Below are 57,671 nucleotides of genomic sequence, written 5' to 3'. Positions count from 1 at the left end.
AGTGCCGAGGTCGCGCCCCGGACCAGCAGGGTCTCCCCGGCTCGGAGCGCGAGGTTGCCGTGCAGGGCGCTGTACGCCGTGGCGTACACCTCGGGCACTGCGGCCAGATCGGCCCAGGGCAGCCGCGAGTCCACGGCCACGACGTTCGTCGCGGGGACAGTGACGAGCTCAGCGTAGCTGCCGTTGCGGGTCCGTCCCATGCCGCCGAGGATCGCCACCACCCTTGTCCCGGGCGGGAGTTCGCCGGACGGATCGGCCTCGACCAGGCCGGCGCACTCGATCCCCGGAACGGCCGCCACCTGACCCCAGGCGCCGCTGCGCATGTACGCCTCGGCGTGGTTGAGACCGAACGCCCTGACCCTGATGAGGATCTCGCCGGGCGCGGCCACCGGGTCGGGCAGTTCGGTGACGGTGAGCACCTCGGGGCCGCCGTGGGTGGATATGACAATGGCCTTCATGTCCGAACCTCATTCTTGATTGGTCATTCAAGTATTGGGCCGACGAAAGGGCCACCGCGCACGGCAGCCCTTCTGACGTGTGGTCAGGCGAGTGCGAGGAAGGCGTTGTCGACGATCGCCCGCAGGACCGCCTCGTCGGGGTTGGCCTTGCCGACGACCATGAGCCCCTGGCAGGTCGCGACCAGCAGTTTGGCGCTGCCGGCCGGGTCCAGCGCCGCCCGGACCTCGCGCCGGCGGACGGCGTTCTCCAGGGCGTGGGTCATGCACCGCTCCAGGCGGGCCAGGTGGCCGCGCACGACGGCCGCCGCCTCGTCGTCCTCGGCGGCCTTCTCGATCGCCGTGTTGACCAGGAGGCAGCCCTGGCGCCCTTCCGGGCCGAGCAGGTCGCGCACCAGCCCGTCGAAGTAGCCGCGGACCTCCGCCACCGACGCGCCGGGCGCATCCAGCTCGCCCAGCTTCTGCGGCACGACCAGCTTCGAGTAGCGCTCCAGGGACTTCACGAAGAGTGCGCGCTTGCCCCCCGGGAACGCACTGTAGATACTGCCGGGCTTGACACCCGTGGCCTTCACCAGGTCCTCGATGGACGTGGCCCGGTACCCGCGCTCCCAGAACCGCCGCATCGCCTGGTCGAGCACGGTGTCGGGGTCGAACTCACGGGGCCTGGGCATGGGAGGAACATACCTGAGCGACCATTCAAGAACAAGGGCCCGGAACGAGTCCGGCCCCACCGCTCGCGCGGTGGGGCCGGAACCCGACATCTTCGTCGGCCTCTACAGACTGAACAGCCCGACGGCGTGGCCGTCGTGGTCCACCACCGGCCACACGGCCAGCCCCCGGGCACGCATGGCGGCGACCGCCGCGGCGGCGGGCATGTCGGCGGTGGCGAACGGGCCACGGTCGAAGGCGGCGTCGCGGACCGGGATCCGCTCGGTGTGCCGGGAGCGGGCCTCGAACGGCGCGAGGTGCGCGCGGTTCAGCAGCCCCGCACAGCAGCCGTCGTCGTCGCGGACCAGGACGTGATCGGCGCCGGAGCTCCGCAGGATGTCGATCGCCACGTCGACCATGACGTCGTCACTGATCTGGAGTTCGGGGCGGCGCATCAGGTCGCCGACCGTGACGGTGGTCGCGGGGCGTTCAAGGGTGAGCGTTATGGCGGACTCCAAAGGGGTCGGTTCCGGCGGGGCCGGATCCGGCGCGGTCGGGGCACAAAGGTCGGGGCGCAGGGTCGGCGCACAAGGGTCGGGGCAGGAGCGGACACCACGTGTGTCCGCTCCTGCCCCGGGGGCCTGGACCCTAGACGGACGCGGTGGCGCGCCTGGGCGCCCGGCGGCGGCCCGCGCCACCCGCACCGGCACCCGTGCCGGTTCCGGTACCGCCCACGGGGCGGGCCGGGCGGCTGCGGCGGTTGCGGCTCGTGGACGCGCTGCGGCGCGACCGCTCGACGACGGGGGCCTCGATCACGACGGGGGTGCCGGTGGGCACCCGGGCGCCGGTGATGCGGGCCAGCTCCTCGTCGCCGGCGGTGACGCGGGTGGTGACGGGGGTGATGGCGGCGGTGGCCATCATCCGGGCCATGCCGCGGCGCTGGCTGGGCAGGACCAGGGTGACGACGGTGCCGGACTGGCCGGCCCGGGCGGTGCGTCCGCCGCGGTGCAGGTAGTCCTTGTGGTCGCTCGGCGGGTCGAGGTTGACGACCAGGTCGAGGCCGTCGACGTGGATGCCGCGGGCGGCGACGTTGGTCGCGATCAGCGCGGTGACCTGGCCGTTGCGGAACTGCTCCAGCGTGCGGTTGCGCTGCGGCTGGGACTTGCCACCGTGCAGGGCGGCGGCCTTCACGCCGTTGGCGAGCAGGTCGTCCACCAGGCGGTCGGCGCCGTCCTTGGTGTCGATGAACATGATCACCCCGCCGTCACGGGAGGCGATGTGCGCGATCGTGGCGTTCTTGTCGAAGTTCTGCACCTGCAGCACGTGGTGCTCCATGGTGCTGACCGCTCCGGCGGACGGGTCCACCGAGTGCGTCACCGGGTCCTTGAGGAAGCGCCGCACCAGACGGTCGACGTTGCGGTCCAGGGTCGCCGAGAACAGCATCGTCTGGCAGCCCTCGGCCACCTGCTCCAGCAGCTCGGTGACCTGCGGCAGGAAGCCCATGTCGGCCATCTGGTCGGCCTCGTCGAGGACCGTGATGCCGACCCCGTCCAGCTGGCAGTCGCCGCGCTGGATCAGGTCCTTGAGCCGCCCGGGGGTGGCCACCACGACCTCCGCGCCCCGGTTCAGGGTCTGCGCCTGGCGGCCGATCGACATCCCGCCGACGACCGTGGCCATCCGCAGCCGCACCGCATGGGCGAACGGGGTGAGGGCATCGGTGACCTGCTGCGCCAGCTCACGCGTCGGCACCAGCACCAGGGCCAGCGGGCGGCGCGGTTCGGCCTTCTGCCCGGCGGTCCTGGCCAGCACGGCGAGGCCGAACGCGATGGTCTTGCCGGAGCCGGTCCGGCCACGTCCGAGGACGTCCCGGCCGGCCAGCGAGTTCGGCAGCGTCGCGGCCTGGATCGGGAACGGCGCGGTGACGCCCTGGCGGGTCAGCACCGACAGCAGCGCCTTCGGCATCTCCAGCTCGTCGAAGGTCTCGACGGCCGGCAGCGACGGGGTGGTGCTCACCGGCATCGCGAACTCCCCCTGCAGGGAGGAACTCTGACGGGAGCCACGACCGCCGGAGGGCCGGTCGCCGTAGAAGGAACTGCCGCCGCCGGAGCGGGATCCGTAGGAACCGCCGGAGGAGCGGCGGGAGCCCTCGGAGCGGGAGTCGGTGTTCCGGTACGGGGAACGAGTGGAACGGTTCATGCGAAACCTTCCTTGGACGGCGCGTCGCAAGGAGGCTCCGCAGCGCAGAGCGCAGGCAGGAGGCCACAAGGAACGGGCCGAAAAGTGTGGAGAGCGGAGCGTGGACGGTAAAACCGTGCGGCACGTCACCTGCAGTCGGCGCTCACCGCGGGAAGCGGGAGCGCGGAACCTCGAACCGTGAGTTGTCACGGCAGGGCGCCGATCCGGACGCGGCGCTGGGCGTCTCACGTCGGGATGGGCCGCCGGTGGCGGAGCCAGGGGCCGGAACGGCCCGGGGTGCGCGTCGTGGCGCAATGCCGAGGAGCCCGCACCGGACATCATGTACGCGGTGCGGGCCCCTCGCTACCAGGCGGGTGCCGTGGCAGAAAAACTACAGCGGACGAATGTTCTCGGCCTGCGGGCCCTTCTGGCCCTGCGTGACGTCGAACTCGACCTTCTGGCCCTCGAGCAGCTCACGGAAGCCGTTGGCGTTGATGTTCGAGTAGTGGGCGAAGACGTCGGGGCCGCCACCCTCCTGCTCGATGAAGCCGAAGCCCTTTTCCGCGTTGAACCACTTCACAGTGCCATTAGCCATAAAAAATTCTCCTTCAAGGGGCTGTCCGGAACCCGCACAGCGCGCGCTCCGAGTCGCCGCGATGAGCACCCACCCGGGGAAGAGCCGGGAAACAAAAATGCGCCTGCCTAACACCAGCAGGCGCACACAAAGTTCATGGGAACCACTACTGCAACTAAGACGACTGTAGCAGGCCCGGAGCCGCCGCGGCGGCTATTTCGCCCCCGGTTCGGTCCGGGTCCACCACCGGAGCGCCCGGACCCGGGCCCTCGTCCCACGTCGCTCACCGGTCAATCCGTATGGGGGGAAAGGACGGTGGAGGCTGACAGCCGGCCGGGCAGGGCGCGGTCGGCCGCGGCCTGGAGGGTGTCGAGGTCCTCGGCGATCTCCGCACCGGCGACGGCGTCCGGCAGCTCGTCCTCCATGTACCGCAGGGGGCGGTGGAACAGCCCCAGGACGGCCCAGACGATCAGCAGCAGCCCGCAGGTGACCAGCAGCAGACCGGTGCCGCGGCCGGGCCCGGTACCGAGGACCCGGCCCACGGTGCCCGCCAGCGGCCCTCCCCGGTCCAGCAGGCCCGAGAAGCGCTCGGCGAGGGGCGGGGCGGTGAGGAAGGCCAGCGGGGTCATGGCGACGGCGAGCATCTGGTTGGTGGCGAGCACCCGGCCCTGGAGCTCCGGGCCGACCTTGAGCTGGATGATCGCCAGCCAGTGCGCGTTGAGGATGCTCATCGACGCCCACCAGACGAGTGCGCCCACGGCTGCCAGCGTCACCGACGGACGCAGGCCGACCAGGACGACGCCCAGGCCGACGCCGCTCACGAACCCCACCATGCCGGTCGCCCGCCGCGCGGTGCCGCCCCAGAGCGCCACCACCAGGCTGCCCGCCACGGCCCCGGCGCCGCCGACGGCGGTGACCACGCCCACCGCGGTGGTGCCGCTGAAGGAGAGCAGGCTCGGGACGGTCAGCGTCACCGCGAGCGTGCCCAGGTAGTTCTCCACCATGAAGAACACGATCATGACCAGCAGCGGACGGCGCCGGGCCAGGAACCGCCAGCCGCCGGCGACGGTCCGCGCGAAGGACTCCTCCCGCCGACGGAAGAGCCGGTCGGGGAAGCGCACCCGCAGCAGCGCGGCCAGGCCGACCAGGAACGAGGCGACGTCCACGGCCACCACCCAGGGCAGGCCGACCAGCCCGATCAGCGCGCCGCCGGCCAGCGGGGCGATCAGCGTCCCCAGGCCGGCACCGAGGTTGGCCAGCCCGTTGGCCTGCACCAGGTACGGCTTGGGAACGAGCTGGGCGACGGCCGCCAGGTAGGCCGGGCGCCGGAACGCGGTCACCAGCGACATGACACCCACGATCAGACCGACCTGCCCGAGCCCGAGGCTGCCGCCCCACAGCGCGGCCACCAGGGAGGCCGTGGCGGTCGCGGAGACGGCGTCGCAGGCGAGCATCACCCGGCGGCGGTCGATCCGGTCCGCCACCGCGCCGCCCAGCGGCCCCGCGACGATCGCCGGGAGCATGGCGAGCATGCTGATCAGCGCGTAGTCGAGGACCCGCCCGCTGCGCTGGTACGCCCAGACGCCGAGGGCGAACGAGGTCAGCGCGCTGCCGATCAGCGAGACCGTCTGACCCGCGGCGACGAGGTAGAAGTCCCTGAGGTCCCGCCGCGCCCGCCCGCCGACGACCGTGACGTCCGCGACCGGCTCCGGCAGCAGGCCGCCGGCCCAGGCGCCGAGCCGCTCGCCGACCAGCGCGGCGAGCTGGGCGGCCTGGTGCTTGAGGAAGTAGTGGCCCGCTCGGGGGAGGGTGGCCAGCTCCACCCGGTCGGCGAAGGCTCCCCACTCCGCGAACCGCTCCTCGTAGAGCTCGGTGGACCGGTCGCGTTCGCCGATCACGCAGAGCACCGGGGCCCGTAGCCTGCGGGCGTCGGTCCTGGTCAGTTCGCCGGTGAACCAGCCCTGCGCCTGGTCCACGTCGTGCCGCAGCGCGCGCAGCATGGTCCGCTCCGCCGCGCCGGCCGCTTCTCCGTCGCCGTTGCCAGTGCCGCTGCCACTGCCGTTCCCGGTGCCGGTGCCGGTGCCGGTGCCGTCGTCGTCGATGCCGCCGAGGGTGCGCAGGAAGTCCCGGTAGGCCCGGTCCGACGTCCAGCGGGTGGCCGGGAACTTGCCGCGCAGCCAGGTCGACAGCCGCCCCGGCAGCCGGGCGCCGGGGAAGCTGCCGCCGACCAGCAGTCCCGTCACCGGGACGCCCTCGGCCTCCAGGCGGAGCGCCAGTTCGGTGGCCGCCGCCGAGCCGACGCAGTGGCCGTACACCACCACCGGGCCCGGGACCGGGCCTGCCGACGGGACCGGCCCGGCCCGCTCGACCAGCTCGGCGACGACCCGGTCGATCAGCACGGTCAGCGGGAGCAGCGGCTCGTCCGGCCGTGCCGGGTCGTGTCCCGGCGGTTCCACGGCCAGCACGGCCGCGCCGGGGATCGCCCCGGCCAGTTCCGTGGCGAGCGGGCCGTAGGCGGCCGCCGAACCGCCGCCGTAGGGAAGGCAGACCACGGTGACGGTCGGCAGCCGGCCGGGCGGGGGGCCCGCCAGCCGGTGCAGCAGGCGACGCTCGCCGTCGGGCCCGCCCGCCTCGGCCGCGTCGAGGAAGGCGGCCAGCTCGCGGACGGTCGGCCGGGTGAACAGGTCGATCACCCGGAGCGTCGGGTCGATGGCCCGGACCGCTCGCACCGCCCGGAAGGAGTCGCCGCCCAGGGCGAAGAAGTCGTCGTCGATACCGATACCGGTGCCGGTGCTCGTGCTGGTGCTGATACCGGTGCCGGTGCCGTTGCTGGTGCGATCGGCCGCGCCCGGGTCGAGGACCTGCGCCCAGGCCCGGGCGACGCGCAGTTCGGTCGGCGTACTCGGGGCGATGTGCTCGGTGCCCGCCGTCGGCTCGGGTGCGGGCAGGGCCGACCTGTCCACCTTCCCGTTGGGATTGAGCGGCAGGGCGGGAAGCACGACGATCGCCGAGGGCACCATGTAGTCGGGCAGTCGCCCGCGCAGGGCCGTGCGCACGCGGGCGACGTCCACCGCGGACGCGGGCCCCGCCGGGGTCACCCAGGCGGCGAGCCGTCCGGCGTGGGCCTCGCCGACCGGCAGTACCACCGCTTCGGCGAGCTCGGGCAGGTCCCGCAGCGCCGTGGCGACCTCGCCCAGCTCCACCCGGAAGCCGCGGATCTTGACCTGGTCGTCGACCCGGCCGAGGAATTCGAACAGCCCGGCCTCGGTCAGCCGGACCCGGTCTCCGGAGCGGTAGCACCGAGCGGTGCCGGTCACCGGATCGGGGACGAAGCGCTCGTCGGTCAGGTCGGGGCGGCCGAAGTAGCCGCGTGCCACGCTCGGACCGCCGATCCACAGCTCCCCGGGCACCCCGACGGGCAGCGGCCGGCCGTCGGGATCGACCACCCAGCAGTCCACGTCGGCCAGTGGCCGACCGATCGGAACCGTCCCCGAACGCCGGGTCGGCGAGGTCTCCTCCAGGGCGCAGCCGAGCACGGACACCGTGGTCTCGGTGGGGCCGTAGTGCACCTGGACGGCCAGCTCGGGCCGCGCGGTCCGGATTCTGGCCACCAGGTCCCACGAGCACGCCTCGCCCGCGAGGACGAGCAGCTTGCGTGGCAGCACCCGGCGGAGGTCCCCGTGGGCGGCGAGCAGTTCCAAGTGGCTCGGCACCATTTTGACCGCGTCGACCGGGTGCGCCTCCAGGTAGTCCCCGTACGCCTCCGGGTCGGTCGCCACCTCGCGGTCCACCAGGTGCACCGTGCCGCCGGTGGCCAGCGCGCCGAACAGGTTGGTCAGACCGAGGTCCGCCGCATGGGTCGACACCAGGGCGAACGAGCCGCCCGCGACCTCGCAGCCGGCCAGTCGCTCCGCCACCGCGTGCAGATAGTGCGTGATCTGCCGGTGCTCGACCGTGACGCCCTTGGGACGGCCGGTCGAGCCCGAGGTGAAGATCAGGTAGGCCGGCGCGGCCGGGTCGACGGGCACGCCGGGTGCTCCGCCGGGTTGTTCCGGTGGGCCCTCCGGGGCGGACGGGTCGTCGATGACCAGCAGCTCCGGAGCGGCGCCGGCCGGGCCCGGGCCGCGCCCCGCGAACTCCCGCTCCGCCAGGACGACCCGTGCGCCCGCCGTCGTCAGGATGTCGGCCAGCCGGTCGTCCGGGTAGGCCGGGTCGAGCGGCAGGTAGGTCGCGCCGGCCTTGAGGGTGGCGAGCAGGGCGACCACGAGCGGTGTCCGGCGGTCGGCCAGGACGGCGACCGGGTCGTGCGGTTCGACTCCGGCCGCGAGCAGCCGGTGTGCGAGCCGGTTCGCCCGCCGGTCCAACTGTCCGTAGGTGAGTTCACCGTCGGGGCCCACGACCGCCGTCGCGTCGGGCCGTTCGGCCGCCCAGCGCTCGACCAGGGCGTGCAGCGGCCGGGTGAGGTCGAACTCCCGGCGCGGCCCGGACAGCAGCGGTCCGTCCACCGGTTCCAGCGCCACCTCGCGCACCGGGCGGTCGAGGTCGGACAGTACGCCGTCCAGCAGGACCGCGTACCACGCGGTGATCCGCTGCGCGGTGTGCCGCTCGAACAGGTCGGTGCGGTAGATCAGCGATCCCTCGTAGGTGTCGCCCGCGTCGTGGGCGCCGCCCGGGTCGCCGGTGCTGCCCGTGTCGCCGGTGCTGCGGGCGTCGCCGGGGCCGCTCGACGAGGTGGCCGTGAACGCCAGGTTGAGGTCGAACTTGGCCGTGGTCGCCGGCGGTGCGAAGACTCTCGCCGCCAGGCCGGGGAAGCGCGGCGCCACCGCCGGGGTGTCGATCACGTTGAGGAGGACCTGGAAGATCGGCGTGGTGGAGAGGTCCCGCGCCGGGCGCAGCCGGTCCACGATCCGCTCGAACGGGACCTCGGTGCGGGCGAACGCCTCCAGCGCCACGTCGCGCACCCGGTTGAGCAGTTCCCGGCCGCTCGGCCCGCCCGACAGGTCGGTGCGCATGGTCAGGGTGTTGACGAAGAAGCCGATCGTGCGCTCGGTGTCGGGGTGCCGCCGTCCCGCCTCGGGCACGCCGACCGGCACGTCGTCGACGCCCGACAGCCGGGCCAGCAGTTCCTGCCAGACCGCGAGCAACACCATGAACGGCGTGCAGCCGACCTCGGCGGCCCGCCGGCGCACCTTGGCGGTCAGAGCGGGGGGCAGGACCAGCGGCAGTTCCGCGCCCGTCCGGTCCGCGACCGGCGGGCGGGGCCGGTCGGTGGGCAGGTCGAGGACCGGCTCCAGGCCGGACAGCGCGTGGACCCACCAGGTCAGGTCGGCCTCCGCGCGGGCCGCCTCCTCCGGCCGCCGGGAGAGCCAGTGCGCGTAGTCCGCGTACTGGACGGGCGGCTGTGCGGGAGGCTCGGCCTGTCCGAGCCGGGCCGAGTAGAGGGCCGCGAGTTCCGCCACCGCCACCGTCCTCGACCAGGCGTCGAAGGCGATGTGGTGGACCGTCAGTGCGAGTACGTGCTCGTCGGTGCCGAGCCGGAGCAGCGTCGCCCGCACGGGCGGTTCCACGGCCAGGTCGAACGGCCTGCGGAGGTTCTCCCGCAGCCGGCGGTCGAGCGACTCCCGCCCGCCCGGCCCGGTGAGATCGACCTCGGCCAGCGGGACCGCGTCCGCCGGGCCCGCCACGGTCATCGGCTCGCCGTCGGTCTCGACGACCAGGCTCCGCAGGACCTGGTGCCGCTCGACGAGATCCCGCACCGCCCCCAGCAGTGCGGCGCGGTCCAGCGGTCCGCGCAGGTGCAGCGCGACCGGGATCTGGTAGGCGGTGCTCTCCGGATCCAGGTGGGTGAGGAACCACAGCCGTGCCTGTGCGGCCGACAGCGGGGCCGGAGCGTCGCCGTCCGGCCGGGCGGGTATCGCCGGGGTGCCGCGGGCCGCGGTGCGGCGGGCCGAGGCCAGCCGGGCCCGCAGGGCGTCGGCGAGTTGGGGGTCGCGCCGCTCGGCGGACACCTCGGTCATGCGGCACCGCCCGCGGGGTGGGAGGCGGGGGTGGCGAGGTCGGACGGTGTCGCGAGGTCGGGCGTTGCGACGGGACCGGCCGTTGCGGCGGTGTCGGCCGAAGCGATCAGCTCGGCCAGCAGCAGTGCCTCCAGTCCGGCGGCGAAGTCGGCCAGGACCGGGTGCTCGAACAGCAGCCGCACCGGCACGGCGAGGTCGAGTGCCGCCAGCAGCCGGCCGGTGACCCTGGTGGCCGCCAGCGAGTGCCCGCCGAGCGTGAAGAAGTCGTCGTGGGCGCCGACTTCGGCGACACCGAGCACGGCCTCCCACACCTCGGCCGCCAGCAGTTCGGCGTCGGTGCGCGGGGCGATCCGGTCTCGGCGGGACTCGCGCCCGGACTCACGGTTGGATTCGCGGCCGGGCGCCGGGAGGGCGCCCCGGTTGACCTTGCCCGAGGGCGTCAGGGGCAGGGCGTCGAGCACGACCCACCGCCGGGGCACCATGTGGTCCGGGACGCGGGCGCGCAGGCGCTCCTCGACCGCGGGCGTACCGAAGGCGGTCGCCGCCGAGGGGCCCACGGCGAGGTAGCCGACCAGGTGGGCGTCCGCTCCGTCGCCGAAAACCACGACGGCCGCGTCCGCCACCGCCGGTTCGGCGCGCAGGGCGGTCTCGATCTCGCCGAGTTCGACCCGGTGGCCGCGCAGCTTCACCTGCTGGTCACGGCGGCCCCGGAATTCGAGGGTGCCTCCCCCGGTGTCTCCCCCGTCCTCCGGCCGGGCGGACCCCCATGGCCGCCAGCGGGCCAGGTCACCGGTCCGGTAGCGCCTTCCGCCCGGTGCGAGCGGATCCGGTGCGAGCGGATCCGCGGCGAACGGATCTGCGGCGAACGGATCCGCCTCGAACGCCGCCGCGGTCGCGTCGGGCCGGTTCCGGTAGCCCCGGGCGACGCCCGCGCCGCCGATCCACAGCTCCCCGGTCACTCCCGGCGGCACCAACCGGCCCATGGCGTCGAGCACATAGGCCGTCTCCCCCGGCAGCGGGCGGCCGATCGGCACCGCCTCGCCGACGGGCGTCCCCACCCGGGCCAGAGTCGAGTAGACCGTACTCTCGGTGGGCCCGTAGCCATTCCACAACTCGCCCGTACACGCCAGGAGTTCGCCCGCCAGCCCGGGGTCCATCGGCTCGCCGATGCTGATCACCCGCACCCCCGGCCCTGACCACCGGGCGGCGACGAGCATCCGGAGCGTCGTCGGCGTGGCGGTCATCAACGTCACCCCCGCCCGGTCGATGAACCGCGCGACGGCGTACCCGTCCACCGCGGCTGCGCGGTCCAGCATCGCCAGCCGGAGTCCGCAGGCCAGGCCGACCCAGAGTTCGAACCCGAACACGTCGAAGGCCGGCGAGGTGAGCCCCAGCATCACGTCCTCGGGCCGGATGCCCGGCGTGATCCGCATCGCGGCCACGAAGGCCGCCAGGTTGGCGTGGGTGACCTCCACGCCCTTGGGCACGCCGGTCGAACCAGAGGTGTACAGCACATAGGCCAGACCCTCGGGCGCCACCTCGGGCAGCGTCACCGGCCCCGCGGGTGCACTTTGCAAAGTCCCCGAGAACTTTGCAAAGTGCGCAGCGCACTTTGCAAAGTGCACCCACACGGGCCCGGTGTTGCCCGGGCCGCCCAGATCGAGGACGCAGGCACCGACCGCCTCGGCCAGTTCACCGGCGAGCGCGAGGGTCTCCCCGGCGGCGAGGACGACGGTCGCCCCGGAGTCGGCGAGTTGGGCGCGCAGCCGTTCGACGGGCTGGTCCGGCTCCAGGGGGACGTAGGCCGCACCGGCTCGCAGGACGCCGAGCAGGGCCGCGGGGAGGTAGCGGTCGCGGGGAAGGCAGACCCCGACGGTGAACGATCCCGCCGGTTCCGCCCCGGGCTCGAACGCCGCCGCCGCCGTTGCAGTCATCGTCGCGGTCGCCGTTGCTGTGGCCGTCGCGGTCGGTGCCGCGAGCAGAGACTCGGCCACCCGCCGGGACCGTTCGGCCAGTTCGCCGTAACCGAGTTCACCGGCCGAGTCGGAGACGGCCACCGCGGTCGGCCGCCGGGCGGCCTGTTCGAGTACGGCCGCCACCACGGTCGGCGGACCGTCGGCCGGCAGCGGGGCTCCGGTGCCGGCGGCGAGCAGTTCGGCCCGCTCCGCCGCGCTCACCAGCTCCAACGCCGACAGCGGGAGGTCCGGATCGGCCGCCGCGGCGCCCAGGATCCGGAGCAGCCGGTCGGCGAACGCCTCGGCGTCGGCCGGGCCGAACCGGTCCGCGTCGTAGGCGATCCGCAGTTCGGGCCCCCGCACCGTCTCGTTGACGAACACCGTCAGCGGTGCCTGCGTCCCGCCGCCGGTCGCCTCACCGAGCAGTTCCAGCCGGACGCCGTCGTGCTCCACCGCCACCGGAAGGCCGGCCGGCTGGAGCGAGAGCACCACCGGGGTGCCCATCGTCCCCCGGGGGTGCTCGATGCCGGCCGCCTCGAAGGCGTCCTGCACGGTGAACCCCGGATGGTCCATGACCCGGGCGGTGGTGGCGGCGGCACGGCCGACGGCACTCCGGAAGGACTCCCCCTCCGCCAGCCTCAGCCTGATCGGACTGATGCCGACCAGTGGCCCGACGACCGCCTCCAGCTCGGGCTGCGCCCGGTGCGCCACGGCTGCGCCGAGGACGACGTCGGACCGGCCGGTGAGGCCGGCGACCAGCACGCCGAGCGCGGTCAGGAACGTCGCGAACCGAGTGGATCCGCAGTCGGCCGCGAGCTTGCGCAGCACAGCCGCCGTCCCGGCGTCCAGGGGACGGGCCAGCCGCTCGCCGCCCGGCCGGCCGGGGCCCACGGACTCAGCAGGGAGAAGGTCGTGCGGCGGGACGGCGTCCGCCAACTCCTCCGCCCAGAAGGCCCGCAGCTCCTCGGCCCGCCCGGGCCCGGCGGCGAGCGCGCGCTCGTGCAGTGCGAGGTCGCCGACCTGGACGCGCGGCGGCGCGAGGTCCGGACCGTTGACCGTCCGGTCGTCCGCCCCGCCCGCCAGGCCACCGGCCAGCTCCGACATCAGCACGCCGATCGACCAGCCGTCGAAGGCCAGATGATCGGTCACGACGACCAGTTCGGCGTCGTCCTCGTCGAGCCGCAGCAGCGTGGCGCGCAGGAGCGGTGTCTCGGTGGCGAGGTCGAACGCGTGGCTCGCGGCCGCGCGCGTCAGCTCGGCCGCACGGCTCACCCGCTCCGCCGCGGACACTCCCCTGAGGTCGTGCTCCTCGAACGGCACCGGGGCCGGCGGCCGGACCGAGGCGACCGGCTCCTCGTCGACCGCCCGACCAGGGGCATCCGCCCCGAAACCGGTCAACCCGGCACCGGCCAGCACGACGCTGCGCAGCACCTCGTGCCGCTCGACCACGGCGTCCAACGCGCCCCGCAGCCGCGCCGTGCCCGGCAGTCGTCCGCGCAGGCGCAGCCGGAACGCGATGGTGGTGGCGCGCTCCCCCGGACCGATCTGCCGCAGCAGCCACATCCCCTGCTGCGCCGCCGTCAGCGGGTAGTTGTCCCGCCCGGCATGACGGGCCGGCGCGGGCTCCGGCGCGGTGCCCGCGCGTTCGGCCGACCCGGCTCCCAGCAGCGAGGCGAGTCCGGCGACGGTGGGAGACGCGAGGAAGTCCGTCAGCGACACGGCGGTGCCGAAGTCGCGGCCCAGGACGGCGCAGGCGCGGGCGGCCGCCAGCGAATGCCCGCCGAGCGCCCCGAAGTCGTCGTGGAGGCCGACCTCCGCCGGACCCAGGCCGAGGACACCGGCGACGGTCTGCGCGATCCGCTGCTCGGCGCCGGTGCGCGGGGCGGCGTACTCGGTGTCGACCGCGCGGCCGAACCCGACCGCGGTCAGCGCTGCGCGGTCGGTCTTGCCGGTCGGTCCGACCGGCAGCCGGTCGAGGACGGCGATCCGGGAGGGGACCAGGTGGTCCGGCAGCCTGTCCCGCAGCCAGGCCCGGAGCCGCGCCTCGGTGAGCGTCCGGTCGGCCGACTCCGCGTAGGCCAGGAGGAGTCGGGTGCCGTCCTCGTCGGCCGGCGCCAGGGCGACGGCGTGCTGGACGGCCGGATGCCCCGCGAGCGTCGCCTCCACCTCGCCCAGCTCGATCCGGAAGCCGCGGACCTTCACCTGGTCGTCGATCCGCCCGGCGAAGTGGTGCTGCCCGTCGACCCGCCGTACCAGGTCACCGGTCCGGTAGTGCCGGACTCCGGCGGCGTCCGTGACGAACCGTTCGGCCGTCAGCTCCGGCCGGGCCAGATAGCCCCGGCCGACCAGCGGACCGGACACCCAGAGTTCCCCGACCTCGCCGTCGCCCAGCGGGTTCCCGGCTCCGTCGCGGACCGTGAGCCCGCTCCCCGCGTAGGGAGACCCGATCGGCGGCTCCGCCTGCCCGGCCGCGGGCACCTCGTGCGTCACGCAGCTGACGGTGCACTCGGTCGGGCCGTAGCTCTGGACGACCCGTCGGACACCGGCGTTGGCGTGGATCCGGTCCGCCAGGGCCCTGGTGAGCGGTTCGCCGCCCGCGCGGACGGTGCGCACGCCCGGCGGCAGCGGCTCACGTACCAGCGCGGCCAGCGCGGACGGCGTCCCGTAGACCATCGTGACCCGGTCCCGCGCGGGAAGGGCGGACAGCGCGAGCAGGTTCTCGGCCAGGACCACCGTCCCGCCGCGGAGCAGCGGGAGGAACAGCTGCGTCACCGACGGGTCGAAGCAGACCGACGTGGCGGCCAGCATCCCGCGGAGTTCGCCGGCCGAGTACACCGACGACTCCCATCCCAGCAGGGCCGCCACATTGCGGTGCTCGATCACCACGCCCTTGGGCCGGCCGGTCGAGCCCGATGTGTACATCACGTACGCGGCGTCCGTCGGCGCTCCCCCGCCGTCCGCGCCGTCCGCGCCGTCGGCCTGCTCGTCCGGACCCGGGCCCACCGCCTCGACCAGCAGCAGACTGCCACCAATGGCCCGGAGGACGTCGCCGCGACGCCGGAGGACGGCCGCCGAGGAGACCAGATGCGAGATCCCGGCATCCGCGGCGATGAACTCCGAGCGGTCCGCCGGGTAGGCCGGATCCAACGGCACGTAGGCCGCACCGGCCTTCCAGACGCCCAGCAGCGCGGGGATCAACCACTCGTCCCGCTCCAGGCACACGCCGACCAGCGACCCCCGCCCGACCCCGAGTCGGCGCAGCTCACGGGCGACCGCACCGGCCCGCCGGTCGAGTTCCGCGTACGTGGTCCGGACCGCCCCCGCCACCACGGCGATCTCGTCCGGGACCCGTCTCGCCGTCTCCTCGAACGCCCGATGGACCAGGCCGATCCCGAACGTGCCCGCCGACGCCATTGTCGATCCCCCCTAGTGAACCCGCCATGACACCGGAACCAGCTCTGTCAAGCGTCCCGATGCACTCGAACCCTGAGCGCCGGCCGGCTCTCGCCGCCGCTGCCGCGCGCACGGTCGAGCAACCCGGGAGGGCCCGGCCCGAAGGCCTTCAGGGGCGGGCTCCCAGCGGCGCGCCCACCGTACTGGGCGGTCTCCGGTGGGGTCCAGGGTTGTGATCGTCAGGAACATGCCGCGACAGAAATGCCGCGGTTTCGGTCGGGCGGGTGACTGACGTCCACTCACCCGGTCGGGGCCGCGCCTACCGGCCGGTCCACCGGGGCGCCCGCTTCTCCACGAAGGCGAGCGGCCCCTCCTGCGCGTCCGCGCTGTGCATCCGCTTCTCCTCCCAGACGAAGCGGGTGCGGAACGCCTCCTGGAGCGGCATCGTCCGGGATGCCTCGGCGGCCTCCTTGATCGCCCGGACGGACAGCGGCGCGCAGCGCAGCACGTCCTCGACCCAGGCGTCGACACAGCCGTCCAGGTCCTCGGCCGGGACCACCTCGTTGACCAGGCCGAGCTCGTAGGCCCGGGCGGCGGTCATGGCGCGGCCGGTCAGCAGGTGACCGAGCGCCGCCCGGTAGGGAGCCTGCCGGGTCAGCCGGAAGAGCCCGCCCGCGCCGGCCATCAGCCCGAGTCGCGCCTCGGGCAACGCGAAGGTGGCGTGGTCCGCGGCGACGATGATGTCGCAGGCCAGCGCAAGCTCGAAGCCGCCGCCGAACGCGTAGCCGTTGACGCGTGCGACCACGGGCTTGCTCAGGTCGAACCGCTCGGTCAGCCGTGGCCAGCCCGGCTTGCCGCGGCTCCCGAAGGTGCTCGGTTCCGCCGTCCCGCCACGGACCCGCTCGGCGAGTTCCTTGAGGTCCTGGCCGGCCGAGAACGACCGGTCGCCCGCGCCGGTGAGCACAGCCACCCACAGGTCGTCGTCCCGCTCGAAGTCGTCCCAGACCAGGGCCAGTTCCTCGTGCGTGCGCAGATCCATGGCGTTCAGCCGGTCGGGCCGGTCCAGCGTGATGCGGGCCACCCGGCCGGCCTTCACGTAGTCGACCCGGGTGAGGCCGTCCAGCCGGGGCCCTTCGACCGCCACCCGGTCGGCGGACGTGCCCTCGGCGTCGTCGAGGGGATCGGCCATGTCTGCTCCTCCAGGAAGGTGGTCGTGCGCCGGGCCCGTGGTCGTGCGCCGGGCCCGTGGTCGTGCGCCGGGCCGGTGGTCGTGCGCCGGGCCGGTGGCGCGGGCGAACGGCCCGGTCAGGTCCCGGCGCCGAACTTCGTCGTCTTGTCCATGACGTCCTTCGCGTACAGCCGAAGGCCCTGCTGGAGCGCGAACTCCGCCATGTAGGCGCGGAAGACCTCCGGCGGCTCCTCGGCGAGGTTGAGCATGGCGCGGTTGGCGACCACCGCGGGCGCCGCGAGTTCCGCGACGGCCGTCCGGACCGCCGCGTCCATGTCCGCGGGGTCGACGACCTCGTCGCAGATCAGCCGCGCGTCCGGCTCGGTGGCCCTGATCCGCCGACCGGAGAGGATGACCTGCCGGGCCACCCTGGTCCCGGCGATGCGCGGCAGGCGCAGATTGCCCGCTCCGGGGATGATGCCCTCCTGCGCGGCCGGCAGGCTGAAGAAGGAGTCGGAGGCGGCGATCACCCGGTCGAAGACGAAGAGCAGTTGCATGCCGCCGCCGATGGCGAAGGTGTCGACCGCCGCGATCCACGGCTTCTGCACCGTCCGGGCACGCCGGCCGAACTCCCCCGCCGGCAGCAGCAGTCCGCGCTGGATCTTGCTGAGGTAGCCCAGTTCGCGCCGGAGCAGGAAGTCCACGTAGGAGATCCGGCCCCGGCTGAGGTGGACGAGGTTGATGCCCGCGCTGAAAACCCGGCGCCCCCGGTACTTCGGGTGCGTCATCTCGCCGCCCCGCAGGACGCCGACCTTCACGCCGTCGTCGAGCAGCGCCAGGTCCACGGCCACGTCCATGGCCGCGATCAGGTCGTTGTCCTCGGCGTTGAGGCTGCCGGGGTTGGTGACCGTCACGTACGCGGCCTCGCCGACCCGCTCGACCGTGAGCGTCCCCAGGTCGACAGTGCCGCGGGCGGTGAAGTCCGCCAGCAGGTCGAGCGCCTGCGGCCTCGGGCGCACCAGGGACTCCAGCAGGTGGGCGCCGGCCCGCGGCTGTCGCAGCACCGCGGAGAAGAAGATCGCCTGGTCGATCTCCCGGCCCTCCTTGTCCTGCTGGGCGAGTGCGCGCTCACGGCTCATCTGGGCCTCGGTGGGCACCAGACCGGGGAACATCCCGGCCGCGGCCCGGACCAGCTCGTCCAGCCACAGGTACACCGTCGAGCCCTCGGTCAGCGCGTCGTAGACGGCCTGGGCGTGCTCGTCGAGGAACTCACCGCGGGCCAGCCGCGCGTCCTCCACGGCCGCGTCGAGCCGGGCCTGCTGCTCGGACTCGCGCTCGCGCCTGGGCGGCAGCCCGGCCAGGACCTGCTCGGCGTGCGCGACGCGCGCCGAGGACTCCCGCCAGGCGGTGGTGAGCGGGGTGGACGCGACGTCGGACGGTGAGTTCCTCGACATACCGGCCCTTCTGCCTCGGTCGGCCACAGGGAAGGGCATACACCTGTGACCCGCCCCCCGACGTACAGAACCTATCACCACCCGCCGGGCGCCCAGGAGCTGATGGGCCATCACCGAGACATCGGCCCGGTCGCCGCGCGGCGCGGCGCGGTCCGGCTCAGGGCCGCGGCTCGCCGAAGCGTCGTCCGGCTCGGTCTCCGAGCGCGGTGACGGCCGTGGGAAGCGGGGACTCGGCGGCCGCCTCGCTCCCCGCGACGCTGTGGCGCGGCCTCGGTCCCGGGCCGGGCAGGGCTCGCGCGGTGAGGCCGAGGAGACGGACCGTGGTGGCGGGCGCGACCCCGTGGAGGCGGACCGCGAGCTTGGCCGCCGGGGTGAGGACGATCTCCGCGCGGCGGCGCTCGGCCGCGCGGACGATGGCGTGGGAGGCGCGTTCGGCGTCCATGGACAGGAGCGGCAGGGAGGCCGCGGCGGCGAACCAGGCGTACTCCGCGCCGGGCCTGCCGTGGAACCGGGCGGCGGTGTGCGAGCCGGTCCGCATGAGGCCGGGCAGCACCGTGGTGACGCTCACCCCGGTGCCGGCGAGTTCCGCCCGCAGCCCCTCGGAGAGGCCGGTGGAGGCGAACTTCGCGGTCGCGTACGGCAGCAGGTGGGGTGCGGCGACGCGCCCGCCGATCGAGGAGACGTTGACCAGGGTGCCCTGGGCACTCGCGCGCAGGTCGGGCAGGGCGGCGAGGGTCAGCCGCAGGGGCGCGAAGAGCATGGTCTCCATCGCCTGCCGGAAGTCCTCCTCACGGAGGGTGTCCAGCGGGCCGACCTGGATGACGCCGGCGTTGTTGACCAGGACGTCGAGCCGGCCGAAGTGCTCGTGGACTGCGGTCAGCAGACGCTGGGGGGCGTCGGCGTCGGTGAGGTCGCACGGCAGGGAGGCCGCGTCGGCGCCCGCGGCGCGGAGTTCGTGCTCCGCGGCCGCCAGCCGGTCGCCGTCGCGGGCGCAGAGGAGGACCCGGCAGCCCCGCTCGGCGAGCCGGTGGGCGATCAGCAGGCCCAGCCCGCGGGAGGAGCCGGTGATCAGGGCGGTGCGGCCTTCGAAGCGGTTCGGACGGCGGGTCATGGCGCTCCTCCGGGATCGGTCGGCGGACATCGTCGGCGGACATGGTCGGGGGACGGTCGGGACGAGGGCAGGGCGAGGTCGGGACATGGTCGGGACATGGTCCGGGCGAGGTCGGGACGTGGTCGGGGTCTCAGGGCGTGAAGAGCACCTTGACCGCGCCGTCCTGCTTCTTCTGGAACATCCGGTAGGCGTCCGGAGCTTCGGCGAGCGGCAGGTGGTGGGTCGCGAAGGCGTCCACCCCGAGCGGGTCCTCGTCGGTGAGCAGCGGAAGGATGTCCTCGGCCCAGCGGTGGACGTTGGCCTGGCCCATGCGCAGTTGGAGCTGCTTGTCGAACATGGTGAGCAGCGGGAGCGGGTCGGTCATGCCGCCGTAGACGCCGGAGAGGGAGATGGTGCCGCCGCGCCGGACGATGTCGATGGCGAGGTGGAGGGCGTGCAGGCGGTCGACGCCGACGCGCTCCATCAGGCGGGCGGCGAGCGCGTTGGGCAGGAGGGCCGTCGCCTGCTGGGCGAGGGCGGCGGCGGGTGAGCCGTGGGCTTCCATGCCGACGGCGTCGATGACGGCGTGCGCTCCCCTGCCGCCGGTCATCTCCCGGACGGCGTCGGCCGGGTCCTTGCCGGACTCCTTGAGGTCCAGGACGGTGACGCCGTGGTCGCGGGCGCGCTCCAGCCGCTCCGGCACGAGGTCGATGCCGATGACCTGCTCGGTGCCGCGGTGGCGTGCGATGCGGGTGCACATGTCGCCGATCGGGCCCAGCCCGAGGACGACGAGGCTGCCGCCGTCCGGGACGGCCGCGTACTCGACGGCCTGCCAGGCGGTGGGGAGGACGTCGGAGAGGAAGACGTACCGGTCGTCCGGCGGGCCGTCGGGGACTTTGATCGGGAGGGTGTTGCCGAACGGCACCCTCAGCAGTTCGGCCTGGCCGCCGGGGACCTGGCCGTAGAGCTTGGTGTACCCGAACAGTGCGGCGCCGGTGCCGTACTCGCGGACCTGGGTGGTCTCGCACTGGGAGTGCAGTCCTTCGGCGCAGGTGGGGCAGGTTCCGCAGGAGATGTTGAACGGGACCACCACCCGGTCGCCGGGCCGGACCTCGGTGACGGCGGGGCCGACCTCGGCGACGACTCCCATCGCCTCGTGGCCCAGGATGTCGCCCGGTTCCAGGAAGGGTCCGAGGACTTCGTAGAGGTGCAGGTCCGAACCGCACAGCCCGGTCGTGGTGACCTGGACGACGATGTCGGTCGGATCCTTGATCGCGGGGTCCGGGACCGATTCGATCCGGACGTCCCGTCTGCCCTGCCAGGTCAACGCCTTCACTGTCGGTCACCGGATTCGTCGTCTCGGGGCCGGTCCGCGGCAGCCGGTCCACGGTCGGGTTCGGGCCGGCGGGTCCTCTGTTCGGCGACGGGCTCGCCGGCCCGTACCGTCTTCACCCGCTGGTCCTGCGGGTCCTGCTGGTCGTTCGCCTCCCGCTCGTCGTGCGCGTCCCGCTGGTCGTGCGCGTCCCGCTGGACCGGACGCCCGTGGTCGGCGATGTCGTCGTGGTGGCCGGGTACTCCGCCGGCACCACCCTGGGGGATGTCGTCCATGGCTCCTCCTCATCAGCTCCCGGGCGCCTGCCCTGACGGACCGGCCTCAATCAGGAACGAACGGCCGACCGGCTCCCCGGACCGCCGCGCCCGAGGGCGACGCGCTGCCCGGCGGCACGATGCGGGCCGGGGCGGTACTGCGCCGATCGGTCAGCCGCTCCGCTGCGGGTCGCCGCCCTGTCCTGTGCCCGCGGCCTCGTCCCGCTCGGCACCGTCCCGGTCGGCTTCGTCCCGGTCGGCTTCGTCCCGGTCCGCCTCGTCCTTCGGCGGCGGAACGTAGGGCGTGCGCGGGTCGGCGGCAGCGGCTGTGCTCTCCGCGGTGGCGTCGTAGTCCTGCCGGACCGGACCGTTGTCGGGGCGTCCCGGGTCGGGCCCGTCCGCCGGGTCGGCGTGGTCGGAGGCCCTGTCCCCGTACGAGCGGTCCGCGGGCGGAACGGCTCCGGCGCCGGCGGCCCGGTCGTTCCCGTCCTCGTCCCGCGGGTCCTCCTGCTGAACGTCCTCGTCCGCCATGGCAAGCTCCTGTCGGTCCACGGTGTGCGTGCCCACGCGGCGACGGAGCGCACGGCTCCACCACCCCGTCGGCACCGTGCGGTTGTCCGGGACAGCCGCCGGGCAAACCTCCTCGCCCGGCGCCCTGCCGTCCCCCGGCTCCGGAGGCGCCGACGCGGTGGCCGAGCGTGACGCCCCGCCCGCCGTCCCGCCCGGCCCTCCCGCCCGCCGTCCCGCCCGACGGCGAGCGCCCGGCCGCAGCACGCGGCACGATGAAATGGCCGGACCGTCCCGCCACCGTGTCCCGCCACCGCCACCGCCACCGCCACCGCCACCGGCCCGGGAACGTCCCGCCCAGCTGCCGGGTGTCCCACGGCCTGTCCCACCGTGAGGAGTCGTAGTGCCTCCCCGAACCCCCACCGAGCCGCTGCACATCTACCTGAACGATCACCTGACCGGCGCGTTCGGCGGCGCCGCGCTCGCCGTCCGGATGGCCCGCACCCACCCCGACAGCCCTCGCGCCGGGGAACTGCGACGTCTGGCTCGCGACATCGAGCAGGACCGCGACGACCTCGTACGGATCATGAACCGCCTCGGTGTGCCCGTACGGCACTACCGGACCTGGCTCGGCCTCGCCGGCGAACGCCTCGGCCGGCTCAAGCCCAACGGGACCCTCGTGCGTCGCGCGCCGCTCAGCGACCTGGTCGAACTGGAGGCGCTGCGCACCGGCGTGGAGGGAAAGGCCGCGCTGTGGCGGGCGCTGCGCGCCGTCGCCGACACCGATCCGCGCCTCCCCCGGGCGGAGCTGGACCGGCTCTCCGAGCGGGCCGCCGACCAGGCCCGCACGTTGAAGGGGTGGCACCAGGAGGTCAGCGCCGCCGTCCTCGCTCCCCGTTCCGGGGCGGGTCCCGGCGCGCGCCGTCCGGTTCGGTGAACGTCACCGTGCCCTGCCCTGCCGTCCCGCTCAGCGGCGGTGTTCGAGTGCGGACAGGCGGACGGTGGCGGTCTTGAAGACGGGCTGCTTCGACGAGGGGTCGAGGCGGGTGGGGACGAGTTCGTTCGCGGCGCGGTCGTGGCGCGGCGGGCTGTCGGCGTGGTCGGGGCCGTGGTCCCAGTAGCCGTAGTGGAACGGCAGGAAGAGCAGTCCCTCGCGGATCCCGGTGATCCGGACCCGGGCGATGACGGTGCCGCGGGCAGTGGTCAGGAGGGCCATGTCCCCGTCGGCGAGGCCGTGCCGGTGGGCGTCGGCCGGGGAGCATTCGACCCACACCTCGGGGGCGGCGCGCCGCAGTTCCGGTACGCGTCCGGTCTTGGTGCGGGTGTGGAAGTGGTGGAGGGTGCGGCCGGTGGTCAGCCACAGCGGGTGGTCGTCGTCGGGTGGATCGGGCGGCGGCTCGTAGGTGGCGGCCCGCAGGAGTGCCCTGCCGTGCGGGTTGAGGGCGCGGTACTCGGCTTCGGTCGCGGGCTCGCCGGTGTCGAGGTCGCGGCCGTACGTCTCGCAGGTGTCCGGGTGGGCCCAGAAGCGGCCGTCGCCGTAGAGCCGCTGGGTGCCGAACGGGAGGCTGGGCGTGGCCGGCCACTGGGTGCCGCCGTGTTCGCGCAGCAGCTGGTAGCCGAGACCGGTGTAGTCGCACGGGCGGCCCCTGCTGCACCGCTGCCAGGCGGCGAACGCGGACGGGGCGTCCTGCCAGGTGATCAGGGGGCGGCCGGTGCGGTCACGCAGGTCCATCCGGCGGGCGAAGTCGAGGAAGATGTCGAGGTCCGCCCTGGCCCGCCCGGGCGGGTCGACGGCCTGTTCGGACAGGTGGACGGTGCGGTCGGCGTTGGTGAAGGTGCCGGTCTTCTCGCCCCAGGTCGCGGCCGGCAGCACCACGTCGGCGAACGCGGTGGTCTCGGTCGGGAAGATGTCCTGCACGACGGTGAACAGGCCGGGCCGGGCGAGGATCTCGCGGATCCGGGCCAGGTCCGGCAGCGAGACGGCCGGGTTGGTGGCGCTGATCCACAGGAACTTCAGGTCGCCGGTCTCGGCGAGACGGAAGATCTCCAGGGCGTGGGTGGGCGGGCCGCCGTGGTCCAGCACCGCGGGGTCGATGTTCCACAGGTCGGCGAGTTCGGCGACGTGGCGCGGGTTCGCCCAGTTGCGGAAGCCCGGCAGGTCGCCGTCGGCGCCGCACTCGCGGGTGTTCTGGGCGGTGGGCTGGCCGTTCATCTGCAGGACGCCGGCCCCGGGGCGCCCGAGCTGTCCGCGCAGCAGGTGCAGGTTGTTGATCTGGACCGCGGCGGCCGTCGCCTGGTGGGACTGGTAGACGCCCTGGAGCACGGTGGACACCAGCCGGTCGGTACCCGCGAGCAGCTCGGCGGTGCCGCGGATGTCGCCCGCCGGGATGTCGCAGATCCGGGCGGCCCATTCGGGGGTGCAGGAGGAGACCCGCTCCGCCAGGTCGTCGAAGCCGACCGTGTGCGCGCCGACGAAGGCGTGATCGACGCGGTCGGTGGTGATGATCTCGTGCAGGAGGGCGTTGAGGAGGGCGAGGTTGGTGCCCGGGCGCGGTGCCAGGTGGACGGTCGCCTCCCGTGCGGTCGCGGTCGGGCGGGGGTCGAGGACGAACAGCGCGGGCGGGTCCGCGCCGTGCAGCCGGTCGAGGATGCGCATCCACAGCACCGGCTGGCACTCCGCGGCGTTGTGGCCCCACAGGGCGATCACCTGGGCGTGGTCGATGTCCTGGTAGGAGCCGGGCTGGCCGTCGCAGCCGAAGGACTCCTTGAGTGCCTCGCCCGCGGTGGCGGTGCACAGCCTGGTGTTGCCGTCCAGGTGGTTGGTACCGATCCCGGCCCTGGCCAGCACGGTCAGCGTGTAGTACTCCTCGAGGAACAGCTGTCCCGAGGTGTAGAAGCCGACCGCTTGCGGCCCGTGGTCGTCCAGAACGGCCCGGCACCGCCCGACGACCGCGTCCAGGGCCGTGTCCCAGTCCGTTTCCACCAGCCGGCCGTCACGGCGGATCTGCGGCGCGGTGAGCCGGTCGGGTGAGGCGTTGGCCTGCCAGCCGAACAGGTCCTTGATGTCGAGGCGGCCGTGGTTGACCCGGTCCCCGGCCCGGCCCCGGACGCCGACGATCCGGCCGTCGCGGACCGCGATGTCCATGGCGTCCCCGTTGGAGTGCAGCAGCGATGCGCTGGGCACCCACCGCTGCACGTCGGCCTCGCTCAGTCCGGCAGCCAGTCGGAGGTCGACGCGGGCGGGCCAGCTGGTCCCTGGCGCGTACGGGGTCCTGGCACCCCACGGCTCGGCGACGCGGTCCATCGGCGGGTTCCTTCCCTCTCGATGCCGGGGCCCTCTCGATGCCGGGGCCGGGGCGAGCTCGGTGAGCTCAGGGAGGGGTCGGTGAGGGCCCGGTGAGAACTCCGTGACGGCTCGGAGCGGCTGCGGCCGGTTGCGCGGGCCGCGGGCAGGCTCCACCTCATCACCGCCCGTCCCGTCACTCCACCATGAACCCCGGGGCCCGAGGCGTCAAAAGGCGGTGCTGCCGCCCGGCGCCCCCGGGTGCCCGGCGTGCCGATGCCGCGAGGGCCGTTTCACGGCGGCAGCAGCGGTTAGCCGAACCTGTGCACGAGGTTCCCGGATCGCGCAGTGAAGGAGTCTGGTCATGAAGGTTTCCGACTACGTGCTCGAGCGGCTTCGCGACTGGGAGGTCGAGTACGTCTTCGCGTATCCCGGGGACGGTATCAACGGGCTGCTCGCGGCCTGGGGCCGCGCCGACGACCGGCCGAGGTTCGTCCAGGCGAGGCACGAGGAGATGGCGGCCTTCGAGGCCGTGGGGTTCGCGAAGTTCTCCGGGAGGACGGGTGTGTGCGCGGCCACCTCGGGTCCGGGCGCGATCCACCTGCTGAACGGCCTGTACGACGCGAAGCTCGACCACGTCCCGGTGGTGGCGATCGTCGGGCAGACCGACCGCAGCGCGATGGGCGGCTCCTACCAGCAGGAGGTCGACCTGCTCTCGCTGTACAAGGACGTGGCCTCGGACTTCTGCGAGATGGTCACCGTCCCCGCCCAGCTGCCCAACGTGCTGGACCGCGCCATGCGGGTGGCCGCCACCCGGCGCACGGTCACCGCGCTGATCATCCCGGCCGACGTGCAGGAACTCGACTACGAGCCGCCCGCGCACGCGTTCAAGCAGGTGCCCTCCAGCCTGGGGGTGCCCCGCTACGCCCCGGTGCCGGCCGAGGAGGACCTCGCCCGGGCGGCGGAGGTCCTCAACGCCGGTGAGAAGGTGGCGATGCTGATCGGGCAGGGCGCCCGCGCGGCCCGGCCGGAGGTCGAGAAGGTCGCCGGCCTGCTCGGCGCCGGCGTGGCGAAGGCCCTGCTCGGCAAGGACGCGCTGCCGGACACCCTGCCGTACGTGACCGGCTCGATCGGTCTGCTCGGCACCCGCCCGTCCTACGAGATGATGCGGGACTGCGACACGCTCCTGGTGGTGGGCTCCAGCTTCCCGTACTCGCAGTTCCTGCCCGAGTTCGACCAGGCGCGGGCGGTGCAGATCGACCTGGACCCGTTCATGGTCGGGTTGCGCTACCCGTTCGAGGTCAACCTGGTCGGCGACGCGGGCGAGGCGCTGCGGCGGCTGATCCCGCTGCTGGAGCGCAAGCCGGACGGCGCGTGGCGCAAGACGGTGGAGGAGAACGCGGCGCGCTGGTGGGAGGTCATGGGGCGGCGCGCCGCGGTGTCCGCGGACCCGGTCAACCCCGAATACGTCGTCCACGCCCTCGACGGGCTGCTGCCGGACGACGCGATCCTGGCCGCGGACTCCGGGTCCGCGGCGAACTGGTACGCCCGGCACCTGCGGATGCGCGGTGACATGCGCGGTTCGCTGTCCGGGACGCTGGCGACCATGGGTCCGGGTGTGCCGTACGTGATCGGCGCGAAGTTCGCGCACCCCGACAGGCCGGCGATCGCGATCGTGGGCGACGGGGCGATGCAGATGAACGGCCTCGCCGAGCTGATCACCGCCGCGAAGTACTACCGGGAGTGGGCCGACCCGCGCCTGGTCGTCGCCGTCCTGAACAACCAGGATCTCAACCAGGTCACCTGGGAGATGCGCGCGATGCAGGGCGCCCCGCAGTTCGAAGCCTCGCAGAGCCTGCCCGACGTGCGCTACGCCGACATCGCGCAGTCCTTCGGCCTGGACGGAGTGCGGGTGGAGCGGCCCGAGGACGTGGAGCCGGCATGGCGGCGGGCGCTGGCGGCGGACCGGCCGTTCGTCATCGACTTCCGGACCGACCCGGCCGTGCCGCCGATCCCGCCGCACGCCAGCTGGGACCAGATCAAGGCCGCCGCCTCCGCCGTCCTGCACGGCGACAGCGACCGGGCATCGGTGGTCCAGCAGGGCGTGAAGGCGAAAATCCAGGAGTTCCTGCCCGGCACCGGACGGAGCTGACCGGTGGCCGCCGGCCGGGAACCCGACCTCGCCGCACTCCGGCGGGCCCTGCGCGCCGAGGTGGACGGCGAGGTCCGCTTCGACGCCGGCAGCCGCGGCGCCTACGCCACCGACGGCTCGAACTACCGGCAGGTCCCGCTCGGCGTGGTCGTGCCGCGGACGGTCGAGGCGGGCGCCGCCGCGGTCGGCGTCTGCTCCCGCTTCGACGCCCCGGTGCTGTCACGCGGAGGCGGTACCAGCCTCGGGGGGCAGTGCACCAACGAGGCGGTGGTCATCGACTGGACGAAGTACTGCGACCGCCTGGTGTCGGTCGATCCCGAGGCGCGGACCTGCGTGGTGGAGCCCGGCATCGTCCTGGACGCGCTCAACCGGCAGCTCGCGCCGCACGGGCTGAAGTTCGGACCGAAGCCGTCCACCCACAGCCACTGCGCACTGGGCGGCATGATCGGCAACAACAGCTGCGGAGCGTCCGCCCAGGCCTACGGCAAGACCGTCGACAACGTCCGCCGCCTCGAAGTCCTCACCTACGGCGGGACCCGGTTCTGGGCCGGCCCGACCGGCGACGACGAGTACGCCCGGATCGTGGCCGGGGGCGGGCCCAGGGCGAGGCTCTACCAGGGGCTGCGGGACGTCACCGACCGCCATCTGGCCGAGATCCGGCGCGGCTATCCCAAGATCCCGCGCCGGGTCTCGGGCTACAACCTGGACTCCCTGCTGCCGGAGAACCGCTTCGACGTGGCCCGCGCCCTGGTGGGCAGCGAGGGCACCCTGGTGACCGTGCTGCGGGCGGAGCTGGAACTGGTCGAGGTGCCGGCGGCGGAGGCCCTGCTGGTCCTGGGCTTCGACGACATCTACCAGGCCGCCGACGCCGTCCCCCGGCTGCTCGAACACAGCCGCCCCACCCAGTTGGAGGCCATCGACGGGCGGATGGCGCAGCTGATGCGCGAGGAGCACGCCTACCTGGACTCGCTGGAGAGCCTGCCCGAGGGCGACAGCTGGCTGCTGGTCCAGTTCACCGGCGACACCAAACAGGAGGCCGACGCGCAGGCGTACGGGCTGCTGCGGGCGCTGGACCGCGAGGAGGACGACCCGAGGGTGGCGCTCTCCGACGATCCGGCGCGCGAGCAGCAGATGCTCAAGGCCCGGGAAGCGGGCCTCGGCGTGACCGCCCGGCCGCCGGACGGGTCCGAGACGTGGGAGGGCTGGGAGGACTCCGCGGTCGCCCCGGAGAAGCTGGGGGCCTACCTGCGCGACCTGGAGCGGCTCTTCGACCGGTACGGCTACCAGCAGGCGTCCCTGTACGGGCACTTCGGGCAGGGCTGCGTCCACACCCGGATCCCGTTCGAGCTGCGCGAGGGCAGGGGCGTCGCGGCGTTCCGGGCGTTCCTGTCCGACGCGGCCGACCTCGTCGCCTCCTACGGCGGATCGCTGTCGGGGGAGCACGGCGACGGGCAGGCCCGCGGCGAGTTGCTGCCACGCATGTTCGGGCAGCAGCTGGTAGACGCGATGGGCGAGGTCAAGGCCCTGTTCGACCCCGGCAACCGGATGAACCCCGGCAAGGTCGTCCACCCCCGCGGCGTCGACGCCGACCTGCGACTGGGCGCCGCCTGGCGGCCCGAGCCGAAGCGGACGTACTTCAGCTACCCCGACGACGGCGACGACTTCGGCCGAGCGGTGCTGCGCTGCGTGGGCATCGGCAACTGCCGCACCCACCAGGGCGGCGTCATGTGCCCCTCCTACCGTGCGACCAGGGAGGAGGAGCACTCCACCCGCGGGCGCGCGCGGCTGCTGTTCGAAATGCTCGGCGGCCACGACGACTCACCGGTCACCGGCGGCTGGCGCTCCACCGAGGTCCGCGACGCACTCGACCTGTGCCTGGCCTGCAAGGGCTGCAAGTCCGACTGCCCGGTCGGGGTCGACATGGCCACCTACAAGGCCGAGTTCCTCGCCCACCACTACCAGGGGCGGCTGCGTCCGGCCGCCCACTACGCCATGGGCTGGCTCCCGGTGTGGGCGCAGCTGACGCGGACGCTGGCGGCGCCGGGCCTGGCCAACGCCGCCCTGCGCGCCCCGGGCCTCGGCCGGACGGGCAAGCTGCTGGCCGGCATCGACCCGCGCCGCGACGCACCGCTGTTCGCCGCCGACTCGTTCCAGGAGTCCTGGCACCGGACCGGCGGGCCGCAGCCCGATCCGGGTGATCCGCGCACCGTGGTGCTGTGGCCGGACACCTTCACCAACCACTTCCACCCGCACGTCGCGGACGCCGCGGTCCGCGTCCTGGAGGACGCCGGCTTCCGGGTGGCCGTCCCGGCCGGGCCGGTGTGCTGCGGCCTGACGTGGATCTCCACCGGCCAGCTCGGCACGGCCCGCCGGGTCCTGCGGCGCACCACCCGGGTGCTGCGGCCGTGGCTGGAGGCCGGCACCCCGATCATCGGCCTCGAACCCTCGTGCACCGCGGTCTTCCGCGCGGACGCCCCCGACCTGCTCGCCGGTGACCAGGACATCCTCCGGCTGGCCTCGCAGACGCGCACCTTCGCCGAGCACCTCGTCAACCACGCCCCCGACGGGTGGCGACCGCCCCGGACCAGCCGGGCGGCGACCGTGCAGACCCACTGCCACCAGCACGCCGTCCTCGGCACCGACCCGGACCGGGAACTGATGCGCCGCGCCGGTCTGGAGGCGGAGGTGCTCGACGAGGGCTGCTGCGGTCTGGCGGGCAATTTCGGCTTCGAACGAGGGCACTACGACCTGTCCCTGGCCATCGCCGAGCAGGGCGTCCTGCCGGCCGTCCGCGACGCCGCCCCCAGCGCCTTCGTCCTGGCCGACGGCTTCAGCTGCCGCACCCAGATCGACCAGGCCACGACCGGCCGCCGGGCCCTGCACCTGGCCGAAGCCCTCGCCCTGGCCCTGGACGGGCCGCCACCCGCCGACCACCCCGAGAAGGCCGTCCCACGCCCGCAACCGCGTCCCGCGGCGGCCCGGCTGCTGACCGCGGGCGTCGCGGGCACGCTGACCGGCCTGGCCACGGCGGCCGTGCTCGGCGCACGCCGGCACCGAGCCAGGAGGAGGTGACCGCCATGCGGTCCCCGCACGGGCGACTCCGCCACGGGGCGGCGGGCGAGCCATGACGAGAGCCGCCACCCCGACCGTCGAGGCCCTGCGGGTGCGGGTCCTCACCGTCCCCACCGACTCGCCGGAGGCCGACGGCACCCTCGCCTGGGACTCCACCACCATGGTCCTCGTCCAGGCCCGCAGCCGGAACACCACCGGCCTCGGCTGGACGTACGGCGCCCCCGCCACGGCCCAGGTGATCACCGGGCAGCTCCGCGACCTCGTGCTCGGCCGCCCCGCCTTCGACATCCCGGCCGCCAACGAGGCGATGAGCCGCGCGACGCGCAACGCCGGCCGGCCCGGCCTGGTCGCGGGCGCGATCTCCGCCGTCGACATCGCCCTGTGGGACCTCAAGGCCCGCCTGCTCGGCCTCCCGCTGGTGGACCTGCTCGGTGCCGCCCGGCGCGAGGTGCCCGTCTACGGCAGCGGCGGCTTCACCACGTACACCGAACGGCAACTGGCCGAGCAGCTCGAAGGCTGGGCGGAGCAGGACATCACCCGCTTCAAGATCAAGATCGGTGAGGACCGGGGCGGCCGCGAACGGCGCGATCTGGAGCGCGCCGAGCAGGCCCGCCGGCTGATCGGCGACGACGCCGAACTCTACGTCGACGCGAACGGCGCCTACACCCGCAAACAGGCCGTCCGGGTCGGCCGGACGCTGGCCGGCCTGGGGGTGAGCTGGTTCGAGGAACCCGTCTCCTCCGACGACCTCACCGGCCTCGCCCACGTCCGCGAGGCCGTCACCGCGGACGTCGCCGCCGGCGAGTACGGCTACGACCTGCCCTACTTCGCCCGCATGGCGCCGTCCGTGGACTGCCTCCAGGCCGACGCCACCCGCTGCGGAGGCATCACCGTGTGGCTGCGCGCCGCTGCCCTGGCCCAGGCCCACGGCCTCCACCTGTCCGGACACTGCGCACCGCACGTCCACGCGCACCCCGCGGCGGCCACCGAGAACCTGCGCCACCTGGAGTGGTTCCACGACCACGTCCGCATCGAGAACCTGCTCTTCGAGGGGACCCTCAGCCCCGGCGGGGGTTCTGTGCGCCCGGGGCGGACCGGCGAACCCGGCCTCGGCCTGACCCTGCGGTCCGAAGTGGCGGACCGCTTCCGTGCCCCCGTCTGACGAGGGCCGGGCCGCCCCGACGACGCCGAGGGCGCCACCACGACCGCGTGCACCCGGCCCCTACCGAGGGAGATGAGACGTTGACCGCCACCGACAACGGCCCGCCCGCTCCCCACGCGCTGCGCGACTACGCCCTGCTCGCGGACGGCGAGCGCGGCGCCCTGGTCGGACCCCGCGGCGACATCGTGTGGATGTGCGCGCCCGGCTGGGACAGCGACGCCGTCTTCGCGGCCCTGATCGGCGGCCCGGGCTGGTACACCGTCACCCCCGCCGAACCGTTCGTCTGGGGCGGCTACTACGAGCGCGGCAGCCTCATCTGGCGCAGCCGCTGGATCACCACCGGCGGCATCGTCGAATGCCGCGAAGCCCTCGCCCACCCCGGCGACCCGCACCGCGCGGTGGTGCTGCGCCGGATCCTGGCCGCCGACGGCGACACCCGGCTCGACGTCCACCTCCACCCGGCGGCCGGCTTCGGCGCCCATCGCCTGCGCCAGGTCCGCCGGGACGAGCAGGGGCGGTGGACGGCCCGGTCCGGCGACCTGTACCTGCGCTGGAGCGGCGCACCGGACGCCCGGCGCGGCGAAGCGGGGCTGCGCACCGCGGTGCGGGTGGCCGCCGGAACCCGCCACGACCTGGTCCTGGAGGTCTCCGACCGGCCCCTGCCGGCGCCCGAACCGGCCGACGTGCTCTGGCGGGCCACCGAGGCAGCCTGGACCGCACGCGTGCCCGACCTCGCGAACACGCTGGGCCGCCGCGACGCCCGGCACGCCTACGCGGTCATGACCGGACTGACGGGACCGGGCGGCGGCACGGTCGCCGCGGCCACCACCAGCCTGCCCGAACGCGCCGAGCAGGGCCGCAACTACGACTACCGGTACGTGTGGATCCGCGACCAGGCGTACATCGGCCAGGCCGTCGCCGCCGCCGGACCGCACCCGCTGCTGGACGACTCCGTGCGGTACGTCACCGCCCGCCTGCTCGAGCACGGCCCCGCGCTCGCACCCGCCTACACCGCCGCCGGCGCGGCGGTGCCCGATCCGCGCACCCTCGACCTGCCGGGCTACCCCGGTGGCTTCGACGTCGCCGGCAACCACGTCAACAAGCAGTTCCAGCTCGACGTGTTCGGCGAGAGCCTGCTGCTGTTCGCCGCCGCCGCCCGCCACGACCGGCTCGACACGGACGGCTGGCAGGCCGCGCTCGCCGCCGCCGACGCGATCGCGAGCCGCCACCACGAGCCCGACGCCGGCCTCTGGGAGCTGCACAACGACCGATGGGCGCACAGCCGGCTCGCCTGCGCCGCCGGCCTGCGCGCCATCGCCGCCGCGGCACCCCGGGCCGGCGGCGGGCGCGCCGCCGGCTGGGAGGCGCTGGCCGACGCGATCGTCGCCGGGACCGCGGCCGACTGCCTGCATCCCACCGGCCGGTGGCAGCGTTCCCCGCACCGGGCCGGGGTCGACGCGGCCCTGCTGCTGCCCGCCGTCCGGGGCGCCGTGCCCGCGGACGACCCCCGCACCACCGCCACCCTGCGCGCGGTGCGCGCCGACCTCGTGCGGGACCACTACGCCTACCGGTTCCGCCACGACCAGCGGCCCCTCGAGGACGCCGAGGGAGCGTTCCTGCTGTGCGGATTCGTGATGGCGCTGGCCGAGCACCAGCAGAACGACGACCGGCGGGCGCTGCGCTGGTTCGAACGCAACCGCGCCGCCTGCGGGCCGCCCGGCCTGTACGCGGAGGAGTTCGACGTCGCCGAGCGCCAGCTGCGCGGGAACCTGCCGCAGGCGTTCGTCCACGCGCTGATGCTCGAAGCGGCGGCGCGGCTCGCACCCCGCACGGACGGCCGTGGCGACCCGGCGCCGAACGAGGACGGAGGGCGGTGAAAGACGGAGCGGAAAGGCCCGCTCGGGCGCGCCCGGCGGGACCTTCGTCCCCGTGTGGTGTCCGGCGCCGCCGGGGTAGCCGCCCGACGAGGGGGGCGGACGTTCGAGAAGGAGTGGGATCCGATGACCGAATACGGCTACTTCCTGTCGTGCGAGGAGTTCACCCCGGCGGAGCTGGTCGACCAGGCCAGGAGGGCGCAGCAGGCGGGCTTCACCCGGCTCGCCATCTCCGACCACTTCCACCCGTGGAACGACGCGCAGGGCAACAGCGCGTTCGTGTGGTCGGTGATCGGGGCCCTGTCGCAGGCCGTGGACCTGCCCGTCACCACCCTGGTGACCTGTCCGACGATGCGGCTGCATCCGGCGGTCACCGCCCAGGCCGCGGCCACCTCCAGCGTCCTGCTCGAAGGCCGCTTCGCGCTGGGCGTCGGTACCGGGGAGGCGCTGAACGAGCACGTCCACGGCGACCGCTGGCCCTCCTTCGAGGAGCGCGGCGAGATGCTCGAGGAGGCGATCGGCGTCATGCGGGAGCTGTTCACCGGACAGCAGACCAGTCACCGCGGGCGGCACTACACCGTCGACAACGCCCGCCTGTACACCGCGCCCGAGGCGCCGGTGCCGATTCTCGTGTCGGGGTTCGGGCCGAAGGCGGCCGAGCTGGCCGGGCGGGTCGGTGACGGGTTCGTCACCATGACCCCGGACGCGGACATGGTGGCCGCGTTCCGGGACGGCGGCGGCGCGGGGAAGAAGGTGGTCGGCGGGGTGAAGGTGTGCTGGAGCAGCAACCGGGAGAAGGCCGTCGACGTGGTGCACCAGCTGTGGCCCAGCGAGCTGCTGCCCGGCGAACTCGCTCAGGTCCTGCCGACGCCGGCCCACTTCGAGCAGGCCGGCAAGCTGGTCACCCGCGACATGGTCGCCGACGCGGTGACCTGCGGCGACGAGGTGGAGGGGCACGTGGACACGGTGCGCGCCTATGCGCGGGCGGGCTTCGACGAGGTCTACGTCGGGCAGATCGGGCCCGACCAGGAGGTGTTCTTCGACGCCTACCGCGAGCTGGTCCTGCCCGCCCTCCGGCGTTGACCCGTCCCCCGGTCGGCGCCCCGGGGAGGGCACCGGCCGGGGGCGGCGCGCCCGGACTTCCGCAGCCGACCGGTCAGCGGGATCCGTGGGTGCGGCGGGCGGGGTCGGCGAGGACGCTGTCGTCCAGGCCGGTGAGCAGCTCGGCGACATCGGCGTGGACCTCCAGCGCCCCGGCCGCCCGGAGGGCGCGCTCACCGGTGCCGCCGGACAGGACCGCGACGCACGGCACCTCCGCCCGGGCGGCGGCCTGCACGTCCCACGGGGTGTCGCCGACGAACACCGCCCGGTCGGGCCCGACGCCCGCCTTGGCCAGGGCGGCACGGACCAGGTCGGGTGCGGGCTTGCTGGCCTCCACGTCGTCCGCGCTGGTGGCGGCGTCGATCGCGTCGTCGGCGTCCAGGGCGCGCCGCATCACCGCGAGGTCCCGGGCGGAGGCGGAGGAGGCGAGGACGACCGTCCAGCCGCGGCCCTTGAGGGCCCGCAGCAGGTCGCCGGCCCCGTCGAAGGCCCGCAGGGCGGGCCAGAACCGGGCGAACAGCGCCTGGTGCGCCGCGCTGAGCGCCTCGTCCTGGTCGCGGTCGCGGTCCTCGCCCAGCAGATGGTCCAGGAGCTGGTCGCCGCCCATGCCGATCGCGCCGTGGATGCGCGCCATCGCCGGGTGGTGACCGTACTGGGCCAGCGCCTGGGTCCAGGCCACGGTGTGCCAGTAGTTGGTGTCGAGCAGCGTTCCGTCGACATCGAACAGCGCCGCGGTCGGCATCGTCCATCTCCTCGCTCGAGCCTTGTCAGCCGGCTTTCGACGCTAAAGCCCGCCCGCGTGCGCCGCCCGTCCGCCACGCCCGTTTCCGGCCGCCGATCGCGGGAAGCCGCCCGGTATGACACTTCACGATTCCGTGGGTCGGACCGTGGTGGTCACCGGGGCCAGCGGCGGCATCGGACGCGCCTGCGCGGTGGCCTTCGGTGCCCGCGGGGACCGGCTGGCGTTGATCGCCCGCGGCCGGGCCGGCCTGGACGGGGCGGTGCGGGAGGTGGAGCGGGCCGGCGCCGCGAAGGTCATCGCCATCGAGGCGGACATGGCCGACCCGGAGGCCGTCGAGGCCGCCGCCGAGCGGGTCGAGCGGGAGCTCGGCGCGATCGACGTGTGGGTCAACGACGCCTTCGCCTCCGTCTTCGCCCCCTTCGTCGAGATCACCCCCGAGGAGTTCCGGCGCGTCACCCAGGTCAGCTACCTCGGTTACGTGTACGCCACCGGTGCGGCCCTGCGCCGCATGCTGCCGCGCGACGCGGGGGTGATCGTGCAGGTCGGCTCGGCGATCGCCTACCGCGGCATCCCGCTGCAGAGCGCCTACAGCGGTGCCAAGCACGCCGTCCAGGGGTGGAACGAGGCGCTGCGGTGCGAACTGCTCGCCTCCGGCACGGGAGTGCGCACCACGATGGTGCAGATGCCGGCGGTGAACACCCCGCAGTTCGACTGGGTCCGCTCGCGCCTGCCGCGGCGCGCACAGCCGGTGCCGCCGATCTACCAGCCCGAGGTGGCCGCCCGCGCGGTGCTGTACGCGGCCGACCACCCGCGGCGGCGCGAGTACTGGGTCGGTGGGAGCACGGTGGCGACCCTGCTGGCGAACGCCGTCGTCCCGGGCCTCCTGGACCGGTACCTGGCCCGCACCGGCTTCGCCTCCCAGCAGACCGACGAGCTCCGGCCCCGCAGCGACCCCGACAACCTGTTCCGTCCCGTCGATTCGTCGCGGGACTTCGGAGCGCACGGCCGCTTCGACGACAGCGCACGGGCTCGAAGCCTCCAGCAGCGGGCCGCCCACCGCCTCGGCGCCCTCGCCGGCGGTGCGCGGCGGGCGACCGGCCGGGTGAGAGCGCGTCTGCCCCGGGCCCGCGCCGGGTTGGTCTCCCGGATGCGGGCCGCCCGAGTACTTCAGCCGCACGAGTAGGAGTGAGTGACCATGCCTCGCGGATCGACCCCCAAACGGGAACGCCAGTACGAGCACATCAAGGAGAGCGCGCAGGAGCGCGGTGAGAGCGAGAAGCGCGCGAAGGAGATCGCCGCCCGCACGGTGAACAAGGAACGGGCCCGGCACGGGGAGTCGAAGACCGCCAGCCGCAGCTCGGTGAAGGACATGTCCTCCTCGCGGCGCGGCGGGCTCCGCTCCCACAGCGGCGCCCAGGGCCCCACGAAGGAACAGCTGTACAACGAGGCGAAGAAGCGCGACATCCACGGCCGCTCGAAGATGAACAAGAAGGAGCTCGAGAACGCGCTCGGCCGGTAGGGGGACAGTCGGGCCACCCGTACGGCGCTGCGCCGTACGGGTGGCCCGCCGGTCACGCCGACCGCCGTTCGCGCGGCGGCGGGCCGGGTGGTCGAACAATGGCTTGGGCGACAGGAGGTCCGGTGCGTGCTGGGGTCGGGATCGCGGTGTGGTGTGCCGTCCTGCTGGGTCTGACGGTGGTGCTGGTCGACTCGGTGACGCCCGTCGAGCTGGCGGTCGCCGGCGTCGCGGCGGTGGGCGGGGCGGTGGCGGCACAGCGGATACGATCGGCCGCCGACGCCGGATTCTCCGGCTCCCGCCGCGCGGCACGGGCGGTGCTGTTGCTGCCGTGGGCGGTCGTCCGCGGCCTGGCCGTCCTGCTGGCCGCCCTGGCGCGGCGGCCCGGCACCGCGGTGGTGAGGCGCGTCCGCCTGGCACCGGGAGCGGACCCGGGCTGGGCGGGCGCGCTGCTCGCCGCTTCCCCGGACACCTGCGTGGTCGACGTCCCGGGCGACGACGCGGTGGTGGTGCACGCCCTGCGGCCGGAGGCGGGACCGGTCGAGGAGATCGTCGCCCGTCCGGGAGGCGAGCGGTGAACGCCTGGGCGGCGGCCGCCCTCGTCCTGCTGGCCGGACCGGTCCCCGCCTGCCTGTGGGTGGTGGCGCGCGGCACCACGGTGCGCCGCCTCGCCGGCGCCTCGCTGCTGTCGACCGTCGTCGGGGCGGTGTTCCTGCTGCTGCCCGGGGCCTACGACCGGTCGTCCTACCAGGACCTCGCCCTGATGCTGGCCGTCCTGGCTCCCGCCGGGACGCTGGTCTTCACCCGCTTCGTGGCCGGCTGGAAGCACGACACGCGTCCGGCGTCCGGAGCCCCCGGCAACGGGACATGACCGGCAGTCCGCCCGGCGAGGGCCGGGATCCGCGGCAGGAAGGGGAGGTGAACGGCGGTGCGTCACCTGGTCGTGCTCGTGCTGCTGTGGTCCGGGGCGGGTTGCATGCTGCTGTCCGCACTGGCGGTGCTGCGGCTCGGCGGGACGCTGATGCGGCTGCACGCGCTGGCTCCCGCCTCGGTGGCCGGGATGCCGCTGCTCGCCGCGGCGGTGGCCCTGGACCAGGGAGCGGGCCGGGCGGCGGTGAAGACGCTGTTCATCGGCCTGCTCTTCGCCGCGGGCGGCACGGTCACCACGATCGCCGTCGGCCGCGCCTCCCGCCAGGCCGAGGGCACCGAGGGCACCAAGGGCACCGAGGGCACCAAGGGCACCGAGGAAGGGGCACCGTGAACGAGTGGCTGATCGGCGCGGCCCTCGCGTTCGTCGTCACCGCCGCGACGGCGGCGGTCCTCACCCGCGACCCGGCCCGCCAGGCCGTCGTCCTGTCCGCGCTCGGCCTGGGCCTGGCGGTCCTGTTCGCCGTGCTCCAGGCCCCCGACGTGGCCCTGTCCCAGGTGGCCGTCGGCACCGCGCTGACCCCGCTGCTGATCCTCCTCAGCGTCCGCAAGGTCACCCGCCGCACCACCGGCGGCCGTACCGGCACCGCCGCCGAGGACGACGACCGCGCGGCCGAGGAGCGGAAGTGACGGCGCGCGCCCGGCTGCTCGTGTTCCTGGTCGGCGCCGCGGTGACCGCCGCCTTCTTCACCGCCGCCTGCGTCCGGTTACCGCACTTCGGCGGATCCGACCACCCGTACGGGGACCGGGCGGTGGCGGCGTCCCTCTCCCACCGCACGGCCAACGTCGTCTCCTCCGTCAACTTCGACATCCGTGCCTTCGACACCCTCGGCGAGGAGTCCATCCTCTTCGGCACCGTCCTCGGCGCCACCCTGCTGCTGCGCCGGGCCCGCGACGAGCGCCACCGCCGCGCCGAGGCCGAACACGCCATGCCCACCACCCGGCTGTTCGGCGCGCTGCTGCTCCCGGTCACCCTGGTCGTGGGCGTGTACGTGGTCGCGCACGGCCAGCTGAGCCCCGGCGGCGGCTTCCAGGGCGGCGTGGTGCTGGCGACCGCCCTGCACCTGGCCTACCTCGCCGCCGACTACCGAGCCCTGAAACGGCTGCGTCCACTGGCCGTCCTGGATGTCGCGGACTCCCTCGCCGCCGCCTCCTTCACCCTGGTGGGGCTCGCCGGCCTGGTCGTCGGCGGCGCGTTCCTCGAGAACGTGCTGCCACTCGGCACCTTCGACGAGATCACCTCCGGCGGCACCGTCCCGGTGCTCAACGCCGCCGTCGGCGTCGAGGTCGCCTGCGGCCTGATCGCCCTGGTCGCCCACTTCCTCGACCAAGCCGTCGAACTCGCCGACCCCGAACCCGAGACCGGAGACCACTGATGGGCATCTGGCCCTACCTCGCCGCCGGATGGGTCCTGCTCATCGCCCTCTACGGCCTCGTCACCAGCCGCGACCTCATCCACGCCATCGGCTGCCTGGCCGTCGCCCAGTCCTCCACCTATCTGCTGCTCCTCGCCGTCGGCTACCGCGAGGACGCCACCGCCCCCGTCTACTCCGACCTCACACCCGGCGCCCGCCCGGTCGTCGACCCCGTCGTCCAGGCCATGGCCCTGACCGACGTCGTGGTCGGCGCCACCGTCACCGCGCTGCTGCTCGCCCTGACCGTCCAACTGCGCAAACGCCACCGCACCGTCGACCCGCAGGCCCTCACCGACCTGAAAGGCTGACCGGCGGTGACCGCCGCCGACCTGCTGCCGCTGGCCGTGGCCGTCCCGCTGCTCGGCGCGGCCCTGCTCGCGGTGGCCGGACGCCTGCTGCCCCGGACCGGCTGCGACCTCCTGGCGACCACGACCGCCGCCGCCGAGGTGCTCTGCCTCGCGCTGCTGTGGGCGCACGGCGGACCACTCGCCACCGCCGACCTGGGCGGCTGGCCCGCCCGGGTCGGCATCGTGCTCGCCGCGGACCCGATCGGCGCCGGCCTCGCGCTGCTGGTCTCCGCCCTGGTCCTCGCCGTGATCGTCTACTCCTGGCGGTACTTCGACGAACCGAAGGGCGAGCACGCCGGCGTCTTCCCCGCCCTGATCCTGCTGTTCGAGGCCGGCATGGCCGGTTTCACGCTCACCGGGGACCTGTTCAACGCCTTCGTCTTCTTCGAACTCATGGGAGCCGCCGCCTACGCCCTGACCGGCTACCGCATCGAGGACCCCCGCCCGCTCCAGGGCGCGCTCACCTTCGGCATCGTCACCTCCTTCGCCGCCTACTGCTCCCTGCTGGGCATCGGCCTGATCTACGCCCGCACCGGCGAACTGAACCTGGCCCGCCTCGGTCAGCAACTCGCCGGGCACCGCACCGACCTGCTGACCGTGGTCGCGTTCGTCCTCATCTGCACCGCCCTCCTGGTCAAGGCCGCCGCCGTCCCGTTCCACTTCTGGCTGCCCGACGCCCACTCCGTCGCCCCGACCCCGGTGTGCATGCTGATGTCCGGGGTCATGGTCGAACTCGGCGTCTACGGAATCGCCCGCGTCCACTGGACCGTCTTCTCCGGCCCCGGCGGCATCCCCCACGACGCGTTCCGCACCACCTTCGCGGCCCTGGGCGTGCTGACCGCCCTGGTCGGCGCCGTGATGTGCTGGCAGCAGCGACACCTCAAACGCCTGCTGGCGTTCTCCACCGTCAGCCACGTCGGCCTGTTCCTCACCGGCATCGCGCTGCTCACCCCGGACGGCGTCGCCGGGACGGCGCTCTACGTCGGCGGGCACGGCTGCGTCAAGGCCGCCCTGTTCGCCCTCACCGGGGTGCTGCTGGACCGCTACGGCTCCGTCGACGAGCACGGCCTGCACGGCAGGGCCCGCGAACTGCGCCTGGTCGGTGTGCTGTTCTTCGCCGGCGCGCTGGCGCTGGCCGGGCTGCCGCCGTTCGGCACCGGCCTGGGCAAGGCCGTGGCCGAGCACGCCGCCGGACACTGGCAGCCGTGGCTGCCCGCCGTGTTCGTCGCCGTCTCCGCCCTCACCGGCGCGGCGGTGCTCCGCGCCGGCCTGCGGGTCTTCCGGGGGGCCGGCCCGCCGCCCCGGGTCGGACCCGGCGACGAGGAGACCACCGGGGAGGGCGAGGAGCCCGAGATCCGCTCCCCGCGGCGCGGACTGCCGCCGACCATGACCGTCGTCCCCGCCGTACTCCTCGCCCTCGCCGCTGCCCTGGGCTGCCTGCCCGCGGTCGCCGACGCCCTCGCGCGCGGCGCGGCCGTCTTCACCGACCCCGCCCAGTACACGGCCGCCGTCACCGGGGGGACCATGCCGCCCGCCGTCGACCCGCCGCCCGCCGAATGGACCACCTCGGGCGTCCTCCTCGGCCTGCTGTCCACCGCACTCGCCGTCGCCCTCGCCACCGCCGCCGTCCACCGGCTCACCCCACGGCTGTCGCGGCACCACCCCGCCGCCCGGACCGTCCGAGCGGTACGCCGGCTGCACTCCGGACACCTCGGCGACTACCTGGCCTGGCTCGCACTCGGCATCGCGCTGCTGTGCGCCGCGATCGCCGCCCAGACCTGACCCGCTCCGGGCGGTCGGGGCCGACCACTGCCGACCTCTGCCGACCCCTGCTGACCTCTGCTGACCTCTGCTGACCACCGACCTCCGCCGACCTCTGCCGGCGTCACCTCGGACGGGCCGGGCGCCAGGGTTCCGGGCTCATGCGTATCCCGCGGGCGATCGGGCAGCCGCCCGGTGTGAGAGGCGCCGGCCATGAACCGTCCGCACCGGCCCGGCCGCCGCGGAGCGCGCGTACGGCGCCGGTCGACAGCGCCGTCCGCCGCCCGTCGGCGACCGGACGGGACCCGGCCGACCGCGAGACCCGCGGCACGGTCGTCGTGGCCTTGCTGGCCAATGTGGTGATCGCCGCGGCCAAGGCGGTGGCGGGGGTGGTGGCGCCCTCCCCCGCGCTGCTCGCCGAGGCCGCGCACTCGGTCGCGGACACCCTCAACGAGGTGTTCCTGCTCGCCTCGCTGAGCCGCAGCCGGCGGCGGGCGGACACCCGCCACCCCTTCGGCTACGGCAAGGAACGGTTCTTCTGGGCGCTCCTGGCCGCGGTCGGGATCTTCGTGACCGGCGGGTGCTTCTCCTTCTACCAGGGCCTGCACACCTTGCTGTCGCCACCGGCGGAGCCCGAGAAATTCCTCACCGTCTACGTCGTCCTGGTCGTGGCGCTGCTCGCGGAGGGCACCTCACTCGTCCGGGTGCTCTTCCAGCTCCGCGGCCAGGCCCGGGCCCGCGGACGCCCGCTGTCCCAGCAGATCAGGCGGTCCGACGACCCGACGGTGCGGACGGTGCTCGCCGAGGACGCCACCGCGGTGTTCGGCGTACTGCTCGCGGCCGGCGGTGTCGCCTGCCACCAGTTCACCGGCTCGCCCGCCTGGGAAGCGGCCGCGGCGCTGGCCATCGGCGCGCTGCTCATCGCGGTGGCCTACCGCCTGGGCCGGGAGGCCCGCAGCCTCCTCGTGGGTCAGGCGGTGGACCCCCTGCTGCAACAGCAGGCCCATGCGTTCCTGGACGGACAGGACGAGATCGACACGGTGACGACCCTCCTGACGATGCGGCTGGGGCCCGACTCGGCCCTGCTGGCGGCTCGGATCGACCTGCGCGAGGGGCTGGACAGCGAGAAGGTCGAGGAGGTGTGCGTACGGATCAAGCGCCAGCTGAGCGCCGCCTGCCCCGCATTCGACCAGGTGTTCCTCGACATCATCGACGCCGGCAGCACGGAACGCGCCCAGGCCCGCTCACTCAAGAGGGAACTGGACCGCGTCAAGGCGGAACGGGAGGGTCGCACGCGGTGACGACGATGCGCACCGCACTGTTCACGGCCCGCCCCGGCGGCGGACGGCTCGCGTCGGCGCGCGTGACACCGGCCCGGACGGGAAGGCGCGGGACATGAGCGCGAAACAGCTGGAAACGGAACGCAAGTTCGACGGCACAGCGGCACTGCCTCCGCTCGAGCTGCCGGGCGTCGCGAAGGTCGTGCCCGCCGGTCCGCAGGACCTGGACGCCGTCTACTACGACACCCCCGACCTGGACCTGCTGAGCAGGCAGGTCACCCTGCGACGGCGCACCGGCGGCGGGGACGCGGGCTGGCACCTCAAACTGCCGACCGGCACGGACAGCCGCGAGGAGATCCACGCGCCGCTGGAGGCCGGCGCGCCGGACCGGCCGCCCGCGGCACTGGCCGCGCGCGTCGCGGTCTTCCTGCGGGGCGAGGCGCTGGTGCCCGTGGCCCGCCTGCGGACGCACCGTCGGCGCAGGCACCTGCTCGACCGGCGGGGGAAGGCCCTGGCGGAGCTGGCGGAGGACCGGGTGGAGGCCCGGATCCTCGGCCCCGTCCCCGTCCGCGCGCCGGAACACCCAGCTCCCGACGGCGACCGCACGGGATCCATCAGCTGGACCGAGGTCGAGGTCGAGCTCGCAGGCGGCGACGCCGAGCTGCTCGACCGTGTCGAACAGGCGCTCACCGCCGCCGGTCTGGAGCGGGCCGACCACCCGTCCAAACTGGCCCGCGCACTGCGGGACGCCCCGAGGCCGGACCGCCGACGCGCGCCGCTGCGGACGGGCACGCCGGGCGGCCTGGTGACCGGACGGATCAGGGAGCTGGTGGACGACCTGCTCGCCCTCGATCCGAGCGTCCGCCTCGACGAGCCGGACTCGGTGCACCGGATGCGGGTCACGGCCCGGCGGCTGCGGAGCACCCTCAAGGCGCACCGCCGGCTCTTCGACCGCCGCCGCACCGACGCGCTGGCCGCCGAGATCCGCTGGCTCGGGCGCTCGCTCGGCAACGCGCGGGACCAGGAGGTCCTGGGAGAGCACCTGGTCACCGCCCTGGACGCCCTGGACTCCCTGCCGGACCGGCTGCGCGGCGGCCCCGCGCGCGGTGAGGTGTCGGCGCACTACGCCCGCGCGTACCGGCAGGCCTGGGAGCAGGTGGTCCGCGACCTCGGCAGCGTGCGCTACCACCGCCTCCTGAACGAACTGGAGTCCTTCGCCGCCGATCCCCCGCTGACCGCCCGGGCCGATCGGAAGAAGCCGCGCAAGCGGCTGTCCCGGACGCTGCGCCACGAACAGCGGCGCACCCTGGACCGGCTCGACGCCGCCCTCGGACTCGACTCCGGGCCCGAGCGCGACGCCGCTCTGCACAGTGCCCGCAAGGCGGCCAAGCGGGCCCGCTACGCGGCCGAGGCGGCCCGCCCCACCGCCCCGGAGCGCGCCCGGAAGTTCGAGAAGCGGATGAAGCGGCTCCAACGCGTGCTCGGCGGTCACCAGGACACCGTGGTGGCCCGCCAGGCCCTGCTGGACCACCCGGGCCCGGGCGAGGACCACGCGTTCACCAGCGGTGTCCTCTACGCGGCGCAGCAGCGGGACGCCGAGCAGGCCGAACGCCGGCTGCCCGCGCTGCGCCGACGCGTGAGCGGGCCGCGCCTCGCCCGGCTCACCTGACCCGGCTCGGCCCGGAGCCGTCGAGCACCGCGCTCGAAGTCGAGGACGTCGACGTTCTGCGCCAGACGGTCGGGACCGACCGACTTGGGGGCGGTGCAGGGTTCGCGCTGGATCAGTGATTCCGCCGGTCGAGCTTCTTGAACACCGCTCCCAGCACGCACCGTGCACCGCCCGGCCGCTCGGCGACGCCGTGCGCACCATCCGAGTGAAGTATGCGAACAGTCCCTCTCCCGCAGGGGATGGGTCGTATTCGATCTGCCAATCTGACAACCGGGCCGGGCGTTCCGGTCGGCCGTGGGCCCGTCCCGGCCCGCGAGCCGCCGCTGTGCCGGCCCGTTGTCCCCTTCGCCGCGGTCGCCGCGTTCACCGCCGGTGAGGCACGACCGCCCCGCGACCTTCACCGTCCCGGAAGGAACCCGCGAACACCATGAGTGACGACATCGCCTATGCGAAGATCCACCCCGCGATCGGAGTGGCCCGGGTGGGCAACAGCACCCGCGACGACGGCTGGTACTACGGCCCCGAGACGCCCGGTCCGGACCCGATGCCGGTCGGCTCCCTCAAGGACGAGACCGGCGCGTTCAAGCGCCAGGCGGCGCGTTTCCGCCTCTACGGCTACAACAGCGCCGGCAACGTCGTCCGCGAGCTGACGAACGCCAACGCCTCGATCGAGTGGGGCGTCCACGTCGCGAACCAGAAGGCCGCCTGGTACGAGTTCAGGCTCGCCCTCGACATCCCCGACATGCAGGGCCACAGCACACCGAGGCGCAACAAGGGCATCGACCGCCGCAGCCTCGTGATCGACCCCGGACGCAAGACCCTGCGCGCGGGCACCGGCGAGCACGTGGAGTTCACCGGCGGCACCTTCCAGGGCATCCCGGTCCCGCTGGGCCGGATGCACACCGACGAGGAGGGGCGGCTCGTGGTGCTCGGCGGCGCCGGCCACTCCGGCGCGAAGAACAACGAGCCGCTGGAGTCCTACGGCAACAACGACGGCTGGTACGACGACACCTCGGACGGCCCGGTCACCGCCACCGTCTCCGTGGACGGCCGCGCCATCGAGGTGAAACCCGCGTGGGTCGTGGTGGGCCCGCCCAACTACGCGCCCGACATCAAGACCGTACGCACCGTCTACGACCTGCTGCTCGACGTCTTCGTCGGCAACGGCCGGTTGCCGCGGCCCGCCCCGGTGTCCTTCCACGAGCACATCAGGCCCCTCCTGGAGCGCTTCAGCCACCTGCAGTGGGTCAACAAGGGCTTCGCCACCCACTTCGGCTGCGCCGGCCCGCAGGACTTCACCCTCGTCGAGGTGCAGCGCCGCCTCTCCCAGCCCGGCAAGACCTACCGCGAGCTGCGCCGCCAGGTGTACACCGCCATGCGCGACTACGAGCGGGACGGCCTGGCGCCGATGACCTGGCCGTGGTTCTACGGTGACGGCATGGCCAGCCGGCCGAAGTCGCCGCGCCAGTACATGACGCTGTCGGCCCTGCAGATGGACATGCTGCTCAAGTGGTCCGACGGCGACTTCACCGACACCCCCTGGCCCGGCTTCCCGCACCGGCTGGAGGACGCGCCCCTCGCGGAGCAGCCCGCGCTCCTGGACCGCGCCGCGCTCGACTTCTGCCTCGCGGACGCCTTCCACCCGGGCTGCGAGGTGACCTGGCCGATCCGGCACGCGACGATGTTCGCCGAGCCGTTCCGCATCCTGCACCGCCCGGACGGGCAGTCGGAGCCCGACTACGGCGAGGAGCTCACGCCGGAGAAGGCGCTGGCCGCCGACGGCCCGCTGCACGCGCAGGGCCCGGGCGACCTGACCCGGTGGATGGCCGTCCCCTGGCAGACGGACACCGCCAGCTGCCGCTCCGGCTACGAGTCCACGGCCGGACTGGGCCCGCGCTACGACCCCCACCTGCCGACCTTCTGGCCCGCCCGGGTGCCCAACCACGTGCTGACCGAACGTGACTTCCTGGTCGTCAACAAGGAGGGCGGCCTGACACCCTCGGAGGACGAGCGCGAGGCCGCGTTCTACAACCGGGCCTCCTGGCTGCGGGGTCTGAAGGGCGACTACAAGGCCCAGTTGAAGCAGGCCGCCGCGGAGTGGCACCACTTCGGCGTCGTGGAGACCCGCCGCTACACCGTAGGCGACAACAAGTACCCGCCACGCATCCAGGTCGAGTCCGTGCCCGGCTTCGCCCTCGAAGGGGTCCCGGACGACCGGAACCTGGTCACCCTGCACGTGCCGCAGACCGCCGCCGCCGACGAGGCCGCGCAGGTCGCGGCGCTGTCCTCCCTCGCCGAGGACATCGGCCTCGCCCCCGAGAGCATCACCGTCGGCTACATCGACAAGCTCGACCCCTTCGGCGAGGACGCCGCCAACGGCGCCGGCCGCCACGAGGGCTCTTCGTGACGGTGGACCACACCGGCCGCCCGGCGGCCACCGTGCCCGGGTACGACGTGGTGGTCGCCGGCGGCGGCCCGGCCGGCGCCGCCGCCGCCCTGGCGCTGGGTCGCGCCGGCCGCACCGTCCTGCTCGCCGACGCCGCGACCGGACCGCCGCCCGTCGGCGAGGCGCTCCCGGCCGCCGCCCGGGTCCTGCTCCGCGACCTCGGAGCCCAGGACGTCCTCGACGAGCGCCACCACCTGCCCTGCTTCGCGAACCTGTCGGCCTGGGGCTCGGACGACCTCGCCGCCCAGGACAGCGTCCTCGACCCGCACGGGCACGGCTGGCACCTCGACCGCGGCCGCTTCGACCGGGAGCTGCGCGAGCGCGCCCGTCTGCTCGGCACCGACGTGGCCGAGCAGACCGCGGCCCGCCCCGCCGGCCGCTCCGGCGACGGCACCTGGACCGTGGAGCTGCGCGGCCCTCGCGAGCGCCGCGCCGTGCGCTGCCGCTGGCTGGTCGACGCCACCGGCCGCCGGGCGGGCCCGGCCACCACGGCGGGCGCCCGTCGGGTGGTCCACGACCGGCTGGTGGCGCTCTGCCTGATCCTGCCCCCGTCGACCACGCCGACGGCTGACGCCTCGACCCTGGTGGAGGCCTCGCCGGACGGCTGGTGGTACACGGCGTTGCTGCCCGCCGGCCACCGGCTGCTCGCGCGGTACACCGACGCGGACCTGCCGGGCGCCCGGACCGGCGGAACCGGTCTGCTCACCGGCCTGGGCCGCACCCGCCACACCGGCGCCCGGGTGTCCGCGCACCCGTGGCCGGCCACCGCCGTCCGGCGCGCGCCCGCCCACACCGTCCGTCTGGACACCGTCCACGGTGACGGGTGGGTCGCCGCCGGCGACGCCGCCGCCGCCTTCGACCCGCTGTCGTCGCAGGGCATCCTCACCGCCCTGTACACCGGCATGCGGGCCGGCCAGGCCGTCCACGACCACCTCGGCGGCGACCGCAACGCCCTCCCCGGCTACGCCACCGAACTCGACACGATCACCGCCGTCCACCTGCGCAACCGGCGCACCTTCTACGGCCTCGAGCACCGCTGGCCCCGGCACGCCTTCTGGCAGCGTCGCCGCACCGCCGGCCCGACCGAGCCGCCCGACAGCCGACCCGACAGCCGACCCGACCCGACCCCACCCTCAGGAGTGCTCGCATGACCAACCCCGACGTCATCTCCCGGTCCGACGCCGACGCCCCCCGCCACGGCCACCGGTTCCTGCTCATCGGCGTCGACACGATCTTCGCCTACCACCTGCCGCTCTACCACGTCGAGGTCCACGCCTTCCAGCTGATCACCAAGTTCGGTCTCGACGGGAGCCTGCGGAAGAAGTACCTCGAAGACCTCTCGCACCACGAGGACCGGCAGGTGTACTACTCCCTCTTCTCCGAGGGCCACTGGCCCCTGAAGGAGATCGTCGACGGCACCCGCCACGAGCTGCCCGTGGAACTCGAGCGAGTGACCGTCGACGAGTCCGGCAACCGGACCTTCACCAAGATCGTCGACGAGACCAAAGCCACCTCCCGCAAGGAGGACGTCGTCCACTACAAGCCACTCGACGCCACCGAGTACCCCGACCTCCTCACCTACCTCGCCTTCGGCGACGGTTCCGAGGTCCACCTCGCCCACCAGCTCGCCGCCTCGCCGAACTGGGACGAGGTCATCACCACCACCGACCCCAGCGGATTCGAGCAGAGCGACCTCGAGCATGCCACCGCCGTCACCATTCCCGCGATCAAGGACCCCAAGGGCGTCGTCAAGACCAGCCCCCTGGTGAAGGGCAAGACCTACGAGGGCCTGATCGGCAGCCGCGAGGTCACCTTCACCGCCGGACGCCAAGGCTGGTGGAACCACACCAGCCTCAACAACAAGTAACCACCGCATCGAGCGCCGCACCCGGCCCGGCCCCCTACGCCGGGCCGGGTGCCCTCGCACGGGCTGCCTTCCGCCGGCAGGCCGGCACCCACTGCCCGGCGCGTTACAACGCCTCCGCCCGGGGCACCCGATCCGGTAGCGGCGCGAGGAGCCGGGAGGTGGGCGCCGATGGAGGTTCCGGCGACCGTGACGCCCGCCGACCGCTCGGCCGTCGCCAGGTCCAGCGCTGCCGCCCGGCGGTACGGGCCGCTCTGCTGCCGGCTGGTGGCGCTGGGCACGGCGGCGGCCGTCACCTGGCACGCGCTCGGGCGTCCGGCCGAGCGACGGCGGATCGAAGCGCTCACGGCCGGTCGGCAGAACCCGGTCGCGGGTGCGGTGCTCCGTGCGTTCGGCACGGGAGAGACCGGGTCGCGCGTCGTCCTGCTGCTGGTGGCACTCGCCGCGGTCGCCGTCGCCGGCACGCTGGTGGCGCGCAACCTGCCGCCCGCGCTGCCGCGTCCCGACACGTCCGCGCGCCGCACCACGCCCCGGCCGCACCGGGACGACCGCCCGCACCCCGGCCCGCACCCGTCAGCCGCCGGCGAACGACCCGCCGCGGGCTCGCTGTCGTACGTGATCGCCCCGCTGGCACCGAGCGCCGTCCTGATCAGCGCCGCCCTGCGGGGCGAGGCCGTCGACGCCGTGCCGGCCCTGTCCTGCCTGGCGCTCGTCCTCGCCGGGCTCCTCGGCACCGGCCGTCGGCGCACCGGCCGTCGGCACACCGGCGGGCCGGCGCTCGGGGCCGCGATCGCCGTCCAGCCGGCGCTGCTGCTGTTCCTGGTACCCGCCTGGCGTTCGCGCGGTCGGCGGTCGGCGCTCGTCGCCCTCACGGTCGCCCTGTCGCTCGGCGGCGCGGTCCTGCTGCTCCGGCCCTCCGCGACGGTGGCGGCCTGGCACCGCCTCGCGATCCCGGCCGGGGGGCCGATCACCGACCCGGAGAACAGGTCCGCGCTGGGTCTCCTGGCGCGGCTCGGCCTGCACGGGGTGCCGTTGCTCTGCGTCTGGACGGCCGTCGCACTCGCCGTCGGCGGGTTCGCGCTCCGCCGCTGGGCGCGCTACCACGGCGACGGGCAGGTGCTGCTGTCCCTGGCCGTGGTCGGGTGCGCGAGCGTCCTGCTGTCGGCGGTCGCGCTTCCGTGCGACCTCGGCTGGCTGCTGCTGGCAGGTCTGGGACGGCTGGGGCGGCGCCCGGAGGACCGCCCGCTGTGGCCGGTCGCCGCGGCGACGGCGGTGCTGCTGCCGGCCGGGCTGCTGTCGCCCCACCCCGACCCGGTGACCAGCGCCGTACTCCTCGGCGCCGGCGCGCTGCTCACCGCCGGGGCGGCCGCCGTGTTCCCGTTCCGCCTGCGCGGCGACCCGCTCTGGCAGGTAGGGCGGACCCCCGGGCCGACCGTCGGGCGGCCGTTCGGGCGCCCCTTCCTGCCGCTGCTGCCGGCGCGGAGGCGGCCGGTCGGCCGACCCGGCCTCCTGCTCGAGCTGCTGCTGGTCCAGGTCTGCTACGGCGTCTACTCGTACATCCGCAACGCCGCCCCGAACCGCGCCGCGAGCGCCGTCGAGAACGCGGAGCAGCTGCACCGGCTGGAACAGCTGCTGCACCTGGACCCGGAAGGTGCCGTCAACCGCTGGGCCCTCGGGCACCCGTGGCTGATGGACCTGATGCTCGACTACTACCACGTCCTGCATTTCGCGGTCCCGCTGGCCGTCCTGGTCTGGCTCTACGCGACCCGGCCCGCGCACTACCGCACCAGCCGCACGGTGCTGTTCGTCACCACCGGGCTGGCCCTGGTCGGCTACTGGGGACTTCCGCTCGCTCCGCCCCGGCTCACCCCCGGGCTGGGGCTGCGGGACACCGCCGGCCCCGCCGGCCCGGAGGCCGAGCCGTCCGGCGCGGTCACGGCGTTGACCAACCAGTACGCCGCGATGCCCTCCCTGCACATCGGCTGGTCCCTCTGGTGCACGGTCGCGGTGGTCACCGCCACCCGGATCCCGTGGGTCCGGTTCGCGGCGGTGCTCTACCCGGCGGCCACCCTGCTGGTCGTCATGGGTACCGCCAACCACTGGCTCCTGGACGCGGTGGCCGGGGTGTTCCTGGTCGCCGCCGGGTGCCTGGCCCAGTACCTGCTGACCGGCCGCCGCCTGGTGGACTCCGCCCGCCACCGGGGCCGCCCGCCCGCGGCGCCGACGGACAGCCCCGGCGGCGGACCGGCCGGAGGTCGCACGACGAGGGAGTCGGAGCCGAGCACGCGGCCCGGCCGGTTCACCCGGGAGACGGCTGCCGACCCGGATTCGCCCGGCGGCGTGCGGGTAGCCGCCGTAGGGAGAGCACCCGCTGCTCCTACGGCCTCGACGAAGGAATCCGCCATGGGTATCCCTCCCAACGATCCCGTCCCTCCCACTCCGACGCCGGCCCCCGGCCCGGGTCCGGGGCCGCAACCCGGACCGGTTCCGGGGCCGGTGCCGGCGCCCGGCGGGCCCGATCCCGTACCGCCGGCGCCGCCGCAGCCCGAGCCCGACCCGCCGCCGCCTCCCGCGCCGGGACCGGGGCCGGGGCCGCAACCCGGCCCGCTGCCGGGGCCGGGACCCGCCCCGGAACCCATCACCTGAAGCGGGCACGGCACCGCGCCGCACTTCGGCCCGGCAGGGCGCGGGGGTGGTGGCACCTGCCTGCGAGCCACGTCCGGGACAGGCCCGGACGTGGCTCCACCGTGTCCGCGCCCTGCCGCGCGACGCCGATCGGGCGGGGCGGGGACTGCGGCGGGACGCCGGGCTCGGCACAGGATGGTTCGGAGCGGCCCGAGCCGGGTAGGAGCCGTCAAGGAGCGGTCGAGCCGAGCCTTGCCGTTCCCCGAGTCCGGCGGTACCGAGTACCGCCGAGGTCGCACACGGCACGCACGACGTGCCGGGACGCCGTCGCCTGAAGCAGCCGGGCGGAGCGGTTTCCCGCCTCCCGTCATCCGTACGCCCATGGTCCGAACCAGCGGCGGACGTGGCCGGGAGTCCTGAAACGCCCAGGGAGATGACCCCGTGTCTACGCCCGCTGCTCCATCGCTCGGCACCGCTCCGCCCGTGGCCGAGCCGATCTCGCGCCCGACCTCCGAGCAGATCCGTGCGATGGGAAAGACCGAAGCCCGCGCGCTGAGCGACGCGCTCTTCCACCGGCTGGCCGAACTGGCCCCGGGGACGCACGCGTACAGCTACGTCCGCGGCACCATCATCGAACTCAACATGGCGCTGGTCCGCTTTGTCGCGGGCCGCTACCGGCATCGTTGCGAGGACATGGAGGACATCGTCCAGGCCGGCACGATCGGCCTGATCAAAGCGGTGGACGGTTACGACTGCGAGCGCGGCGTCGAATTCGCGACGTACGCGATCCCCACCATCTCCGGTGAGCTCAAACGGTTCTTCCGGGACACCTCCTGGCGGATCCGGGTTCCGCGCAGCATGCAGGAGCTCTACTTCATGGTCGTGCACGGCTCCGACCGTCTCGAACAGGAGTTCGGCCGACCCCCGACCCCGCAGGAGGTCGCCGAGGCACTCGGGCTCACCCCCGAACAGGTGACGGCGGGCCTGGTCGCCGGGCAGCTCCACCGGTCGACCTCGCTCGACGCCCTGCGGGAGGACGGGTCGGAGGAGATCGGCAGCGCCATCCTGGACCGGATCGGCGAGTGCGACGAGCGCCTGGAGCTGGTCGTGTCCCGCGAGGCCGTACGTCCGCTGCTCAGGGAACTGAGGCCGAGGGAGCGGACCATCCTCCTGCTGCGCTTCTGGGGCGACCGCACCCAGGCCGAGATCGCCGAGCAGATCGGCGTGTCCCAGATGCAGGTGTCACGGCTGCTGGCGGCCACGCTGTCGCAGCTAAGGGAACGGCTGGAGGCCCCCGCGACCAATGGCGGATGAAGCCCCCGGCTTCCGACGGGCCTACTCTTGATACACCCGCCCTGTCGGGCGCCTGTCCGGCGCCCGCGGAGCGGCCGGGCAGTGGGAAGGCTTCCCACGCCCGGACCCACCGATCTCTGTCCGGGCTGCCGCTGTACCGGGATACCGCTGTACCGGTACCGCGGCCGCCGCGAAACCCTGACCGGCCGGAGTCGAGAGGCAGGCACCGGCGATGCCCCATGACGACAGTGACAGCGCCGTACTGCAGGCCACCGTCGACCGGCTGCGGGCCGAGGCGGAGGGTTACCGCCAGGCCATGCGGACCCGCGCCGTGATCGAGCAGGCGAAGGGGCTCCTGACCGAGCGGTTGTCGTGCACCCCGGACCAGGCGTTCGGTCACCTGGTGCGGCTCTCCCAGGACAGCAACCGGAAGCTGGTCCAGATCGCGGCCGGGCTGCTGGGTATCGCGGCGCCGCCCGGGGCCGAGGACGACCCGCCGGGGCTTGCGCACGCCGGTGGTCCGGCCGCCCAGGAGAACGGCCACACGTTGCGAGTCCACGGCGACCCGCAGTCGCTGCGACGCCTCGGCCACCCGGAGCGCTCCCGTTCCGTCCCCTCCTCCTTCGCCGCCCGCTACCATCTCGCCGCCGCCGCCCTCGCCTCGGCCGAGAGCCCCGACGCACTGGCCGCCCTGCTGAACGAGGTCGCCCTCGCGCCGCTCGGAGTCGCCGCCACGGTACTGGCGCTGCTGGAACCGGACGGGGCGCTGCGACTGGTCGGCAGTGACGGTGTGCCCGCGCACCAGCTCAGCCAGTGGCAGCGCATACCACCGCAGACCTCGGTACCGCTGACGGAGGCGGCGCAGCGCGGTGCCACGGTGTGGGTGCACAGCCGCGAGGAGTTCGCCGTCCGCTATCCCGACCTGACCGGTGAGGACCTGATCCCGGGCCGGACCGTCTGCGCGCTGCCGCTGCGTACCGGTGAACGGCTGGTGGGCGCGATGAAACTCGGCTGGCCGGGAGAGTTCACCCCCGACCGGGCCGCGACGCGCTACCTCTCCGCGGTCGCCCGGCTGTGTGCCGCCGAGCTGCTGCGGGTGCTGGAGCCGGGCAGGGGAGGAACCGGCCCGGTGCTGCCGACCGGCGAACCGTGGTTCCGGGCGGTGCTGGACGCGCTGCTCGACCCGGTGCTGATCCTCACCGCGGTGCGCGAGCCGGACGGCAGGGTGACCGACCTGCGGGTCGATCACGCGAACGCGGCCACCGTCGACATGGCCGGCCGCACCGGCACGGACGTCATCGGCCGCCGGGTCACCGAGCTGTACCCCGGCATGGTGGCCTCCGGCGCGTTCCGGAACCTCCTGGACGTGGCGGCCACCGGCACCCCCTACGAGGGCCGGGCCGAACAGTTCATCGAAGTCGTCGGCGGCACCCTCCACGCCTCGACGATGACACTCCACGCGACACCGTTCCTGGACGGCGTTCTCGTCAGCTGGCGCACCCACGACGAGCAGGAGCGCCGGGAGAGCCAACTGGCCCAGGCCCAGCACCTCGCGGGCCTCGGCACCTGGAGCTGGGAGCACGGCGCCGACCGGCTGACCTGCTCCGGGAACGTCCCGCGACTGCTCGGACTCGACGGGGACGCGGATCCGGGCGCACTCGACCTGGAGCAGGCGATCGGAGCCGTGGCGGAGGACGACCGCCCCGCCGTTCGGACGCTGGCGGGAGAACTGCTCGCAGGACACCCCCGGGCCACCCTGGAGTTCCGGATCGTCCGGCCGGACGGAGTGGTACGGAACCTGCGGGCGATGGCCGAAGCGGTGCCCGCCCGGGCGGACGGCGAGGTGCTGAACATCCGCGGCGTGGTCCAGGACGTCAGCGCCTGGCGCCGGACCGAGGACGAGCTCTCCCGCGCCCGCTCCCGGCTGGCCGAGCAGCGGCGCCGGAACACCGCCGAGCGGCAGGCGTTCCGGGCACTCCAGCACGCGCTGGTGGACCTGCCGGCCGGGGCACCGACCGAGCACCTGGAGACAGCCGCGCGCTACCGCCCGGCGGAGACCGGATCGCAGATCGGCGGTGACTGGTACGACGTGCTGCCGCTGCCGGACGGCACCGTTCTGATCACCGTCGGCGATGTCGCCGGCCACGGCCTCCAGGCCGCCGCCAGAATGACCCAACTGCGTTACGCCCTGCGCGGCATGGCCTTCGGCGAATCCGAGGCCGGGCCCGCGCGGCTGCTCGGCCGCCTCAACCGGATGCTGTGCCACCTGCGCGGCGACTCGATCGCCACCGCCGTCTGCGGCCGTTTCCACCCTCGGACCCGTGGCCTCACCTGGGCCCGCGCGGGCCACCCTCCCCCGGTGCTGGCGCGTGAGGGAGCCGCGGGCCTGCTCGGTCTGCCCGCCGGCCCGGCCCTGGGCGTCACGCCCGACGCGCACTACGAGACCGCCGTGCTGCCCCTGGCCTCCGGCGACACCGTCCTGCTCTTCACGGACGGGCTGGTCGAGCGGCGCGACGAGGACCTCGGGCGCGGGCTCGCCCGGCTGGTGAAGGCGGTCGACGAGTACCGGGCGGACGGGATCGAGGGATTCCTCGACCACGTCATGCGCAGGCTCGGGGCGCCCGGCGGTCACGACGACACCTGCCTGCTGGCCGTCCGGGTCCACTGAGCCGCCGGGTTCACCGAGCCCCCGGATTCACCGAGCCGCCGGATCCGCGCCGTCGCCTTCGGGGTCCCCGATGGCCCGGATGATGCGCTGCGCCCAGTCGGCCGGCCGTTCGTGGCCGAGGAGGTGGGAGAGTCGGTCCATGCGGGTGCGGCGTTCGGCGGCGGGGACGGCCAGGGCCCGGGCCAGGACGGCGCTGAGGTCGTCGGGCGAGTGCGGGTCGGTGAGGAGGGCCGCGTCGCCGACCTCGGCGGCGGCGCCCGCGTGGCGGGAGAGCACCAGGACGCCGGGGCCGCCGGTGCGGTTCGGGGACTGGGCGGACCGGGCATACCCGGCGGACTGGGCGGACTGGGCGGACTGGGCGGACTGGGCGGCGATGAACTCCTTGGCCGTCAGGTTCATTCCGTCCTGCAACGAGGTCACCCAGAACACGTCGGCTGCCAGGTATTCGTCGACGACCTCGGCGAGGGACAGCCGCTGCGGGAGGTAGTCGACCGGTTGCCAGTCCCGTCGCCGCCAGCTGTCGTTCACCTCCGCGATGCGCCGTTCGAGGAGGGTCCGGGTGGTGTCGTAGGCCGTGATCCCCGGCTCGGGCGGCGGGCACACGAGCCGGAAGGTCACCTGGCCGCGCAGGTCGGGCCGGGCCGCGAGCAGGCGCTCCAACGCTTCGACCTTCTGGACGGGGGCCTTGGCGTAGTCGAGCCGTTCGACCGAGAGCACCACGCGGCCGGTCGCCGCTCGGCGCCGCGGCTGCCGGCCGCGGGCGAGCGCCTCGATCGCCGGGCGGTCGATCCCGAGCGGATGGACGGCGACGCGCGGCAGGCGAGGGCTTCCCGCGAGAGCCCGCCGGAACTGCTCGGCGAAGGCGGCGGTGTGGAAGCCGGCCCAGTCGAGACAGGCCAGCGAGGCGAGCAGCTCGCGGGCGACCGGCAGGGTGGCGAAGACCTCGGCCGGTGGGAACGGCGTGTGGTGGAACAGGCCGGTACGCAGGTCGGGCCGTGCGGTGCGCAGCAGGCCGGGTACCAGCCAGAGGTTGTAGTCGTGCAGCCAGACGGTCGCTCCGTGGGCCGCGTGCGCGCTGATGTGGTCGGCGAAGCGCGCGTTCACCGCGCGGTAGTCGGCCCAGGCGCGCTCGTCGAAGACCGAGCGGTCCGGTTCGGACATCAGGACCGGCCACAGGGTCTCCTTGCACGCCCGGTGGAAGTATCCCGCCCACTGGGCGGCGTCGAGGGACAGCAGGGCGAGCGGCAGGTCGGTGCGGTGGGCGGGGGGTGCTTCCTGGTCGCCGCCCGGCAGGGCGGCCACCCAGATGCCCGGAAGACCCCCGGCGAAGGAGCTGGCCAGGGTGGGCAGGATGCCGTTGGGGCTGGCGGGCGGCTGCCGGCCGCCGCCGGTCCACTGGAACGGCGGGCGGTGGTATCCCACCACGAGCGAGTGCCGGCGCGGGCCGGCGCCGGAACCGGGTGCCACCCAGCCCAGGGTCCGCAGTGCCTCCAGGATCGCGGCGGCACCCGGTCGGCCCGGGCGGTGCACCGAGGGGTCCTCGGCGAGTGCGGCGAGCAGCGCGGGTTCGGCGTCGGCGACGACCACGCCGCGGGCGCCGAGCCGGAACAGCGACAGGTCGTTGAGGGAGTCGCCGGCCACCAGGATCGAGTCGGCCGCCCAGCCCTGCTTCTCCGCCAGCGCCCGCAGCGCGCTGCCCTTGGAGGCGCCCGGCGGCAGGACGTCGAAGTAGCGGTCGGCCGAGTACGTCCAGCCGCAGCCCAGGGCCCGTACGGTGTCGGTGATCTCGTCGGTGAGCCGGCCCCGGTCCAGGTGGTACGAGCAGCGGCCGTCCTGGGACACGCCGTGCTGGTACGTCAGCGCGTCGAACCGTTGCAGCGCGGCGCGCACGCGCCGCGGTCCGGGCCATCCGTCGCGCAGTTGTTCCTGCAGCGGCTCGACCGGGGAGAAGTCGGTACCGTCGAGCACGGTGGCGCCGACGTCGGCGATGATCCACCGGGGTTTCGGGACCAGCGGGTCGCGCAGGACCTCCCGGACCGAGGGCGCCCCGCGGCCCGTCGCGAAGACCACGGTCACTTCCGGATGGTGAGCCAGCGCGTCCCGCAACCGGCGCCGGTCGAGCGGGGCGCCGCCGAGTAACGTGCCGTCAAGATCGCTGACCAGAATCCTCGACATCCGACGGACGCTAACACGCCCACCGAACGCGGTGAAGTGTTCATTTCACCCGGGCCGCATCCGGGCGGCAGCCGGACGGCAGCCGGGCGGCCGGTCATCGGCCTCCGGCCGGCCGGCGTTCGAGGCCCTAGGCGCGCGGGGCCGTACCCGGTTCCGGCCCCGCGGCCGAAGCGGCGCCGCAGGCCGTCGCGGTGGACCCGTGCTCTCCGCTTCGGGCGCCCTTCCCCCCGCGAGCGCCCCGGCGCATCCTGATGCCGGGCCGGACAACGGCGTCCCGCCCGCGGAGGGGGACCGGCATGGACTACGAGAACCTGTTCGAACGCATCAACGACGCAGTCCGCCCCGTCCTGGCCGAGGGAACCGTCGCCCAGTACATCCCGGCCCTCGCCGCCGTCGACCCCCGCCGCTTCGGCCTCGCGATCGCGGACGCCGGTACCCGCAGGACGCCGCGCGGCACCGGGGACTGGCAGGTCCCCTTCTCCATCCAGTCCATCTCCAAGGTGTTCACCCTCGCCCTCGTCCTGGCCTCCGACGGCGACTCGCTGTGGACCCGGGTGGGGAAGGAACCCTCCGGGTCACCGTTCAACTCCCTCGCCCAGCTGGAACGGGAGAACGCGATCCCCCGCAACCCCTTCGTCAACGCCGGCGCGCTGGTGATCACCGACCGGCTGCTCACCCTCACCGGGGACTCCCGGGGCACCCTGCGCGAGTTCCTCCGCACCGAGAGCGGCAACCCCCGCATCGACTTCGACGCCCAGGTCGCCTGGAGCGAGAGCCACCACGGACACCGCAACGCCGCCCTCGCCCACCTCCTGGCCGACCACGGCCGCCTCGACAACCCCGTCCCGGACGTCCTCAACCACTACTTCTGGCAGTGCGCTCTCACCATGAGCTGCCGCGACCTCGCACTCGCCGCGGGATTCCCGGCCCGGCACGGCCTACGGGCCGACGGCACCCGGCTGCTCACCCGCGGCGACGCCAAGCGCGTCAACGCCGTCATGCTGATCGGCGGCACCTACGACGCCGCGGGCGAGTTCGCCCACCGGGTCGGCCTGCCCGCCAAGAGCGGCGTCGGCGGCGGCATCCTCGCCGTCATCCCGGGGCGAGGAACGCTCTGCACCTGGGGGCCGGCTCTCGACAGCCACGGCAACTCCATCGCCGGCATCACCGCCCTCGACACCCTCACCACCCGGACCGGCTGGTCCATCTTCTGAGTCGGCGGCGCACGGAACCGGCCCGAGCCGCCGGAGAACGTCCCCGGCCTCTGTCCGCCGGC

At 74.3% G+C, this 57,671-nt stretch carries 40 protein-coding genes (1 of these 40 running past the window's edge); 24 read left to right on the top strand and 16 right to left on the bottom strand.

What is annotated here, in order from left to right; genetic code table 11:
* The 13 genes from SM793_RS08235 to SM793_RS08175 all read right to left on the bottom strand — a co-directional run.
* Window positions 1-458 carry the 5' end (the start) of a zinc-binding dehydrogenase gene (locus SM793_RS08235; RefSeq protein ID WP_320437394.1) on the bottom strand. 565 nt of this gene lie to the left of the window's left edge, so 458 of the gene's 1,023 nt are visible here — the first part of the coding sequence; its start codon is at window positions 456-458; the stop codon falls past the left edge of the window.
* An 83-nt stretch (window positions 459-541) separates the two neighbouring features.
* A complete protein-coding gene (locus SM793_RS08230; RefSeq protein ID WP_320437393.1) occupies window positions 542-1,126 on the bottom strand; it encodes a helix-turn-helix domain-containing protein in 585 nt (194 codons plus the stop codon).
* Between the two features lie 102 nt (window positions 1,127-1,228).
* Window positions 1,229-1,621, bottom strand: coding sequence for a CBS domain-containing protein (locus SM793_RS08225; RefSeq protein WP_320437392.1), 393 nt, complete (start codon window positions 1,619-1,621; stop codon window positions 1,229-1,231).
* Window positions 1,622-1,751: 130 nt separating this feature from the next.
* Window positions 1,752-3,299, bottom strand: a complete 1,548-nt coding sequence (locus SM793_RS08220; RefSeq protein ID WP_320437391.1) for a DEAD/DEAH box helicase — start codon at window positions 3,297-3,299, stop codon at window positions 1,752-1,754.
* A gap of 370 nt (window positions 3,300-3,669) precedes the next feature.
* On the bottom strand, window positions 3,670-3,873 hold the full coding sequence (locus SM793_RS08215) for a cold-shock protein (RefSeq protein ID WP_030918248.1): 204 nt from the start codon (window positions 3,871-3,873) through the stop codon (window positions 3,670-3,672).
* A gap of 269 nt (window positions 3,874-4,142) precedes the next feature.
* Window positions 4,143-9,869: a non-ribosomal peptide synthetase gene (locus SM793_RS08210; protein WP_320437390.1), complete on the bottom strand. Its 5,727-nt coding sequence runs from the start codon at window positions 9,867-9,869 to the stop codon at window positions 4,143-4,145.
* Window positions 9,866-15,238 (bottom strand): non-ribosomal peptide synthetase, encoded by a 5,373-nt coding sequence (locus SM793_RS08205; protein WP_320437389.1) that lies wholly within the window; start codon window positions 15,236-15,238, stop codon window positions 9,866-9,868. The genes SM793_RS08210 and SM793_RS08205 overlap by 4 nt, the downstream gene beginning before the upstream one ends.
* A gap of 298 nt (window positions 15,239-15,536) precedes the next feature.
* Window positions 15,537-16,406 (bottom strand): enoyl-CoA-hydratase DpgD, encoded by an 870-nt coding sequence (dpgD, locus tag SM793_RS08200; RefSeq protein ID WP_320437388.1) that lies wholly within the window; start codon window positions 16,404-16,406, stop codon window positions 15,537-15,539.
* 116 nt (window positions 16,407-16,522) lie between these two features.
* On the bottom strand, window positions 16,523-17,839 hold the full coding sequence (dpgC, locus tag SM793_RS08195; protein ID WP_320437387.1) for a (3,5-dihydroxyphenyl)acetyl-CoA 1,2-dioxygenase DpgC: 1,317 nt from the start codon (window positions 17,837-17,839) through the stop codon (window positions 16,523-16,525).
* A 157-nt stretch (window positions 17,840-17,996) separates the two neighbouring features.
* Window positions 17,997-18,950 carry an SDR family NAD(P)-dependent oxidoreductase gene (locus SM793_RS08190; protein ID WP_320437386.1) on the bottom strand — a complete coding sequence of 318 codons (954 nt, stop codon included), beginning with the start codon at window positions 18,948-18,950 and terminating at the stop codon, window positions 17,997-17,999.
* A gap of 130 nt (window positions 18,951-19,080) precedes the next feature.
* Window positions 19,081-20,265, bottom strand: a complete 1,185-nt coding sequence (locus SM793_RS08185; RefSeq protein WP_320437385.1) for a zinc-dependent alcohol dehydrogenase — start codon at window positions 20,263-20,265, stop codon at window positions 19,081-19,083.
* Complete coding sequence (locus SM793_RS08180) at window positions 20,262-20,537, bottom strand: hypothetical protein (RefSeq protein ID WP_320437384.1); 276 nt, start codon at window positions 20,535-20,537, stop codon at window positions 20,262-20,264. The genes SM793_RS08185 and SM793_RS08180 overlap by 4 nt, the downstream gene beginning before the upstream one ends.
* A 150-nt stretch (window positions 20,538-20,687) precedes the next feature.
* On the bottom strand, window positions 20,688-21,047 hold the full coding sequence (locus SM793_RS08175) for a hypothetical protein (protein ID WP_320437383.1): 360 nt from the start codon (window positions 21,045-21,047) through the stop codon (window positions 20,688-20,690).
* A gap of 379 nt (window positions 21,048-21,426) precedes the next feature.
* Here SM793_RS08175 and SM793_RS08170 point away from each other — a divergent pair, with 379 nt between their 5' ends.
* Entirely contained in the window at window positions 21,427-21,960 is a 534-nt protein-coding gene (locus tag SM793_RS08170; RefSeq protein WP_320437382.1) for a hypothetical protein, read from the top strand.
* A gap of 30 nt (window positions 21,961-21,990) precedes the next feature.
* Here SM793_RS08170 and SM793_RS08165 read toward each other — a convergent pair whose 3' ends face one another.
* On the bottom strand, window positions 21,991-24,327 hold the full coding sequence (locus SM793_RS08165; protein ID WP_320437381.1) for a molybdopterin oxidoreductase family protein: 2,337 nt from the start codon (window positions 24,325-24,327) through the stop codon (window positions 21,991-21,993).
* Between the two features lie 343 nt (window positions 24,328-24,670).
* On the opposite strand from SM793_RS08165, the gene SM793_RS08160 reads away from it, so the two are divergent.
* From SM793_RS08160 to SM793_RS08140, 5 genes are all read left to right on the top strand, one after another.
* Window positions 24,671-26,458: a thiamine pyrophosphate-requiring protein gene (locus SM793_RS08160; protein ID WP_320437380.1), complete on the top strand. Its 1,788-nt coding sequence runs from the start codon at window positions 24,671-24,673 to the stop codon at window positions 26,456-26,458.
* Window positions 26,459-26,461: 3 nt separating this feature from the next.
* Window positions 26,462-29,530, top strand: a complete 3,069-nt coding sequence (locus tag SM793_RS08155; protein ID WP_320437379.1) for an FAD-binding and (Fe-S)-binding domain-containing protein — start codon at window positions 26,462-26,464, stop codon at window positions 29,528-29,530.
* Window positions 29,531-29,582: 52 nt separating this feature from the next.
* A complete protein-coding gene (locus SM793_RS08150) occupies window positions 29,583-30,692 on the top strand; it encodes an enolase C-terminal domain-like protein (protein ID WP_320437378.1) in 1,110 nt (369 codons plus the stop codon).
* Between the two features lie 80 nt (window positions 30,693-30,772).
* The gene (locus SM793_RS08145) at window positions 30,773-32,569 is read left to right on the top strand and encodes a glycoside hydrolase family 15 protein (protein ID WP_320437377.1); all 1,797 of its coding nucleotides are present in this window, start codon (window positions 30,773-30,775) and stop codon (window positions 32,567-32,569) included.
* 123 nt (window positions 32,570-32,692) lie between these two features.
* Entirely contained in the window at window positions 32,693-33,649 is a 957-nt protein-coding gene (locus SM793_RS08140; protein WP_320437376.1) for a TIGR03557 family F420-dependent LLM class oxidoreductase, read from the top strand.
* A gap of 73 nt (window positions 33,650-33,722) precedes the next feature.
* Here the strand turns inward: SM793_RS08140 and SM793_RS08135 are convergent, their stop codons facing one another.
* Window positions 33,723-34,409 (bottom strand): HAD family hydrolase, encoded by a 687-nt coding sequence (locus SM793_RS08135; protein ID WP_320437375.1) that lies wholly within the window; start codon window positions 34,407-34,409, stop codon window positions 33,723-33,725.
* Window positions 34,410-34,524: 115 nt separating this feature from the next.
* Between SM793_RS08135 and SM793_RS08130 the strand changes: the two genes are divergently transcribed.
* From SM793_RS08130 to SM793_RS08050, 17 genes are all read left to right on the top strand, one after another.
* Window positions 34,525-35,592: an SDR family oxidoreductase gene (locus SM793_RS08130; RefSeq protein WP_320437374.1), complete on the top strand. Its 1,068-nt coding sequence runs from the start codon at window positions 34,525-34,527 to the stop codon at window positions 35,590-35,592.
* 12 nt (window positions 35,593-35,604) lie between these two features.
* Entirely contained in the window at window positions 35,605-35,928 is a 324-nt protein-coding gene (locus tag SM793_RS08125; protein ID WP_320437373.1) for a plasmid stabilization protein, read from the top strand.
* A 122-nt stretch (window positions 35,929-36,050) separates the two neighbouring features.
* Complete coding sequence (locus tag SM793_RS08120) at window positions 36,051-36,503, top strand: hypothetical protein (protein WP_320437372.1); 453 nt, start codon at window positions 36,051-36,053, stop codon at window positions 36,501-36,503.
* The gene (locus SM793_RS08115; protein ID WP_320437371.1) at window positions 36,500-36,796 is read left to right on the top strand and encodes a monovalent cation/H+ antiporter complex subunit F; all 297 of its coding nucleotides are present in this window, start codon (window positions 36,500-36,502) and stop codon (window positions 36,794-36,796) included. The genes SM793_RS08120 and SM793_RS08115 overlap by 4 nt, the downstream gene beginning before the upstream one ends.
* A gap of 57 nt (window positions 36,797-36,853) precedes the next feature.
* Entirely contained in the window at window positions 36,854-37,186 is a 333-nt protein-coding gene (locus tag SM793_RS08110; RefSeq protein ID WP_320437370.1) for a monovalent cation/H(+) antiporter subunit G, read from the top strand.
* Window positions 37,183-37,482, top strand: a complete 300-nt coding sequence (locus tag SM793_RS08105) for a DUF4040 domain-containing protein (RefSeq protein ID WP_320437369.1) — start codon at window positions 37,183-37,185, stop codon at window positions 37,480-37,482. The genes SM793_RS08110 and SM793_RS08105 overlap by 4 nt, the downstream gene beginning before the upstream one ends.
* Window positions 37,479-38,228 (top strand): MnhB domain-containing protein, encoded by a 750-nt coding sequence (locus SM793_RS08100; protein WP_320437368.1) that lies wholly within the window; start codon window positions 37,479-37,481, stop codon window positions 38,226-38,228. The genes SM793_RS08105 and SM793_RS08100 overlap by 4 nt, the downstream gene beginning before the upstream one ends.
* Window positions 38,228-38,575, top strand: coding sequence for a sodium:proton antiporter (locus SM793_RS08095; protein WP_320437367.1), 348 nt, complete (start codon window positions 38,228-38,230; stop codon window positions 38,573-38,575). The genes SM793_RS08100 and SM793_RS08095 overlap by 1 nt, the downstream gene beginning before the upstream one ends.
* A 6-nt stretch (window positions 38,576-38,581) precedes the next feature.
* Complete coding sequence (locus SM793_RS08090; protein WP_320437366.1) at window positions 38,582-40,396, top strand: complex I subunit 5 family protein; 1,815 nt, start codon at window positions 38,582-38,584, stop codon at window positions 40,394-40,396.
* Between the two features lie 140 nt (window positions 40,397-40,536).
* A complete protein-coding gene (locus tag SM793_RS08085) occupies window positions 40,537-41,676 on the top strand; it encodes a cation diffusion facilitator family transporter (RefSeq protein WP_320437365.1) in 1,140 nt (379 codons plus the stop codon).
* A 94-nt stretch (window positions 41,677-41,770) separates the two neighbouring features.
* Window positions 41,771-43,324, top strand: coding sequence for a CYTH and CHAD domain-containing protein (locus tag SM793_RS08080; protein ID WP_320437364.1), 1,554 nt, complete (start codon window positions 41,771-41,773; stop codon window positions 43,322-43,324).
* A 427-nt stretch (window positions 43,325-43,751) separates the two neighbouring features.
* Entirely contained in the window at window positions 43,752-45,731 is a 1,980-nt protein-coding gene (locus tag SM793_RS08075) for a LodA/GoxA family CTQ-dependent oxidase (RefSeq protein ID WP_320437363.1), read from the top strand.
* Window positions 45,728-46,921 (top strand): tryptophan 7-halogenase, encoded by a 1,194-nt coding sequence (locus SM793_RS08070; RefSeq protein WP_320437362.1) that lies wholly within the window; start codon window positions 45,728-45,730, stop codon window positions 46,919-46,921. Before SM793_RS08075 ends, SM793_RS08070 begins: the two co-directional genes overlap by 4 nt.
* A complete protein-coding gene (locus SM793_RS08065; protein ID WP_320437361.1) occupies window positions 46,918-47,637 on the top strand; it encodes a hypothetical protein in 720 nt (239 codons plus the stop codon). The genes SM793_RS08070 and SM793_RS08065 overlap by 4 nt, the downstream gene beginning before the upstream one ends.
* Window positions 47,638-47,805: 168 nt before the next feature.
* Entirely contained in the window at window positions 47,806-50,280 is a 2,475-nt protein-coding gene (locus SM793_RS08060) for a phosphatase PAP2 family protein (RefSeq protein WP_320437360.1), read from the top strand.
* Between the two features lie 507 nt (window positions 50,281-50,787).
* Window positions 50,788-51,573, top strand: coding sequence for a SigB/SigF/SigG family RNA polymerase sigma factor (locus tag SM793_RS08055; protein ID WP_320437359.1), 786 nt, complete (start codon window positions 50,788-50,790; stop codon window positions 51,571-51,573).
* 211 nt (window positions 51,574-51,784) lie between these two features.
* The gene (locus tag SM793_RS08050; RefSeq protein ID WP_320437358.1) at window positions 51,785-54,220 is read left to right on the top strand and encodes a SpoIIE family protein phosphatase; all 2,436 of its coding nucleotides are present in this window, start codon (window positions 51,785-51,787) and stop codon (window positions 54,218-54,220) included.
* Between the two features lie 27 nt (window positions 54,221-54,247).
* Here the strand turns inward: SM793_RS08050 and SM793_RS08045 are convergent, their stop codons facing one another.
* On the bottom strand, window positions 54,248-56,395 hold the full coding sequence (locus tag SM793_RS08045) for an HAD-IIB family hydrolase (protein WP_320437357.1): 2,148 nt from the start codon (window positions 56,393-56,395) through the stop codon (window positions 54,248-54,250).
* A 296-nt stretch (window positions 56,396-56,691) separates the two neighbouring features.
* On the opposite strand from SM793_RS08045, the gene SM793_RS08040 reads away from it, so the two are divergent.
* Window positions 56,692-57,609 (top strand): glutaminase, encoded by a 918-nt coding sequence (locus SM793_RS08040; RefSeq protein ID WP_320437356.1) that lies wholly within the window; start codon window positions 56,692-56,694, stop codon window positions 57,607-57,609.
* The last annotated feature ends 62 nt before the right edge of the window (window positions 57,610-57,671 follow it).

This window comes from Kitasatospora purpeofusca, assembly GCF_034043715.1.
Lineage (GTDB): Bacteria > Actinomycetota > Actinomycetes > Streptomycetales > Streptomycetaceae > Kitasatospora > Kitasatospora purpeofusca_A.
This window is presented reverse-complemented; position numbering and strand designations above follow the sequence as displayed.

Coding starts and splice junctions, on each gene's coding strand:
- SM793_RS08230 (WP_320437393.1), bottom strand. CDS start 1,126: ATGCCCAGGCCCCGTGAGTTCGACCCCGACACCGTGCTCGACCAGGCG.
- SM793_RS08220 (WP_320437391.1), bottom strand. CDS start 3,299: ATGAACCGTTCCACTCGTTCCCCGTACCGGAACACCGACTCCCGCTCC.
- SM793_RS08215 (WP_030918248.1), bottom strand. CDS start 3,873: ATGGCTAATGGCACTGTGAAGTGGTTCAACGCGGAAAAGGGCTTCGGC.
- SM793_RS08210 (WP_320437390.1), bottom strand. CDS start 9,869: ATGACCGAGGTGTCCGCCGAGCGGCGCGACCCCCAACTCGCCGACGCC.
- SM793_RS08205 (WP_320437389.1), bottom strand. CDS start 15,238: ATGGCGTCGGCGGGCACGTTCGGGATCGGCCTGGTCCATCGGGCGTTC.
- dpgD (WP_320437388.1), bottom strand. CDS start 16,406: ATGGCCGATCCCCTCGACGACGCCGAGGGCACGTCCGCCGACCGGGTG.
- dpgC (WP_320437387.1), bottom strand. CDS start 17,839: ATGTCGAGGAACTCACCGTCCGACGTCGCGTCCACCCCGCTCACCACC.
- SM793_RS08190 (WP_320437386.1), bottom strand. CDS start 18,950: ATGACCCGCCGTCCGAACCGCTTCGAAGGCCGCACCGCCCTGATCACC.
- SM793_RS08180 (WP_320437384.1), bottom strand. CDS start 20,537: ATGGACGACATCCCCCAGGGTGGTGCCGGCGGAGTACCCGGCCACCAC.
- SM793_RS08175 (WP_320437383.1), bottom strand. CDS start 21,047: ATGGCGGACGAGGACGTTCAGCAGGAGGACCCGCGGGACGAGGACGGG.
- SM793_RS08165 (WP_320437381.1), bottom strand. CDS start 24,327: ATGGACCGCGTCGCCGAGCCGTGGGGTGCCAGGACCCCGTACGCGCCA.
- SM793_RS08160 (WP_320437380.1), top strand. CDS start 24,671: ATGAAGGTTTCCGACTACGTGCTCGAGCGGCTTCGCGACTGGGAGGTC.
- SM793_RS08150 (WP_320437378.1), top strand. CDS start 29,583: ATGACGAGAGCCGCCACCCCGACCGTCGAGGCCCTGCGGGTGCGGGTC.
- SM793_RS08140 (WP_320437376.1), top strand. CDS start 32,693: ATGACCGAATACGGCTACTTCCTGTCGTGCGAGGAGTTCACCCCGGCG.
- SM793_RS08135 (WP_320437375.1), bottom strand. CDS start 34,409: ATGCCGACCGCGGCGCTGTTCGATGTCGACGGAACGCTGCTCGACACC.
- SM793_RS08130 (WP_320437374.1), top strand. CDS start 34,525: ATGACACTTCACGATTCCGTGGGTCGGACCGTGGTGGTCACCGGGGCC.
- SM793_RS08125 (WP_320437373.1), top strand. CDS start 35,605: ATGCCTCGCGGATCGACCCCCAAACGGGAACGCCAGTACGAGCACATC.
- SM793_RS08095 (WP_320437367.1), top strand. CDS start 38,228: ATGGGCATCTGGCCCTACCTCGCCGCCGGATGGGTCCTGCTCATCGCC.
- SM793_RS08085 (WP_320437365.1), top strand. CDS start 40,537: ATGCGTATCCCGCGGGCGATCGGGCAGCCGCCCGGTGTGAGAGGCGCC.
- SM793_RS08080 (WP_320437364.1), top strand. CDS start 41,771: ATGAGCGCGAAACAGCTGGAAACGGAACGCAAGTTCGACGGCACAGCG.
- SM793_RS08075 (WP_320437363.1), top strand. CDS start 43,752: ATGAGTGACGACATCGCCTATGCGAAGATCCACCCCGCGATCGGAGTG.
- SM793_RS08065 (WP_320437361.1), top strand. CDS start 46,918: ATGACCAACCCCGACGTCATCTCCCGGTCCGACGCCGACGCCCCCCGC.
- SM793_RS08060 (WP_320437360.1), top strand. CDS start 47,806: ATGGAGGTTCCGGCGACCGTGACGCCCGCCGACCGCTCGGCCGTCGCC.
- SM793_RS08055 (WP_320437359.1), top strand. CDS start 50,788: ATGGGAAAGACCGAAGCCCGCGCGCTGAGCGACGCGCTCTTCCACCGG.
- SM793_RS08050 (WP_320437358.1), top strand. CDS start 51,785: ATGCCCCATGACGACAGTGACAGCGCCGTACTGCAGGCCACCGTCGAC.
- SM793_RS08045 (WP_320437357.1), bottom strand. CDS start 56,395: ATGTCGAGGATTCTGGTCAGCGATCTTGACGGCACGTTACTCGGCGGC.
- SM793_RS08040 (WP_320437356.1), top strand. CDS start 56,692: ATGGACTACGAGAACCTGTTCGAACGCATCAACGACGCAGTCCGCCCC.